At 37.9% G+C, this 40,784-nt stretch carries 35 protein-coding genes and 1 other RNA gene; 25 read left to right on the top strand and 11 right to left on the bottom strand.

The features are described 5' to 3' along the window. Positions 1 to 36 precede the first annotated feature (36 nt). The 10 genes from ACFIL3_RS05755 to gshB form a co-directional block, all read right to left on the bottom strand. Positions 37 to 1,431, bottom strand: a complete 1,395-nt coding sequence (locus ACFIL3_RS05755; RefSeq protein WP_375611787.1) for a M20/M25/M40 family metallo-hydrolase — start codon at positions 1,429 to 1,431, stop codon at positions 37 to 39. Positions 1,432 to 1,515: 84 nt separating this feature from the next. Continuing rightward, positions 1,516 to 2,391: a bifunctional DNA-formamidopyrimidine glycosylase/DNA-(apurinic or apyrimidinic site) lyase gene (gene mutM, locus ACFIL3_RS05750; RefSeq protein WP_375613328.1), complete on the bottom strand. Its 876-nt coding sequence runs from the start codon at positions 2,389 to 2,391 to the stop codon at positions 1,516 to 1,518. 271 nt (positions 2,392 to 2,662) lie between these two features. Continuing rightward, the gene (locus ACFIL3_RS05745) at positions 2,663 to 3,910 is read right to left on the bottom strand and encodes an aminopeptidase (protein WP_375650819.1); all 1,248 of its coding nucleotides are present in this window, start codon (positions 3,908 to 3,910) and stop codon (positions 2,663 to 2,665) included. A gap of 177 nt (positions 3,911 to 4,087) precedes the next feature. Next, complete coding sequence (locus ACFIL3_RS05740) at positions 4,088 to 4,921, bottom strand: cell wall hydrolase (protein WP_375681921.1); 834 nt, start codon at positions 4,919 to 4,921, stop codon at positions 4,088 to 4,090. 549 nt (positions 4,922 to 5,470) lie between these two features. Next, a complete protein-coding gene (phoU, locus tag ACFIL3_RS05735; RefSeq protein WP_375611791.1) occupies positions 5,471 to 6,193 on the bottom strand; it encodes a phosphate signaling complex protein PhoU in 723 nt (240 codons plus the stop codon). A 21-nt stretch (positions 6,194 to 6,214) separates the two neighbouring features. Then, complete coding sequence (pstB, locus tag ACFIL3_RS05730; RefSeq protein WP_375611792.1) at positions 6,215 to 6,973, bottom strand: phosphate ABC transporter ATP-binding protein PstB; 759 nt, start codon at positions 6,971 to 6,973, stop codon at positions 6,215 to 6,217. Between the two features lie 51 nt (positions 6,974 to 7,024). Further along, complete coding sequence (gene pstA / locus ACFIL3_RS05725) at positions 7,025 to 8,314, bottom strand: phosphate ABC transporter permease PstA (RefSeq protein WP_375611793.1); 1,290 nt, start codon at positions 8,312 to 8,314, stop codon at positions 7,025 to 7,027. Next, on the bottom strand, positions 8,311 to 9,771 hold the full coding sequence (pstC, locus tag ACFIL3_RS05720; protein ID WP_375681920.1) for a phosphate ABC transporter permease subunit PstC: 1,461 nt from the start codon (positions 9,769 to 9,771) through the stop codon (positions 8,311 to 8,313). The genes pstA and pstC overlap by 4 nt, the downstream gene beginning before the upstream one ends. Before the next feature lie 75 nt (positions 9,772 to 9,846). Then, entirely contained in the window at positions 9,847 to 10,893 is a 1,047-nt protein-coding gene (locus tag ACFIL3_RS05715; RefSeq protein ID WP_375613323.1) for a substrate-binding domain-containing protein, read from the bottom strand. Between the two features lie 133 nt (positions 10,894 to 11,026). After that, a complete protein-coding gene (gene gshB, locus ACFIL3_RS05710; RefSeq protein WP_375621206.1) occupies positions 11,027 to 11,974 on the bottom strand; it encodes a glutathione synthase in 948 nt (315 codons plus the stop codon). Positions 11,975 to 12,061: 87 nt separating this feature from the next. On the opposite strand from gshB, the gene ACFIL3_RS05705 reads away from it, so the two are divergent. After that, the gene (locus ACFIL3_RS05705) at positions 12,062 to 12,856 is read left to right on the top strand and encodes a molybdopterin-synthase adenylyltransferase MoeB (RefSeq protein WP_375681919.1); all 795 of its coding nucleotides are present in this window, start codon (positions 12,062 to 12,064) and stop codon (positions 12,854 to 12,856) included. 922 nt (positions 12,857 to 13,778) lie between these two features. On the opposite strand, the gene ACFIL3_RS05700 is transcribed toward ACFIL3_RS05705, so the two are convergent. Beyond that, positions 13,779 to 14,342: a c-type cytochrome gene (locus tag ACFIL3_RS05700; protein ID WP_375681918.1), complete on the bottom strand. Its 564-nt coding sequence runs from the start codon at positions 14,340 to 14,342 to the stop codon at positions 13,779 to 13,781. Between the two features lie 104 nt (positions 14,343 to 14,446). Between ACFIL3_RS05700 and ACFIL3_RS05695 the strand changes: the two genes are divergently transcribed. From ACFIL3_RS05695 to truB, 24 genes are all read left to right on the top strand, one after another. Further along, on the top strand, positions 14,447 to 15,178 hold the full coding sequence (locus ACFIL3_RS05695; RefSeq protein WP_375632301.1) for a 3-deoxy-manno-octulosonate cytidylyltransferase: 732 nt from the start codon (positions 14,447 to 14,449) through the stop codon (positions 15,176 to 15,178). After that, positions 15,175 to 16,038, top strand: a complete 864-nt coding sequence (locus ACFIL3_RS05690; protein WP_375646290.1) for a prephenate dehydratase — start codon at positions 15,175 to 15,177, stop codon at positions 16,036 to 16,038. The genes ACFIL3_RS05695 and ACFIL3_RS05690 overlap by 4 nt, the downstream gene beginning before the upstream one ends. Positions 16,039 to 16,575: 537 nt before the next feature. Beyond that, positions 16,576 to 16,983, top strand: coding sequence for a hypothetical protein (locus tag ACFIL3_RS05685; protein ID WP_375621204.1), 408 nt, complete (start codon positions 16,576 to 16,578; stop codon positions 16,981 to 16,983). A gap of 1,603 nt (positions 16,984 to 18,586) precedes the next feature. Further along, positions 18,587 to 18,684: signal recognition particle sRNA small type (gene ffs, locus ACFIL3_RS05680), an RNA gene on the top strand. 223 nt (positions 18,685 to 18,907) lie between these two features. Then, entirely contained in the window at positions 18,908 to 20,848 is a 1,941-nt protein-coding gene (locus tag ACFIL3_RS05675) for a DNA polymerase III subunit gamma/tau (protein WP_375681917.1), read from the top strand. A 14-nt stretch (positions 20,849 to 20,862) separates the two neighbouring features. Beyond that, a complete protein-coding gene (locus tag ACFIL3_RS05670) occupies positions 20,863 to 21,186 on the top strand; it encodes a YbaB/EbfC family nucleoid-associated protein (RefSeq protein ID WP_375606797.1) in 324 nt (107 codons plus the stop codon). A gap of 30 nt (positions 21,187 to 21,216) precedes the next feature. Beyond that, entirely contained in the window at positions 21,217 to 21,822 is a 606-nt protein-coding gene (gene recR / locus ACFIL3_RS05665; RefSeq protein ID WP_375650842.1) for a recombination mediator RecR, read from the top strand. 49 nt (positions 21,823 to 21,871) lie between these two features. Then, on the top strand, positions 21,872 to 22,900 hold the full coding sequence (locus ACFIL3_RS05660; protein WP_375681916.1) for a YeiH family protein: 1,029 nt from the start codon (positions 21,872 to 21,874) through the stop codon (positions 22,898 to 22,900). Between the two features lie 735 nt (positions 22,901 to 23,635). After that, positions 23,636 to 24,322 (top strand): tRNA (adenosine(37)-N6)-threonylcarbamoyltransferase complex dimerization subunit type 1 TsaB, encoded by a 687-nt coding sequence (gene tsaB / locus ACFIL3_RS05655; RefSeq protein WP_375681915.1) that lies wholly within the window; start codon positions 23,636 to 23,638, stop codon positions 24,320 to 24,322. Further along, the gene (rimI, locus tag ACFIL3_RS05650; RefSeq protein ID WP_375681914.1) at positions 24,322 to 24,813 is read left to right on the top strand and encodes a ribosomal protein S18-alanine N-acetyltransferase; all 492 of its coding nucleotides are present in this window, start codon (positions 24,322 to 24,324) and stop codon (positions 24,811 to 24,813) included. The genes tsaB and rimI overlap by 1 nt, the downstream gene beginning before the upstream one ends. Before the next feature lie 31 nt (positions 24,814 to 24,844). After that, on the top strand, positions 24,845 to 26,221 hold the full coding sequence (miaB, locus tag ACFIL3_RS05645; protein WP_375681913.1) for a tRNA (N6-isopentenyl adenosine(37)-C2)-methylthiotransferase MiaB: 1,377 nt from the start codon (positions 24,845 to 24,847) through the stop codon (positions 26,219 to 26,221). A gap of 159 nt (positions 26,222 to 26,380) precedes the next feature. Then, the gene (locus tag ACFIL3_RS05640; RefSeq protein ID WP_375613339.1) at positions 26,381 to 27,505 is read left to right on the top strand and encodes a PhoH family protein; all 1,125 of its coding nucleotides are present in this window, start codon (positions 26,381 to 26,383) and stop codon (positions 27,503 to 27,505) included. Continuing rightward, complete coding sequence (gene ybeY, locus ACFIL3_RS05635; protein WP_375638365.1) at positions 27,502 to 27,969, top strand: rRNA maturation RNase YbeY; 468 nt, start codon at positions 27,502 to 27,504, stop codon at positions 27,967 to 27,969. The genes ACFIL3_RS05640 and ybeY overlap by 4 nt, the downstream gene beginning before the upstream one ends. A 109-nt stretch (positions 27,970 to 28,078) precedes the next feature. Beyond that, positions 28,079 to 29,104, top strand: coding sequence for a hemolysin family protein (locus tag ACFIL3_RS05630; RefSeq protein WP_375611808.1), 1,026 nt, complete (start codon positions 28,079 to 28,081; stop codon positions 29,102 to 29,104). Then, on the top strand, positions 29,067 to 30,701 hold the full coding sequence (gene lnt / locus ACFIL3_RS05625) for an apolipoprotein N-acyltransferase (RefSeq protein WP_375613313.1): 1,635 nt from the start codon (positions 29,067 to 29,069) through the stop codon (positions 30,699 to 30,701). The genes ACFIL3_RS05630 and lnt overlap by 38 nt, the downstream gene beginning before the upstream one ends. A gap of 148 nt (positions 30,702 to 30,849) precedes the next feature. Beyond that, positions 30,850 to 31,263, top strand: a complete 414-nt coding sequence (locus ACFIL3_RS05620; protein WP_375611810.1) for a helix-turn-helix domain-containing protein — start codon at positions 30,850 to 30,852, stop codon at positions 31,261 to 31,263. Positions 31,264 to 31,393: 130 nt separating this feature from the next. After that, on the top strand, positions 31,394 to 32,662 hold the full coding sequence (gene metK, locus ACFIL3_RS05615) for a methionine adenosyltransferase (RefSeq protein ID WP_375613312.1): 1,269 nt from the start codon (positions 31,394 to 31,396) through the stop codon (positions 32,660 to 32,662). Beyond that, the gene (locus ACFIL3_RS05610) at positions 32,659 to 33,360 is read left to right on the top strand and encodes a tRNA (guanine(46)-N(7))-methyltransferase TrmB (protein ID WP_375613311.1); all 702 of its coding nucleotides are present in this window, start codon (positions 32,659 to 32,661) and stop codon (positions 33,358 to 33,360) included. The genes metK and ACFIL3_RS05610 overlap by 4 nt, the downstream gene beginning before the upstream one ends. Before the next feature lie 127 nt (positions 33,361 to 33,487). Then, positions 33,488 to 34,138 carry a ribosome maturation factor RimP gene (rimP, locus tag ACFIL3_RS05605; protein ID WP_375681341.1) on the top strand — a complete coding sequence of 217 codons (651 nt, stop codon included), beginning with the start codon at positions 33,488 to 33,490 and terminating at the stop codon, positions 34,136 to 34,138. A gap of 47 nt (positions 34,139 to 34,185) precedes the next feature. Then, positions 34,186 to 35,817 (top strand): transcription termination factor NusA, encoded by a 1,632-nt coding sequence (gene nusA, locus ACFIL3_RS05600; RefSeq protein WP_375681332.1) that lies wholly within the window; start codon positions 34,186 to 34,188, stop codon positions 35,815 to 35,817. Further along, a complete protein-coding gene (locus tag ACFIL3_RS05595; RefSeq protein WP_375611814.1) occupies positions 35,818 to 36,453 on the top strand; it encodes an RNA-binding protein in 636 nt (211 codons plus the stop codon). It abuts the gene before it with no gap. Continuing rightward, positions 36,450 to 38,969, top strand: a complete 2,520-nt coding sequence (gene infB / locus ACFIL3_RS05590; RefSeq protein ID WP_375611815.1) for a translation initiation factor IF-2 — start codon at positions 36,450 to 36,452, stop codon at positions 38,967 to 38,969. Before ACFIL3_RS05595 ends, infB begins: the two co-directional genes overlap by 4 nt. 123 nt (positions 38,970 to 39,092) lie before the next feature. Then, positions 39,093 to 39,500 (top strand): 30S ribosome-binding factor RbfA, encoded by a 408-nt coding sequence (rbfA, locus tag ACFIL3_RS05585; RefSeq protein WP_375611816.1) that lies wholly within the window; start codon positions 39,093 to 39,095, stop codon positions 39,498 to 39,500. A 4-nt stretch (positions 39,501 to 39,504) separates the two neighbouring features. Beyond that, on the top strand, positions 39,505 to 40,467 hold the full coding sequence (truB, locus tag ACFIL3_RS05580) for a tRNA pseudouridine(55) synthase TruB (RefSeq protein ID WP_375611817.1): 963 nt from the start codon (positions 39,505 to 39,507) through the stop codon (positions 40,465 to 40,467). Positions 40,468 to 40,784: the final 317 nt, after the last annotated feature.

The following is a 40,784-nucleotide window of genomic DNA, read 5'->3' as shown; positions in this document are numbered from 1 at the left end:
TCTAAGTTTGGTAAATCACCTTGATGAACGCGAATCTCAGCCATTTACCCTCCTACTTGCTAAAGCAGCAAGAATACGCGCCCAAGACCGCTGCCCCTTATGAAACGATTTTAAATTATACTTTTCATTAGGAGAATGAATACGGTCATCAGCCAATCCAAAACCAACCAAAAGAGTTTCCATACCAAGAATTGACCGAAAATCTGCTACAATTGGGATCGAGCCCCCCATGGCTGTCAAGACAGCGGGCACTTCCCACTCTTGTGATAAGGCATCCTTCGCCTCCTTGATAAAAGATGAATCATCAGAAATCTGAAGTGCCGGAGAAGAACCGTGATTCTTAAATTCAACCTTACAATCAGCAGGAATTGAGCTACGTACATAATCACGCAACGCTTGGCGTATTTTCTCTGGATCTTGCTTATGCACCAAACGACACGATACTTTTGCACTCGCTTGAGAAGCAATAACTGTTTTCATCCCCTCCCCTTCATAGCCGCCACTAATACCATTAATTTCCATGGTAGGACGTGCCCATACAAGCTCTAAAATGCTCCGCCCTTTTTCACCAGCTGGAACGGAAAGTCCTATAGGACCAAGAAAATTTTCAGCAGTACAATTAAGTGCATTCCATGATTGTAAAATCTGTGGAGGTGTTTCTTCTACGCCATCATAAAAACCAGGAAGTGTTGCCCTATTATTTTCATCGTGAAGTCCTGCTAAGATTTTCGTTAAAATACGAATGGGATTAGCTGCTACTCCTCCAAAATAACCAGAATGTAAATCACGATTCGCTGCTGTGATAATAATCTCTTCTGCCATAATTCCCCGAAGAGAAAGAGCAATAGATGGTGTATCCGCATCCCACATTGACGTGTCACAAACCAATGCATAATCTGCCTTAAGTTCATCTGTATTTGCTTTTAAAAAAGGAATAAGGGAAGGAGAAGCACATTCTTCTTCTCCCTCAAATAAAACAGTAACTTTAATAGGAAGCTGCCCTGTTTCTTTCTTAAATGCACGACATGCTTCAATAAAAGTCATCAACTGACCTTTGTCATCTGAAGCTCCACGAGCACAAATAACTTTCTCTCCATCTCTCTCTTTTAAAGAAGGTGTAAATGGATCATCCTCCCATAAACTCAATGGATCAACAGGTTGAACATCATAATGTCCGTAAAACAGCACATGCAAACAATCATCTGAAGGTCCAGGATGATGCCCAACAACCATTGGATGCCCCGGCGTATCACGGCGTGAAGCCTCAAAACCGATGCTTTTTAAATCCTCCACTAACCAATCAGCTGCTTTACGACATGCATCCTTGTAAGCCGAGTCTGTAGAAATCGATTGAAAACGTAAAAGAGAAAAAAGGCGTTCAAGGCTCTTCTCTATATTTCCATCAAGATGTGTTAGTACTTTATTCAGCATAAAAAAAACCTTTCAAGCCTTGTGTAATTATATTATAGATGCGATGACTTTAAGCCTCTTGTAAGATTTTGCAAGACACCTTATTCATTTTTGACATTGTGAGCAGTAAAAACTTGAACGTCCAGCCTGTAAAATGCGCATAATAGGCGCTCCACATTCCAAACATTGCTTGCCTTCTCGTCCATAAACTGAAAAAGCATGCTGAAAATAACCAAGCGAACCATCTATATGCATATAATCACGTAAAGAAGAGCCACCAGACAAAATGGCTTCAGAAATCACATTGCGTATATTTTGTGCTAAAGAATCTGCAAATTCACGTGCACGTGCCGTTTTTGATGCTAATGTAAATGCACCACGTTGTGGAGACAAACGACTCCGCCAAAGTGCTTCACAAACATAAATATTCCCAAGACCTGCAACAATAGACTGATCAAGTAAAACACCCTTGAGAGACATTTTTTTATTAACAAAAGCCTTTTGTAAATAACGACCAGAAAACGAATTACTTATAGGTTCAAGACCTAGCTTATTTAAAAGTGGATGTTCATAAAGCTTATCCGTATCGACTAAAAGCATAAACCCAAAGCGACGCACATCATTATAAATAAGACGATAAACGTCACCATTCTTTGTCTGAATATCCATGACAAAATGATCATGTTTAACTAATTTACTTGACGCTGAACAAGCTTTTCTTAAAAAATCATTCTCTATACGCCATGAACCAGACATTCCTAAATGGCTTAAAATCGTTTCATCCTGAGAAAGATGAAATAATAAATATTTCGCACGCCGACCAAGTTCTATAATTGTTCTGCCAATAAGGCGCTCAGAAAAAGCCTCAGGAAAAGGAAAGCGCAAATCTCTACGATTAAGTTTGACAGATACTATCTTTGCATCAGTTACAACGGACTCAAGTCCACGACGAACTGTCTCTACTTCAGGAAGCTCAGGCATTACTCTTCTTTAATAATTATACACTTTCCAATCGTATCACTGATAAATTGACTTCTTCCCCCCTCAAAAAACGAAGACTTCCTCTACATCTACTAAACAAATTCTTGATGAGTCGATTTTACTTGGATTCCTACTCATGTGAATCATTTAACTAAAGGCTTTATGGACAAACCCTGCCTTGAATATATACCACACACTCTAAAATACTTAACGTATCAATAAAGCTTACATCCCACCCCACCTCAAATGACCGCGTTTTATGGTAACAAAATTAAGCCCATTCACCCTTACGAAATACAGGAACTCTTACACCATCTTGGGTAATGCCATCTATGTCAATTTCACCAGAACCAATCATCCAGTCAATATGAATGACACTTTTATTCCCACCACGTGCTGCAATCTCTTCTGACGTCAATGATGCCCCATCTAAAAAGCATTTGGAATAACACTGCCCTAAAGCAATATGACATGCAGCATTTTCATCAAATAAGGTATTATAAAAAAGGAGGCCACTCTTAGAAATTGGTGAAGAATGGGGCACAAGGGCAACTTCGCCCAACCGGCTTGCACCCTCATCACTTTGCAAAACCTGCTGTAAAACTTCTTGGCCTGTTGATGCACGAGCCTCAACAATACGCCCGGCTTCAAAACGTACTTCAATATTATCAATCAGAGTTCCTTGATAGGAAAGGGGCTTTGTTGAGCGAACGAAACCTTCAACCTTATGAGCATGAGGAGTCGTGAAAACTTCTTCTGTCGGAATATTCGGATTGCAAATAACATCATTTTGAGCAACGGATGCACCACCATGCCATTCATGATCATCTGCCAAACCAACAGTTAAATCAGTCCCTGGCCCTGTAAAGTGTAAGGCAGAAAAACGCTGCTCATTAAGCCAAGATGACCGTTTCTTCAAATGTGCATTATGAACAGTCCACGCCTGCACCGGATCTTCTCCTGTAACACGTGAAGCAGAAAAAATTGCATCGGCTAATTTTTTAATCGCCTCATTAAGTGGTAAAGAAGGAAACATTGCCTCAGCCCATCCTGCTGTTGGATAAGCAACAATCGACCAATTCATAGCAAAATTTGATATTTGCTTGAGTGCCGGCTGGTAAGCTATTGAAGTGGCTTTATTTAAACGTGAAACCTTATCAAAATCCTGATTGGAAAGGAGCAAAGGATTATCACCAACAATCGCTAAACGCGCTGCCCCATTTTCAAAAGCCTTTGCCATTCCCTCATAAAGCCAAGAAGGGGCACAATCAAAACTAGCTGTATGGGCATTTTCAAACCGTGTAAGCGATAACATATCATCACTAAAAATTGGTGTAATGACACCAGCACCAACCTTATAAGCATGATATGCAATACGCCGAACAAAAGGTAACGCTGAAACTGGAGCAGTTAAAACAAGATCCTGCCCCTCTTGTAAATTCAACCCCACTTTCACTGTAATTTCTGCAAGACGATTAAGCATTTCAGGCAAAATTGTCTCATGAATATCAAAGTACATTACCAATACCCTTCTTTAAATAGAATGCGTTCTTTATGTCGTCATATTATAAATTGTTTTTCAGATCCTTTGAGTTCGCTTTCTCTACGTATATTTATGCGTATCATTATCGCTAAAATTCACTTAATTCATAAACCGCAATGGGTATATCATCCTTCTTTGGTCATGAAAAACTTACTAGTTCCTGTGTCGTTTTTCTAACATTGCAACAATTGCATTTAACTGATCAGATGAAGGTAAAACCATAATCGTTTTATTTTCCTCTTTCCTAGCTAGATGTTGAGGTGCATAGGCAGGGATAGGAACTTTATCAAGCTGTACCATAGCAAAAGGCGCAGGATGTGCCATCTTGGACTGTGCTACTTCTGTCGAAGGAGATGTACTTTTCTCTGCCTTTACGCCCCTACTCTCTAAGCCTTCATCTATAAAGCTTGGCGCATGACCAGAACGTTCTTGAGCAAAAGCATAAGCAACATCATAAGGGCGATTATTTGTAGGAACTTGAAGCTCTCCATCACGTGATCGTTTTTCATAAAAAGCATTTCCCCCTGCAACCTGAACATAATGCATGTTTTTATACGGAAAAGACAAACCAGCGGTATGAAAAAACTTAGCGTGTTTAACTTTCTTATCTCGTTCACCCCGTAAAACGGCATCAGCCGCCTCTCTTACACGAGCAACAGATGCTTTCTCCGTCATAGGACGCGTTAAAACACCAGGAGCAAATTGCCTATATTGACCAACAACACCACAAATCGTCTTAGGATAGGCGGTTGAATTAACACGATTCATAACAACCGTTCCAACGGCAATCATTCCTTCACGGCTTGTGCGATTTGATTCAAAATACATCGCTCGCATAAGACATTGACGCTCTGTCAATGGATACGTAACCGTTTTTGTCTTATTATTATTTATTTTTCCAGTATCTAAATGATTTGAAGCACACCCCACAACAACTAACGGCGCTACACAACAGGTAACAAATACATTCCAACGATTTTTTTTCATCTTATGCAACACATTCCTATAATCTCTGAGCTATTCAAGTCTTGAAATGAGCTTTAAATGTATCTCTCAATAAAGTACATAGCTAATTGTTACCACTCAGTAAAATTTTAATACAAGAGGTAATCAAAAAGTATCTATGCAAAATAAAAAATAAAAAACTCTTAATTTACAGATCGATATTGTTATTCTTCATGGTTCAATATAGGCTATAATAACCCACACGTTTCAATTACAATAAAGTAACACTATCCACTTCTTCTACATACGAAAAAATAATACAGATATCCCCTTTAATATAAAATTTTAACAAAATGATCTGAAAGGAAATTCCCCTAGAAAACTCCCCTCCTGCCACAATACGAGTGATGATATCATCCAATATACAAATATGTCAAACCAAGAGTTAACAATCTGCCATGCTTCTCTGAAAAAACTCTTTGTTGCTTCTTTGTGCTTTGCCATAAAATGGTTATCTTATTCTTCTTATAGCTGCACTGTAAGAAAATACTCATATATCTACAAACTTATTTTATACATATAAGAAAAATTTTAATCTATTTTCTTCTCACCTACCCCAACTTTATAAGTAAGGTCATCACGAGGACGATCAGAGGACATATGGTAACCCGTTATGATATAATGCAGCATTTCAGCAATATTAGTAACATGATCACCAATTCGTTCAATATTCTTTAAACAAAACAGTAAGTGCGTACAAACCGTAATATTGCGCATATCTTCCATCATATACGTCAAAAGTTCACGAAAAAGAGAAGTATACAAAGCATCAATCTTCTCATCACGCTCACGCACCGCGTCAACACGCTCTAATAGGCGACTCGTATAAGCATTTAAGACTTCTTTTAATTGATTGAGTGCTAAAGCTGTAATTGTTTCAAGCCCATGATAAACAGAAGCAGATTGACGTATTTCTGAAAGTGCAACAGTCCTTTTAGCAATGTTTTTTGCCATATCCCCAATCCGTTCAAGATCAGAAGAAATACGAATGGCTCCAATAATTTCACGCAAATCGACAGCCATCGGTTGGCGTTTGCAAATAATAGCAACCGCTTTTTCATCAATGTCACGTTCTGCTTCATCTAAAAACACATCATCGGCAATCACTGTCGTTGCAAGTTGAAGATCACTACTCACAACCGATGCGACAGAACGTTCAATCATCCTTTCTGCATGGCTCCCCATTTCTGTAATCCTTACTCTTAAATATTTTAGTTCTGCATCATAAGAACGGACAGTATGTTTCATAGACATATCTTACACTCCTCAATTCACCTATCCAAAACGCCCCGTAATATAATCTTGTGTCCGTTGCTCTTTTGGTGAGGTAAAGATCATTTCAGTCGCACCAACTTCTACCAAATGCCCTAAATGAAACATAGCCGTATATTGAGAAACACGTGCGGCCTGTTGCATGGAATGCGTTACGATAACAATTGTATAATTTTGCCGTAACGCATCGATAAGCTCTTCAATCCGTGCTGTTGCAATGGGATCAAGAGCTGAACAGGGCTCATCCATCAAAATAACTTCAGGACTAACCGCAATAGCACGTGCAATACACAAACGCTGTTGTTGTCCCCCTGATAAACTTGTTCCAAGATCATGAAGGCGGTCTTTTACTTCTTCAAACAAACCTGCCTGCCTCAAACTCTTTTCAACGACATCATGCAATTCAGAGCGTGTTTTAACTAAACCATGAATGCGTGGACCATACGCAACATTCTCAAATATAGATTTTGGAAAAGGGCTGGGCTTTTGAAAAACCATTCCAACACGAGCGCGCAATTCTACAACATCAATCCGTGTGTCATAAATATTCTCCCCATCTAAGGTAATAAGACCAGTTGTTTTAGCGCCTTCAATTGTATCATTCATACGGTTAAAACAACGCAAAAAAGTTGACTTTCCGCATCCTGATGGACCAATCAAAGCAGTTACTTGATGTTCAGGAATATCAAGTGTAATACCGTGGAGTGCTTCTTTATCTCCGTAAGAAACCTTCACATCCTGACCGCGCATTTTAATCTTCATTACAAAAATTCACCTTACAAAAATCTTATCAAAGCTGTTGTTTTATTAAAATTACTGGCGGCGTTCAAATCGTCGACGTAAAAAAACCGCAGAAATATTCATGATCGCAAGAAAAATCATCAATACAATAATAGCACCTGATGTCTTTTCAACAAAAGCACGCTCTGCTTCACCCGCCCACATAAAAATTTGAACAGGCAAAGCCGTTGCTGGATCCATGGGGGTCGTAGGAATATTAACAACAAAAGCAACCATTCCAATCAAAAGCAAAGGAGCTGTTTCACCCAAAGCCTGAGCGACTCCAATAATTGTGCCTGTTAAAATGCCAGGCGCAGCTAAAGGAACAACATGATGAAAAATCATTTGTGTTTTTGATGCTCCCAACCCCAAAGCTGCAGAACGAATAGAGAGAGGAACAGCACGCAGAGCAGAACGTGTTGCAATAATGATCGTGGGAAGAGTCATGAGCGCTAAAACAAGACCACCAACAAAAGAGGCTGAACGTGGTAATCCTAAAAAATTAACAAAAAAAGAGAGTCCTAAAAGACCAAACACAATTGAAGGAACAGCTGCAAGATTATTGATATTAACCTCTATAAAATCTGTAAATTTATTTTTGCGTGCATATTCTTCTAAATAAAGAGCCGTTGCTATGCCTATCGGAAGGGAAACTAATAAAACGATGCCTATCATATAAAGAGAACCAATGATCGCAACACCTAATCCCGCAGTCTCAGGACGACTTGAAGCGCCAAATGTAAAAAAACCAATATTAAATGTTTTATAAAGCGTACCATCATGCGCTAAACGCTTTATCCATTCTATTTGTCGATTAGAAACTTTACGGTTTTTTTCTGCTACACGCAGATCAATCTGTCCCTTATAAGCAGAATCAATATCCGCAGATGCCAAAACTTTAACTTTTTGCATTGTGCCAATCAGTTTTGGATTTTTTGTCACCATTTCACGCAGTTGAACACGGACACCATTTGAAAACATACGGTTAACGTCCAAAAGAGAGGCTCGATCATTTTGATTGATATTAAGTTTCTTCGCTAAAGCATTGCGTACAAGAAGTGGATAATTCGCCGTCATGAGCACTTGTGGTTTTGTTTTACGTTGACCACTTGGATCAATGATCTTTTCATCCAAATAAATCGATAATGTCATTTCACTTTGAAAAAAAGCTGTATAACCCTGACTAATGATAGACCATAAAAGCGTAAATAAAAAAAATAAACCAATAAAAATGGCAATCAAACCATAGGCACGAAAACGACGTTCAGCCCAATACCGACGCTTGAGACTAATATTGCGACGAGGAAAAAAATCTTCATTCATTCATATTGTTCCCGATATTTACGCACAATATAAAGAGCTAGAATATTCATCAAAAGTGTCATAACAAAGAGCGTCATCCCTAAGGCAAAAGCCACCAGAGTTTGTGGAGAATTAAACTCAAAATCACCGGTCAATTGATTAACAATCTTAACAGTCATCGTAGTCATTGCTTCGAAAGGATTGAGTGTTAAATTTGCTGCAACACCTGCCGCCAAAACCACAATCATTGTTTCTCCAATTGCACGCGATGCCGTCAACAAAATAGCCCCCATAATCCCTGGAAGCGCTGCTGGTATAACAACTTTTTTAATTGTTTCAGATTGCGTTGCGCCTAAACCATAAGAACCTTCACGTAAAATGCGTGGAACAGCCGTAATAACATCATCCGATAAAGAGGAAACAAAAGGTATCAACATAATTCCCATCACAACTCCAGCAGTCAAAACACTTTGTGCCATAATAAAACTAACCCCGTCTGAGAGAGAAGCAGAGAGATCTCGTAAAAATGGTCCCACAACCTTCAAAGCAAAAAAGCCATAAACAATCGTTGGAATGCCAGCAAGAACTTCTAACAATGGCTTCACAATTGCTCGCAATCGCGCAGAAGCATACTCCGCCATATAAAGAGCTGAAAATAGTCCTATAGGTACAGCAAAAAGCATGGCAACAAATGCAATATAAAGCGTACCAGCAAGAAGCGGTATTAGACCAAATTGTCCTACTTCATCGCTGGAACCGCTCGCGGAAAAACGCGGATCCCAAACTGTTCCTAAAAAGAAATTTGAAAAGGATACAGACTGAAAAAAGCTTACTGTCTGAAAAAGCATAGAAAGCGCAATGGCTATTGTTGTCAAGACTGCAACAATAGATGCACAAATCAATCCAATAATAATAAAAGATTCAACCTTATTACGGGCACGTTGATGAGGCGCAATTTGCATCATTCCACAGATAAAACCAAAGGACGCAATAGCAAAAAGAAAAACATAACCTATAAACTTAAGCTTTTCAGAAGAGAATACCCACGACTGTGCTATTTTGAACACATCATCCGATGCTTCATCGGATAAAATCAATCCCTTCGCGAGTAATTGTGCCTGCACTTCCTTATAGGAAGCGGTAGAAAGATTCCCCTCAAAGCGATGAATCTTTTTGACGAGACTTCGAAGTGTCTCCCAAAGTAGATCGTGATTTACAGGCTCTGTTACATGCGCACTATACGCCTCAAGCTCTCGAGAGGCATTATATTCTAAATAAATTGTACTCCCAGCATCCCAAACAATTAAAAAAATAAAAGCTGGAATAACAGTAATCAAAAATGTCCACCAGCCATAATAATACGCACGAGAATGCATTTTATGTTGTCTGTATTCAAGAATGCGTGCTCGCATATAAGAAATACAAAAACCACAAAATCCAAAAGTCAATAATAACAAAATAATAAAGGAAATGCGCATTTTATCTTTCAGTTTTTATAAAAAAATAGCATCCAAATTCCCTATCCCAGAAATCCAACAAATTTTCCCTGCAAATTATTTCAATGTCATTACTCGACCAGCAGAAAAATCAGAACGCTGTGCTTGACGCTCCTTTTCAGGAGAAACAATCAAACCATATTCAGCCAAAGGACCCTCTGGACCAATCATTTGATCAGAAAGAAAAAAGTCAACATACTCTCGCAAACCTGAAATAATACCTAAATGTGCTTTCTTAATATAGAAAAAAAGCGGACGAGAAACCGGATATTGTCCACTAGAAATCGTCTCAACTGTTGGCGCAAAACCGTTAATATCGGCAACCTTTAGTTTATCAGCATTATTTTGATAAAAAGACAAACCAAAAATACCAACCCCTGTTTTATTAGAAGTTAGACGCGCAAATGTTTCAGAATAATCACCATCAATATCAACCGCTTTTCCATCCTTACGTACCGCAATACAAGCAGTGTGTATCTCCTTATCATCCATTCCTAAAGACTTCATCACCTCAACTGCCCCACTCTCTTTACACCCCTTAGTAAGTAATTTTTCCTCAAAAACTTCACGTGTCCCATGCTTCTCCCCAGGAATATACGCTGCTATCGTCCAATCAGGAAGAGCACTATTAACTGCACTCCATTTCAAAACATTATTCGGTTGCAACTTTCCGTCTATAATAATTCGAGCAGCAAGGGCTTTATAAACATCTACTGGCTGTAATTTCCAATCAGGTCCCTTAATATCAGTTGCAAAAACAATGCCATCATACCCAATACGTATTTCCTCAACATCTTTTACACCAGCATCAAAACAAGACTGTAATTCACTCGGTTTCATTGCTCGCGAAGCATTAACAATATCAACAGTGTTCTCCCCAATACCACGGCAGAATTCCTTAATACCAGCTCCTGTTCCTCCCGATTCGATAACAGGAACCTTAAAATGGGGATAAATTTCTCCAAATGTTTCAGCAACAATCTTTTGATAAGGTAAAACTGTAGATGAACCAGTAATCTGTATTTGATCGCGCGCATTGCCTCCATTTGCTGACAGCAGTAGCGCAAAAATCAATCCCACTCCAATTGATAATACTTTGTTCATCTATAAACTCCCTAAAAATTGAAAACAAAGCCTCTTAATTTATACTATACGGTCATTCTAGTTCACATTTGCAACATAACAAATATAAAAAACAACATGGATCATTTTTTTAAAACCATGTTTTTGTCCTCTGTCAAATAAATTCATTTGAACGCTTGAACTCAATAACATCCCAAAACAAATGAGCAACATCCGTACCGCAGAAGCGTTTAATTTCACGAATTCCCGTAGGAGACGTCACATTAATTTCTGTTATATAATCTCCAATCACATCAATCCCCACAAAAAGAAGACCGCGTTCCTTTAAGGCTGGACCAATGCGTTCACAAATTTCATAATCACGTTTTGTTAACTCCACATTTTCCGCGCGACCTCCAACATGCATATTAGAGCGCACATCTGTTTCTGTCGGAATTCGATTAATAGCTCCAACAGGTGTACCATCAAGCAAAATAATCCTTTTATCTCCTTTTCGTACTGCCTCTAAATAGCGCTGAACAATAAAAGGTTCGTGATAAATTTCTGCAAACATTTCTAACAATGATGCTAAATTGCGATCATCTTGTTTTAAATAAAAAATACCAGCACCCCCATTTCCATAAAGTGGTTTAACAATAATATCGCCAAATGTCTCTCTAAAAGCTGTTATTTCTTCAATATCTTTGGTAATTAATGTTTCTGGCATCAGATCAGAAAATTCAGTAACAAAAATTTTTTCTGGACTGTTGCGTACCCATGCCGGATCATTCACAACGAGTGTTTTAGGATGAATACGCTCTAACAAATGAGTTGTTGTGATATAATTGAGATTAAAAGGTGGATCTTGGCGTAAAAGAACCACATCCATATCTGTTAATTCCGTACGAGCAGGCTTTTCTAATCGATAGTGGCTTCCCTCTTTATCATGTACAATCAATGGCTCTAGTCGTGCAATCACACAACCATCGTATAGAGATAAACGATCTGGTGTATAATGGAAGAGAGAATGTCCACGTTCTTGTGCTGCTAAAGCGAGTGCAAATGTCGTATCTCCTTGAATCCGAACTGTTGAAATATGATCCATCTGAATGGCAATTTTCATAAATAAATCCTCTCTATCCTAAAAGCAGACTGGTCTATGCATCATAAACTTAGTAAACAATAAAAGAACTATGACAAGAGAAAATTTATGACACAAGAAACAGATATAGAATTAAACAACAAAGAAATCGAACGCTATGCACGCCACATCATTTTGCCTGAAATTGGTGGTACAGGGCAACAAAAGCTAAAAAAAGCACGCGTTCTTGTTGTAGGCGCTGGTGGTCTTGGTGCTCCTGTCTTAACCTATTTGGCTGCCGCAGGTGTTGGAACTCTTGGAATTGTCGATAACGACATCGTTTCACTTTCCAATTTACAACGCCAAGTTATTCATAAAACAAATGCAATCAACAAAAGCAAAACAGACAGTGCTGAAACTACTATAAAAGCAATAAATCCCCATGTTGTAGTTGAAAAACACACCCTACGCTTAGATAACAGTAATGTGGATAAACTGCTCAATGCTTACCACATCATTGTTGATGGAAGTGATAATTTTACGACACGCTATCTTCTTGCTGATCACGCTGCCCAATGTAAAAAACCTTTAATAAGTGGTGCTGTAGAACGTTTTAATGGCTCATTAACGGTCCTTATGCCATATAAAGACAATAATCCTCACTATCGCGATTTATTTCCCACGCCTCCTGCTCCCGATACTATTCCAACATGCGCTGAAGCTGGAATTATCGGTGTTTTACCCGGTGTTATTGGGACCCTACAAGCAATGGAAGTTATTAAAATGATCACAAACATCGGAGAGCCATTAGTAGGAAAGATTCTTCTCTATAATGGATTATTAGCACAATTTAATATTATTACTTATAAACGCTCAAATTATAAAGAAAATGCCATAGTTATTAAGAAGCTTGGAGAATCTTGATGATGTTCTCTCTTCCACTAACTTTTAGCACTCTCGCAATATGTATTGAAATACTAATATTTTATCGCAAGTCATCGAAACATTGTAACCAATGAAACCTATTAAATTTATCACAAATATGGAAAACCTTTTGTGAAAAAATAATTCTCTATAATGGATTATCATCATAATTTCATGTCATCGTCTATAAATAGACAGAGACTCGTGCAAACTTAGCTCCCATCAGTATTCTTGTGTAAAAAATTTTCAACGTAGATAAAAATACAATCAACGGAACTCTATTCAACTATTTTACTAGTCACACATAAAAATTGTTTCACATGAAAGTGCTCACTTCAAACCATAACCTATAAATAAATAATTTAAGTCATATTTTAGTGATCGGTACTATAAAAGGTCAATGATCTGTCCACACACTTCTAACCTCAAGAGAAAACGTCTATTCATCAAGCATCATAAAATGCAGCTTAGGATTATTGCACGTATAAGAACAATCAATTGTCTCAGTTCATAAGAAAAATACATGGGAATTGATGTAAAAGTACATGGGGATTTGTATATAGAAGGATTGAGATAAACCTCATGGAGAGCTTTAATTACATAATTATTGCATTCAGAAGCAGAAAGCTGCGGCTCATAAATTGATAATCCTTCAGCAATAATTTCACAGACAAGTATATGTAGAAAAAGTGAAGCACACAAATCTTGAAAACCAATCCACAGATGACAGCGTAAAGAGTGCATTTTTATAAAAGTTCTCTTTAAAATAAGCGAGTAAATATGCAATGTTAAATGTGTTCTGTTTTGCGTGAGGGGCGTTCCCCCCTAACAAAACATCAATAAGAGCTCTTTTTATAAAACTGTGAAACTAAAATTACAAAAAAATCAGACTTCTTTCTAAAATTAACATCTATGGTATAAGTTAATTTGGCTCGTTCGCTTTATTATTATCCATTGGTAAAGGAACAGGATGATCGGATAAACTGCGTAAATAAAGCAAAAGATCGGCACGATCTTGGTCATTTTTAATTCCACGAAAAGACATAATGGTCCCAGGAAAAGCTTCACGCGGAGAACGCAGATAACGATCTAACGTTACAAAATCCCATTTTTGATCAGAGTGCGCACGCAATGCCCGTGAATAAGCAAAACCTGCTGCTGATGCCAAAGGGCGGTCAACAATCTCCCAGAGAACTGGACCAACACGCCCTGCTTCATTGCGTCCAGAAGTATGGCATATGGCACATTGGCGAAAAATTTTACGGCCATTTTCAAAATTGCCTTGTTGAAGTCGGCTATTTAGTGATAGGGAAACATCAGGTGCTTTTTGTTTTTCTTGAAATATATCATTCTTGGCAACTGTATGATGATATTGGACTGATGTAGGATGATCGTAAATTATATTGCTGAGTGTGGAAATCCCCACAACAGCGACCAGCACACATAAACAAGCACAAATAAAATAAATAAATCTCGAGCGATTCATAAAAACTCAAATGTTCACGGTTTTATTACCATTTTTAGTTTAAGCTTTTTCTTTATAACACACAACATCATAAATGCATCACAGATAACATTGGGAATCTTACAATGGCTCTTGAACCAATTATTCTTATTCCTGCCCGTATGGGCTCAACCCGTCTTCCTCAAAAAGCTCTCGCTGAAATTGGCGGAAAACCGATGATTGTTCATGTCGTAGAACAAGCCAAAAAAGCTGGAATAGGACGTACAATCGTTGCAACAGATCATAATGATATCGCTAAAGCTGTTGCAGATTATGGGCATGAATATATCATAACACGAGGTGATCATAAGTCTGGATCTGATCGTATTTATGAAGCTTTAGTGCGCATTGATCCTGAACAACGCTACAACGCCATTTTAAATATACAAGGTGACTTACCAACAATCATGCCTCGTGAAATCATTCGTGCGCTACGCCCTTTAGAAAATAGCTTTACTGATATTGCAACCTTGGGTGCCAAAATCATTGAAGAAAATGAAACAAGAGATCCCAATGTTGTCAAAATCATTGGTACACCGCTTTCTCAAAATCGCCTTCGTGCTCTTTATTTTACGCGCGCCAAAGCACCTTATGGAGAGGGTCCTCTTTATCACCATATTGGAATATACGCCTATAGGCGCGAAGCACTTGAAAAATTTGTATCATTCAAACCCTCACCACTTGAGAAACGTGAAAAACTTGAACAATTACGTGCATTAGAAAACAATATGCGTATTGATGTGGAAATAGTCGATACAATTCCCTTAGGTGTAGACACACAACATGATCTCGATAGAGTTTGTGAGATTTTAGCATGAAAATACTTAAAAAAACCAATAAAATTTCTTTCCAAGGAGAATACGGCGCTAATTCCCATATTGCTTGCTCCAATATGTTCCCCAATATGGATGCTGTTCCCTCTGCTACTTTCGAAGACGCTCTTAATTTAGTGGAAAGCGGGAAAGCTGATCTTGCTATGATCCCTATTGAAAATACTCTTGCAGGGCGCGTTGCAGACATTCATCATCTTTTACCGCAGTCATCTCTTTATATTATTGATGAATATTTTTTACCTATCCATTTTCAACTCATGGTTTTGCCCGGCGTTACACATGACGAAATTAAAACCGTCCACAGCCATACGCATGCCCTTGCACAATGCCGAAAAATCATACGAAACAACGATTGGAAACCTGTTGTTTCTGCTGACACCGCTGGAGCTGCAAAATTTATTAAAAAAAATGCTAAACGTTCACAGGCTGCCTTAGCACCTTTAATCGCAGCAGAACTCTATGGACTTGATATTCTTGAAAGAGATGTTGAAGATAACCCTCATAATATTACCCGTTTTGTCATCCTTTCACGCTCCAAACGGCATGTCCCCAAACCTCAAAATGGCGAAAAAATCATCACCAGTCTTCTTTTTCGAGTGCGCAATGTCCCCGCAGCTCTCTATAAAGCTATGGGAGGATTTGCAACGAATGGTATCAATATGACAAAATTAGAAAGCTATCAAATTGGTGGAAATTTCAATGCAACACAATTCTTTGTTGATATTGAAGGACATCCTGAAGACCCGATGATGAAACTTGCCTTAGAAGAATTATCTTTCTTTTCTGCAGAACTGCGTATTATCGGTACTTATCCAGCACAAAACGATCGAACATCGTATATATAAAAGCAATTAAGCTGCTATCATTTTTTGTTGATATCAAAAAGCATCGTAAAAATTTCATAATGCAACGCATCTTGAAAGGTCCCGTTTTTTCTACTCAACACCCTTCATAAACACTGAAGAAGAAAAAACAGCTCGTAATAGAATATATAAATTATTTTCATAATATTTTCTCACAAATTATATCATGATAAACCGCAATTCACCTCGTATAAAAACCAGTGTAAAAAAACACAGTAACCAAAAATAAAAACGCTTGTACCATCTATTTCCCTTTATATATTCAAAGAGAGCCTCTTGAGAAAAGTCATTTCCTCTGACAATATTCCAATAAAGATAACGAACTTCTAAATTAGCTCTCAAAACAATTCAAATTATTATACATAATAGAGCATTCGAATCTTTTAGATTAATATCATTCTAAACATGGTTTAAAACTAGAAAATGCAACTTAGCCCTGATTTTAGCGTTAAGTTTGAACTTGTATCTTTATAAAAACTGATTTATGATTCACCTCACGTTAGAAAAAAGGAGAGGATAATGAAAAAAGTCTTCACGCGAGGATTATTAGCCGCAAATATTCTCGCCTACTCTAGTGTTGCATTTGCTGGCTTTGGTGAAAAAAAATGGAATTTTGCGCGGGATGAAAGTGTTGTGATCACACCATCCTATACATTCCAGCAAGGAGTTGAATACTCTTGTAATACCTTTAAACCGAAGAAAGTATCCTTTACTTTATCATACTCTGCCCCTTCTGATTTAAACAAATTGAGAATTTTTGTTGATGATGAAAAGAAAATAACCCATGATAAAGAAAAGAAAATCTTTACCCTAAAAAATATAAAATCTCTTCATATAAGTTTTCCTTGGTCAGGACATTATATTTTTAAAAATATTACGAACAAAAAAGTTGTTGGAACAGATTGTGACACAGGAGGTTATGATTAACAATATTTCTATAACATCTAAATTTGAGTAGAGTTATTCTTTTTTTTAGGTGTTTTTTTCAAAATACGGCATAATGAGCCATTAAAACTAATCGCTGAAAAGATTATTTTTATACTAATATGGCAAACCTTAAGATACTTATAAGGTTAGATATTAAAAGACTTTTGCGAAAACTAGAAGACTAGACTTAAATTGTTCTGTATTTTCTACTATCAGAGCTATTTTTTTAATAAGAATATAACTTTTATCTTCGCAACTGCTTTATTTTAAGTACTATAAAGCACATCGTACCCAAATCACTTAGATAAACAGAAAAGTAAAATTTGCATCTGCAGATGCATTCCTCACTGCACTTTAAGTCATACTCATTCAGCTTTTTATAAAAATTTATCTCGCTTTTCCCTCCTTATTAAAAAATCTAATTATTTAAAGCTATAAAATGTCGTGTATATAAAATACCATTTTTACAGTTATAAAATCATAAATCTGTGCCAGCCACCATTATTATTTTATAGCTTTTAAATTGCATCGTCTCTTGTATGAGTACAGTCCTTAAAAGATATGTGAAATCTTTTCTCCAATAATGGGAACACATATATTGATTTATCTAGTGATGAGCCCAACGTCTTTAATGAAGAAAATCAGCACTCAAGAAAAAAGAGCGATAACATCTACTCAAGATTTACATTCATAGATGTTAAAAGAAAAAATATTACGTACTTGATATGCTCATTCACTATAGAAATGAGGTGGTTCTCTTATAAGATATTTAATATATTGACTTATCATTATAAGAGTTCGATTTTTTATACTGAATTACAACCACAAATAAAGTAAGATCCTCCCATCTTAAATCTCATATTGAATCAATTAAAATCATTTCCTTGAAAGTTACAAATGGGAGTGATGTGTGAGTAAAAACGATTAAAAAAGGAATAAAAATGCTTCTTATAAAGCCTCTCAAGTGCAAGGGATCGCAACATTGGGAGTTGTTAAATAGTATGAGGGCTAAAATTTATACTTTTATTAAGCATAAAAAGGATAGTGCACAATGGACTTATATCTCAAGGAGAGTATGTATACTATTTACGAGTAGAGTTTGAAATATAGTTAAGAGTATTGAGCAATCACTCTTTAAAAAACCTGTGAATGTACAACATTAAATGTATTCTGTTTGGGATGTTCTGTTTTGTATAGAGGAGCAACATCCTTAAAGCAATATTTTATAATTATTTAAATAGCACTCTTCCCCCTAACTTTCGCATGTTAGCCAATTACATGATCTATATACTTTATTTGCTTCTTTAACTGTTGTAAATTTTTAATGATCCAATTTCGTAGTTTTAGAACAGACGGAGCTATCCTAAAACTCTTACATGTTTCAGCAAATGAGAATAATTATATATTCAGACTATCTTAAGCGAAAAGATATTTTCATACCAAATAAATATGCAGAGCTACTGCTATAAAAACTAATAAATCCACAATCTCTTTGTTGTTTATATATCAATAAATTAAATGCAAAGGAAAATTCTTCGTCGTTCTTAGGATATTTTTCGTTTCTGATCTTGATTTTTCATTCCAAATCGACAATATGAGCTTGGGAGGTTGGTGGTGGACGAACTACTCGCCAACTGGGTCAGGTCTGGAAAGAAGCAGCCCCAACGAGTTCTGGTACGGGTCATCGTTCCAACCTCCTATTTTGCTGAAAAAATTATTTTTTATGCTGTCTTTTAGCGAGGTATTTTTAATCTTCAGAGCAGCATTTGTATGCAGTAAATAAAGGGGTTTTGTTATTTTTAAACAAATTGTCCCATAAATAATTTGATTAAGAAAAAATCCTTTTATATGAGACTACAGTATTGATCTATGCTTTTGTATTATCAAAATGTACGCATAAAGAACTTCGAAGTTGGAAATACTCATGGAAAATTTACCGGTAGAAACAGCCTATCGTGTTCTTGCTCGTAAATATCGACCCCAAAACTTCTCTGACCTCATTGGTCAGGAAGCTATGGTGCGTACTCTTACCAACGCCTTTGAAAAAGGTCGTATTGCACAAGCGTGGATGTTAACAGGGATTCGTGGCGTAGGTAAAACCACAACAGCACGTATTTTGGCACGTGCGCTTAATTATAAAACAAAAGATATTGACCAACCAACAACTGTATTGGACTCTCTTGGTGAACATTGCACACAAATTATCGAAGGACGCCATATTGATGTTATAGAAATGGATGCCGCTTCTCATACGGGCATTGATGATATTCGTGAAATTATTGAACAAATACGCTATCGTCCTGTTTCTGCACGCTATAAGGTTTATATTATAGATGAAGTCCATATGCTCTCAACACAAGCCTTTAATGGTTTATTGAAAACTCTTGAAGAACCACCGTCGCATGTAAAATTTATTTTTGCCACAACAGAAATTCGCAAAGTTCCTATTACAATTCTTTCGCGTTGCCAACGTTTTGATTTGCGACGTATTGAATCAAAAGCTTTGAGTGCACATTTGCGTCAAATTGCGAAATCTGAAAAGGTAGAAGTAGAAGATCAAGCACTCTCTATGATTGCCCGTGCTGCAGAAGGATCTGCACGTGATGCATTATCCATTTTTGATCAAGCAATCGCCCATAGCAATGGCAATGTTAATGCTATTGCGGTGCGTACAATGTTAGGATTAGCGGATCAAGCACGTATTATTGATCTTTTTGAATTTATCATGAAGGGCGATGTTGTCAATGCGTTACATGAATTACGCAGTCAATATGAAGCAGGTGCTGATCCTCTTACTATATTGACAGAACTAGCCGATTTTAATCATCTGGTCACACGTTTACGTTTTACACCAGAAATAGTGGAAGATTTCTCACTAACTGAAGAACAACGTTTAAAAAGTTTAGACTTTTCAAAAAAACTTTCCGTTCCTGTTTTATCCCGAAACTGGCAAATGTTACTCAAAGGTTTACAGGAAGTTAATCAAACTGCACGTCCACTTCAAGCCGCTGAAATGCTTTTAATTCGTCTTGCTCACACAGCTGACCTACCAACTCTTGATGAAGCTTTAAAAAAGCTTACGCAAGAAAAAACGCCTCTCACACTCGTTACAAATTCTTCTCATCAAGAATCTACGAATGCAAATAATATAGCAAAAGAAACAATGGTCGGAGCCCATGCTTCCTCGAGCGTTTCAAATACATTAGCCGATCAATCAGATTTAAAAACATCTTTGAAAAACCAATTAGATCATTCCTTACAACCAGAAAATTTAGTTGAAAATCAAAACCATGACAAAATCAACGCCCAAGAAGTAACAGAAATTCCAGAAACTTCTCAATCTACTGATCTTTCTGAAAAGATTGCAAATTTATCGCATTCTGTCACGCAAACAACAGAAAAGATTACTGAACCTAAAACTCTCGTGATTAATTCTTTGCACGATATTGTTCAATTAGCCGAACAGCATAATGACGTTCCTTTCAAACTCCTTGTTAAAGAATTTGTTCATCCTGTTTCTTTTGAAGCTGGGCATATTACCTTGAGACTTTCTGAAAATACCCCACAATTTCTTGCTCATGATATAGAAAAAAAGATATCTCAATGGACTGAAAAACGCTGGACAATAACTTTTGTTAATGAAGGAGGTGGCCCAACCTTACAGGAGGAAAGTATAGCGATTCAAAAGACTCTTTTTTCCAATGCAGAAACAGATCCTGATATTGCGAAAATCCTCAATCATTTCCCAGAAGCAAAAATTGTCGATATTCGACTCAATAAAGAAGAAAATGATCTTGATTTACTCTCCAATACCTTTAAAAATGCTGATATTTTTAAAAATAAAAATGATATCAATGATGAATAAGGATACCTATTCCTATGCGTGAAATGATGAGCATGATGAAAAAAGCCAAAGAAATGCAAGAAAAAATGCAGAAGATTCAGGAGGAAATAGCTAATCTGCAAGCTGTGGGCACCGCAGGGGGTGGTCTCGTCAATATCACTTTAAATGGCAAAAATATTATAACAGCAATTCAAATTGATCCTTCATTACTCAAACCTGAGGAAGCTGAAATTCTTGAAGATCTCATTATGGCAGCTTATAATGAAGCAAGAACAAAAATCGAAGTCGCAATAGAAGAAAAAACCAAAAGTATGACGGCAGGGCTACCACTCCCATCAGGTTTCAAGCTTCCATTTTAATGAAACGGATTTTTTCCGTGGGACAAAAATATGCCTAAATACATTGCAGGACCTGAGATTGAACGTCTCATTCAGATTTTATCACGGTTACCAGGTCTTGGTCCACGTTCAGCACGTCGTGCTGCGCTTCATCTTATCAAAAAAAAAGAGACATTGCTGGAGCCTTTGGGAGCGGCTATACAAGCAGCTATAGAAAAAGTTGGCATTTGTTCTGTTTGTGGAAATGTCGATACCATTGATCCTTGTTCAATTTGTACAGATTTGCGCCGCGATGATACAACAATCATCGTTGTTGAGGATATTGCTGATCTGTGGGCTCTTGAACGCGCAAAAACTTTAGCCGCACGTTATCATGTGTTGGGTGGACGACTCTCCCCCTTAGATGGAATAGGTCCTGACGAACTCAACATTGCCACCTTAATACAGCGTGTTGTACAAAACCCTATTACGGAGATTATTCTTGCTGTCAATGCGACTGTCGAAGGTCAAACAACTGCTCACTATATCACTGATCAGCTTTCTAATTTTCCAGTTAAAATTACGCGACTTGCTCATGGTGTTCCTGTAGGAGGTGAGCTTGATTATCTTGATGATGGAACTTTAGCAGCAGCTGTACAAGCAAGAACAAATCTTTAAAGCTTTTTCTTCTTAACCTTTAGCTCTTTAATGACGGGGGAATATTAAAATGATAAAGAAAAATCTCTCACTTTTAAACGACTTTGGTCCTGGTGTTTTAGTATGTTTACTCATATCAGCCTTAGCTTATGGCTTAGAAGTTGTAGAAAAACAGCTTTTCACGGAAGCGTGGCTTGAAAGCCTTGTTTTGGCAATTCTTCTAGGATCAATTATCCGTAGTTGTTTTTCTTTGCCAACATATTTTCAAAAAGGTATCACCTTTTGTGCAAAAACACTTCTCGAAATTGCTATCGTTCTTCTAGGAGCAAGCATTAGCATTAACGCAGTCCTTTCAGCTGGTTGGAATTTGCTTGCTAGTATCATTTTCGTGATATTCGTAACGATTATCCTGAGCTTTGCCATCGGCCGACTTTTCGGGCTTTCTACACATTTAGCAATGCTGGTCGCTTGTGGGAATGCTATTTGTGGCAATTCAGCTATTGTCGCCGTTGCACCTGTCATAAAAGCAAAACATGACGATGTAGCCGCGTCAATTGCCTTCACTGCTCTTTTAGGAATTCTTATTATTTTATTTCTACCCTTTTTACATCCATCTCTGAATTTGTCATTTAGCCAATATGGTGTGCTTGCTGGCATGGTTGTATATGCTGTACCACAGGTTTTAGCAGCAACAGCACCTATCTCTTTTCTAAGTGTTCAAATTGCAACAATTGTCAAATTAGTACGGGTTCTCATGTTAGGCCCTGTTATTTTTACTCTATCAATCATTTATCGCCAATCAGCACAAACACGCTTGCGTTTACATACCCTCGTCCCATGGTTTATCATTGGCTTTATTATCATGATGCTTGTTCGCTCAAGTGGTCTTATCCCTGAAAAGGCTATCAATCCCATCAAATTTATTGCCCAGTTGTTTACTGTTATCTCAATGGCTGCACTAGGATTAGGTGTTGATATCCGATCACTAAAAAAAGCAGGATGGCGCGTCATTTTGGCGTCAACCTGCTCCATAATTATTCTCGGTATTTGTAGCCTGATCATGATACAATTGAATGATTTAAATCATATAACATTTTAAATGTGCATTGATTATTATTTTTTCAACGTAGTATGCAATCAACCCAAAGTCCTCCTTATTATTAAAATCAGTTCTTTCATAAACCAGAAAAAGTTCTAAAATACTGCTCATTATTCTATACAAAAAATTGAAAGAGCTGATATTTAAGTGAAAACTGTCAAATTTGCTTTTCAGTCCATAATGATTTACAACGGGGTAGTATCGAAATACATAACTCATGCAAAACAATGCCATTTCTTTCATCTGCTCTCATTACACTGAGTTTTTTATATAAAGACGGATAAAATATATTCTTATTTGGAAAAAATGTGGGGTCATAACTTTTACTCTTTTAAATTACTTTTACTTACTATGTAATACAAGTGGCATCATCGTACTATTTGATAGCTTAAAAGTTGTGACAATCCTTACATTTAAACGATTCGTGAAAGGAGTTTTTATTCTTTTCTTCAACAGTTTTGATTCATACGCTAACTCCGCTTGTAATATACAAGCTAATAACTTTAATTGTTTCACCATAAGTAGATTTAAAATAAGAGAATCTTACAATACTCAAGATACTCATTCAAAAAGTGATAAAAATAAGGATTAAATCAACATCTCGTTCTATCCCATAAAAAGATATTGTTGCTTATTGGCACTAGTAACTTTCTTACAAATGAAATATACGATAATGAAAAGATTAAAAATACAGCAGGACTTTTATTTATCATTTTATTCAACTAAAATATTTTTATGCTTATCCTTGCTATAGATACTGCTTCAATTTATTGTGCTGTTGCGCTTATTCGTCATAAATCTGTTATTGCGCGTATCAATGAGCGCATGAACAAAGGACATGCTGAAAAACTTATTGGGCAGATTACACAAATAATGAAACAAGCCAATATGACGCTTGATCAAGTTGAGCATATTGCTGTCAATATTGGACCTGGATCATTTACTGGTGTACGTGTCGGTGTTGCAACAGCGCGCGCTTTGGCATTAGCACTTGAAATACCTGCTGTTGGAGTGAGTGCTCTTGAAGCGTTAGCAGCACAAGTCATAAACAATAAAAGTACAGCATCGGCAATTACTGTTGTCATTGAAGCAGGGAGAGGGATGTTCTACCATCAAAATTTTCATAATGATCTCACACCTTTGGGAGCGCCGGGATTAAAAACAATTGAAAATATCCTCGAAGATTTGCCCAAAAAAACCCGACTGACTGGCCCAGCTGCTGATATCGTTGTGGAGCATATTAAAAACCATAAAATATACGAAAAAATTGTCCTAGAAAAAATCCCCTGCGAAGCGGCCGATATTGTAAACTATGCTTATCTTGCTGCAAACAAACAATCAAAAAATTCACCTCGCCCACTCTATCTACGCAGCGCTGATGCAAAACAACAAACCAATTTTGCTTTACCACAAAAAAAATAATGCCCAAATTTTCATTGACAAAAAAGAATTTTGGAATTGCTCCGCTACAAGTTAATGATAGTGCTTCTCTTCATCAAATTCATCAGCATTGTTTTACCCCTTCTTGGGAAAAACAAGCTTTTGATAATTTCTTAACAGATCACTCTATCTTTGGATACAAAGCTTTTCTCATTGATCACTCTGATCAAATTTTAGGCTTTTGCCTATGCCGTCTCATCCTTGATGAAGCAGAAATCATCACAATTGCTGTTCATCCTCATTATCGTCAAAAAGGAATTGGTACCTTTCTTATCGATCGTACAGTTCACCATCTTCACGACAAGGGCGCTACAAAATTATTCTTGGAAGTAGAAGCCACAAATCTTTCTGCTTTGAACCTTTATCAACGCTTTGAATTTCAAAAAATTTCTGAACGTCTTGCCTACTACGCGTCAAAAAATGGTCGTGGTGATGCAATTATCATGCAAAAAACTTTTAAGCAAATAGATTGAGATTTGTGTAAAAAACATTTACACATGCGCTATGAATAAAGTAAATCCTAAAAATACGCCTCCTGTTGCTCCTAAAAAGGTTTTTATCAAAACCTATGGATGTCAAATGAACGTTTATGATAGCCAACGGATGACTGATAGCCTCAGTTCGCAAGGCTATGTGACAACACAAATTCCCAATGATGCCGATCTTATTCTTGTTAATACCTGTCATATTCGTGAAAAAGCAGCAGAAAAACTTTATTCTGATCTTGGTCGTTTGCGCGTTATGCGTCAAGAGCGCACACCTGATAAACCCCTGATGGTTGGTGTAACAGGTTGTGTTGCACAAGCTGAGGGAAGTGAAATCTTGCGCCGTGCTCCAACAGTGGATCTTGTTATTGGTCCGCAAATGTATCATCGCTTGCCAGAATTGTTAGAAAAAGCCAAACAAGGGAAAAAAATTATCGAAACAGACTATGCTGTTGAAGATAAATTTGCTCATTTGCCGCCCCATAATAAACATGCAGTAAGAAAACGAGGTGTTAGCGCATTTTTAACAGTACAGGAAGGTTGCGATAAATTTTGCACTTTTTGTGTTGTTCCTTACACACGCGGTGCTGAAATATCACGGTCTGTCGAGCAAATTACCGAGGAAGCCCTTCAACTCATCGAAGCGGGTGTCAAAGAAATTACGCTGCTTGGACAAAATGTCAATGGTTGGCATGGACAAAGTGCTGATGGCAAAACTTGGCGTCTTGGCGATCTTCTTTATCATCTCGCAAAACTCAATGGTTTAAAGCGTTTGCGTTACACAACCAGCCACCCACGTGATATGGATGATAGCCTTATTGCCGCGCATCGAGATCTTGATATGTTAATGCCTTACCTCCATCTTCCTGTTCAATCAGGTTCAGATCGCATCTTAAAAGCCATGAACCGACAACACAAAAGCTCTCATTATCTTCATCTTATCGAAAAAATTCGAACCGCACGGCCAGATATCGCCTTTTCAGGCGATTTTATTGTAGGGTTTCCAGGAGAAACAGATGAAGACTTTGAAGAAACCATTAAACTTATTCAACAAGTACAGTACAGTTCAGCTTATTCTTTTAAATATTCCCCCCGTCCTGGAACAGTGGGAGCCACAATGAAAAATCATGTTGATGAATCTGTAAAAGATGCCCGACTTCAACATTTACAAGCCCTTCTCCTTGAGCAACAAAATGCGTTTTTGCGTTCTAAAATTGATCAAAAAACGAACGTTCTCATCGAAAAACCTGGACGTCACTCAGGGCAAATGGTAGGGCGTTCCCCTTGGCTTTTACCTGTTGTTGTCAATACAGAAGCCTCTACAGGTAGCGTGATAGAAATTCATATTAAAAATGCAAGCTCAAACAGTTTTGTTGGTGAAGTGACAAATAGATAAACATGCCTCTAATACCTCGTTCAAAAATAAATATTTTGGAAAACTCTTTTATTTTAAAAGCAAATGATTACATCTAAAGCGTGCACTTTTTGTAAAAATTGTCTTTTATAAAGTTTACTTAACAAAATGTGCAATGTTTATGTAGATATGGAGAATAGGCTGAAAGCTTCAACCGAAAAAATAAAGCGTATTAAAGAAAAAGTAAATATGTCCCTTGAAAAGGCTGATACCTTGAAACAAACAAGCGCTTCAGATGTGAGCCAAGTTGTTTTGATTTTCGAAAATAATAAATATGCAAAAGCAGTTTTTGGTAAATTTGACGAAAATCTCGCTTATATCGAAAAAAAACTCGAACTTAGTATTCATCCGCGTGGTAATGAAGTCTTAATCCGTGGAAATATTTCTGTTATAAAACGTGCGCAATATGCATTGCAGCAGCTTTATGAACGTGCCAAAACACATCAAGAGCTCACTTTATCAGATATAAAAGGAGCGATTGCTATGGCAAATATACCAAAGAAGCAGAAAGAAGACACAATAACACACAAATCTGCAACGAAACGTATAGCAGCTCGGTTGAGTACCCATAAAAAAATAATTCATGCAAGAACTCCAACACAAGACGCTTACATAAGTGCTATGGAGCATACTGAACTTGTGTTTGGTGTAGGACCAGCAGGAACAGGAAAAACGTATCTTGCTGTTGCTCATGCTGCAATGCTTCTAGAACGTGGTATCATTGAGCGAATTATTCTCTCACGTCCGGCTGTTGAAGCTGGAGAACATCTTGGTTTTCTTCCCGGTGATCTCAAAGAAAAAGTCGACCCATATTTACGACCACTTTATGATGCTCTTTATGATATGATGCCCGCTGAAAAAATAGAACGCATTTTAGCCTCTGGTGTCATAGAAATTGCTCCTCTCGCCTTTATGCGCGGACGAACACTTGCCCATGCTGCTGTTATTCTTGATGAGGCACAAAATACTACCCCCATGCAAATGAAGATGTTCCTCACACGTCTTGGAGAAGGAACGCGTATGATTGTTACCGGTGACGTAAGCCAAATTGATTTGCCTACAGGGCAAAAATCAGGTCTCATTGAAGCAATTCGCATTCTTTCAAATGTAGAAAATATTGCAATTGTGCATTTTGATGAAAAAGATGTTGTACGCCACCCACTTGTTGCTGCTATCGTTCGTGCTTATGATCGTGATTCCGAAATACAAAATAAAAAAAAATCATTCGCATGCGATGCATTAAAAAATGAATTTGATTCATCATGATTATTATTGATATAATGATTAAAAGCGCAGGGTGGAATGATGAGAAAATGCTTTATAATATCACTGAAAAAGCATTAATGGCAACTATGCATCATGTTTCATTGGAAAATGTTGTAAGCGAGATTAGCCTGCTTTTTACGGATGATGAACATATGGCACAAATCAATGCACAATGGCGCAACAAAAACAAATCTACTAATGTATTATCCTTTCCTGCTTTTCCACTTAAAGCTGGAAATCGACCTGGTCCCATACTCGGTGATATTATTATTGCCCGAGAAACTGTTGTTTTCGAAGCAGAGAAAGAAGGAAAAACATTTCAAGACCATTTAATACATATGATTGTTCATGGTATCTTGCATCTGCTTGGTTATGACCATGAAACTGATGATGAAGCATATAAAATGGAAAAGCTCGAAAGAGAAATTCTTCAAAAGCTTTCCATAAAAGATCCTTACGCATAATTGTCTATCAATGATAAAATTTAACTTTTAAAATCAATATTACCAGCATACCATTTAAAGCCTCTTATTTATCTATTATAAAAAAGAAAGTCTAGAAGATTTCAAAACCATGGCAAACAAAATAAATGCACAAAATAATAATCAAGCATCTTCTAATAATGAAAAAGACCCCTCTCAGCAGACGAATCATACAGAAAAATATTCCCTGATGAATCATTTGTTTTCATTCTTACGGGGTCGAAATTGTGCATCTACGTCACTGCGCGATGATCTTACCGTTGCACTCACGACTAACAATGAAAAAGATGCCGCCCTCTTCTCACCTGAAGAACGTACTATGCTGCATAACATTTTACGCTTACGTGAAGCACGCGTGGATGATGTTATGATACCTCGTTCTGAAATCGAAGCATTAGAAATAAACACCTCTCTTGGAGAAACCCTTAAATGTTTTGCAAAAATTGGTCATTCTCGTATCCCCGTTTATGCTGAAACTTTAGATGATCCGCGCGGCATGATCCATATCCGCGATATTCTTAACTACATCACTCGCTTTATTATCAACCCAACAAAAACCGAACAAAAATCCGATTTGCTTCAATTAAACCATACAGACTTGCATACTCCAATCGGTGAATTGGATTTGATCCGAACAGTTCTCTTTGTTCCCAGTTCTATGCTTGCAAGCAAATTATTAACACGGATGCAAACTACACGAACTCAAATGGCTTTAGTTATTGATGAACATGGAGGAACAGATGGTCTCGTTTCAATGGAAGATATTGTTGAGTTAGTCGTTGGGGATATCGAAGATGAACATGATAATGTCGACAATGCTATCGTACGTGAACCAAATAATAAATGGCTCGTTGATGCAAGAACTGAACTAGAAGATGTGGAGAAAGCTCTTGGTCCTGATTTTATCGTAGGGGAATATGGTGATGAAGTTGATACTATTGGTGGTTTGATCGTCTCAATTCTTGATCGCATTCCTGCTAAAGGTGAAATTGTCGAAGCTGTACCTGGCTATAGATTTCGTATTTTAGAAGCTGATAAACGCCGGATTAAACGATTGCGCATTTTTCGCATTCCCAAAAATGAGAATCTTGAGAACAATGCCATCCCTAAAGAATAGTCCAGTATTTTTAAACAATTTCATCGTTTTTTTGTTCTCTGTTACAGGCTGGAAGCGCCAAGCATGGATATTTCTGTGTGGTGCTCTTACTTCTTTTGCACTTCCACCCTTTTATTTAACGCCTCTTTGCTTTTTAACTTTCCCTCTCTTTATTGTTTTACTTGACTCAATACGGGCCACCAAAAACAATAAAAAACATTTTTTTACTTACGCTTTAAGCTGTGGAACCTTTGGTTTTAGTTATTTTATTTGCGGCCTTTGGTGGCTATGCAATGCTTTGTTAACAGATCCAGATTCTTTTGGTTGGGCAGTCCCATTAGCCATTTTATTCCCTCCACTCTACCTTTCTCTTTATTGGTTTTTTTCTGGTTTTATTGTCGGTTTATTATGGACAAAAGGAATAGCACGCTTTTTTGTTTTAGCCTTTGCATTAGGATTATCCGAGTGGTTGCGTGCGTTTTTATTCACAGGATTTCCATGGAATTCTCTTGGCTATACAGCCATGCCAACCCCAATGTTCATGCAATCTGATGCAATCGTAGGACTTTACGGAATGAATATTCTTGCTGTCTTAGCCTACAGTTTGCCAACTGTTTTATTAACGGATGAAAAAAAGAAAGTGGCACTTTCTCTTTGCTTATCACTTATATTCATTCACTGTGGTTTTGGGTTTTATCGTCTTCATACTATAGAAAACACAACTGAAGATCAAAAAAGTGCTTATTGGGTGCGCATTGTTCAACCGTCCATCCAACAAAATATAAAATTGCGTGATAATACACGAGAATCTATGTTGGAAGCACATATGAAGCTAAGTGCAACGCCAACAACCGATCAAAATTCAGAACCCGATTTTATCGTATGGCCTGAAGCTTCCGTTCCTTACCTTCTCTATGATAATTCATCTATCACAATGCGCATTGCCTCTCTTTTAAAACCTAAACAATGGGCTATTGTTGGAGCAATACGCGCCAGCAATGATCTACCTCATTCCCAAACACAATATTTTAATACAATTGCAGTCATTAATGCTCAAGGTAATATTTTAAATACTTCCGATAAACTTCATTTGGTTCCTTTTGGTGAGTATCTTCCTTATCAGAATTTATTGAAAAAAATTGGATTGCGTACCCTTGCTGATAATATTGGTGGATATAGTGCTGCAAGTGTGCGCAAAATTGTTACAATGCCAAACGGATTTTCTTATCTACCCTTAATTTGTTATGAAGCAATATTTCCCCATGAAATGACTTTTAAAGGCTCCCCACCTCAAGCAATTATTAATATTACAAATGATGCATGGTTTGGTGTAACACCTGGACCCTATCAACATCTTCAACAAGCACAGCTTCGTGCCGTTGAACTGGGAATCCCCCTCATACGGGCCGCCAATAATGGCATATCAGCTGTTATTGATTCTTATGGACGAATCGTTGTAGCTCTTCGACAAAATGCTGTGGGCATTATTGATTCACAAGTTCCATCATCCATTACCCCTATAGGAAGCAATGAATACAGAACTTTCTCTACTTTTATCTTATTCATCCTTATGCTATTGTGTCGTATTGGTTTTGGTTTTACAAAACAGCTTAAATGATTCAAGTGCCCTTTGTACGGTATTGTGTTGTGTGTACCAGTGATATTGGGAAAAAATATTACATATTGTTTTAATTATATGATAAATCAACTGCGCATAAATATGATGTTGGTTTAGAAGAAAAATGCTGGAAATAAAGAGTTGCATTATGACCGAAACTAGAAAAAAACCTGACCCTATAGATATCTATGTTGGAACTCGTATCCGTTTACGTCGTAATATTTTAGGACTCACTCAAGAGAAACTAGGTGAAAAATTAGGAATTACTTTTCAGCAAATCCAAAAATATGAAAAAGGAACAAACCGTATTGGTGCCAGCCGTCTTCAAGCGATAGCGGAAATTATGGATGTTCCTGTTTCTTACTTTTTTGATAAAGGTATTACCTCCCAACAAGTAGAGGGTTTTGCTGAAAGTGAACACAATTTTATAGACTTTTGTTCTAGCAGCGAAGGGATTCAGCTCATGCGCGCTTTTACAAATATATCTGATGCTAAAGTGCGTCGAAAAATTATTGACTTGGCAAAAGCACTTTCTGAGGAAGATTTGACAAATAAGTTATAAATTAAAATTATATTTTTTCTCTTTTATTCATATACATTTGCATTGACTATTTGCTGTAGAATTAGCAAATGGTGACGACTTTAGTAAGCAATTGATTAAATCGTTGGTTTTCTTTTTTGAAGGAGTTCCTATGCCGCATCAAGATTATCTTTTTACGAGCGAATCGGTATCGGAAGGACATCCTGATAAAATTTGTGATCGTATTTCCGATGAAATCGTTGATATGATCTATAAAGAAGCTGAAAAGACTGGTACTGATCCATGGTTAGTACGCGTTGCCTGTGAAACTCTCGTCAGTGTCAACCGTGTTGTTATCGCTGGTGAAGTACGTGTTCCCGATACGCTATTAAAAAAAGATAAAAATAAAGAATTCATCTATGATGAAACTAGCTTTCCACTCATTAATCCTACACGTTTTCGTACAGCAGCGCGCCGTGCTATTCGTACCATTGGCTATGAACAAGCAGGCTTCCATTGGAAAACTGTTAAAATTGATGTTCTTTTGCGCCCACAATCAGCTGATATAGCAAGAGGGGTTGATAATGCTACGGATCGGCATGGTGAAGAAGGAGCGGGTGATCAAGGTATCATGTTTGGATATGCTTGCCGTGAAACACCTGATCTCATGCCTGCGCCAATTTATTATGCGCATAAAATTCTCAAACTTCTTGCCGCAGCTCGTCATAAAGGAGAGGGAGAAACTGGAAAATTAGGACCAGATGCTAAAAGCCAAATAACCATACGTTATAAAAATGGAAAACCGATAGAGGTCACATCCATTGTTCTTTCAACGCAGCACCTTGATGAAAGCTGGGATTCCAATAAAGTACGTACAGTGGTTGAACCTTACATTCGCCAAGCTTTACATGACATTCCCATTGCAGCTCAATGTAGTTGGTATATTAACCCAACAGGAAAATTTGTCATTGGAGGCCCTCAAAGCGATGCCGGATTAACGGGACGCAAAATTATTGTGGATACTTACGGAGGTGCAGCACCCCATGGAGGCGGTGCTTTTTCAGGAAAAGATACAACAAAAGTTGATCGTTCTGCTGCCTATGCGGCACGCTATCTGGCTAAGAATATTGTTGCTGCTCATTTAGCAGAGAGATGCACCATTCAACTCTCCTATGCAATTGGTATTGCACAACCTTTATCTATTTATCTTAATCTTCATGGAACAGGAAAAGTCGATGAAAAGGTTATTGAAGAAGCCATCCGCAAAATAATGGACCTTTCACCTACCGGCATTCGAAAACATCTTGACCTCAATAAACCTATTTATGCGAAAACAGCTGCCTATGGTCACTTTGGTCGTAAACCAAAACACGATGGTTCGTTTTCATGGGAAAAAACTGATCTCGTGAAAACGCTTCAAACAATGATCCAAATCCCATGATTAAACATAATATACGTAAGAGTGAAGCATTTTTTGGACGCCGACAAGGAAAACAACTTCGAGACAGTCAGCTTACACGTATACAAATGCTTCTCCCCAGTTTGAATATTGATTTAAATGTCCCTCCTCCCTTAAACCTTACATCCTTATTTTCAAGCAAAGTAAGAGAAATTCGACTTGAAATCGGTTTTGGTGGAGGTGAACATTTACTTCATGAAATGGCATATTTTCCAAAAACCGGTTTTATCGGCGTCGAGCCCTTTATCAATGGCATGGCAAAAATATTATCGTCTCTTGAACAGCATCAAAACCATCAAAATCGTCTTCGCCTCTATAATGATGATGCTACACGCCTTCTTGATTGGCTCCCTGATAACTCGCTTGATGGAATAGACCTCTTCTATCCTGATCCTTGGCCGAAAAAGAAACACTGGAAACGACGCTTCATCAATATAAAAAATCTTAACCGTTTTGCTCGTGTTCTTAAAATAGGAAAATTTTTTCGCTTTGCTAGCGATATAGACAGTTATGTAAACTGGACTTTGTACCATTGTGCACAACATGATCACTTTGAATGGAAAGCAGAAAGCCCTCAAGACTGGAAACTCCCTTATCCACTATGGAGTGGAACCCGCTATGAAGCAAAAGCTTTACGCGAAGGACGAACGCCTGCCTATCTTACCTTTATCAAGAAATAAATGATCAAGCGCTTTTCTCATAAACAACTTGAAAAATTTTGAATTTAAGAGTATCAATAGTTAAATTCTTGGTCTTATGATGAAGAGTGGGCCGTTGGACCCGCTCTTTTTTAATATCATAAAACTGATGAAACCAACTTGGATAAAATGTATGAACGAAGCTGAAAAAATAAGCAATCTTGACGAACCGCGCCTGTTTGAAGAAGATGGTATCGAAGCACAGGTTGCTGCTCTTGTCATACCACTACTTAAACCTTTAGGTTTTCGTTTGGTTCGTGTAAAATTTCTTGGTCAAAATGGTTTAACACTTCAAATTATGGTTGAACGTGCCGATGGTTCTATGACCATAGAAGATTGTGAAACTGTTAGTCGAACTGTTTCTCCCCTCCTTGATGTACAAAATGTTATTGAACGCAAATATCATTTAGAAATCTCATCACCTGGAATTGATCGTCCATTGGTAAGAAAATCTGATTTTTTTCATTGGCAAGGGCATCTTGCAAAAATTGAAACCAAAATAACAATTGATGGGCGCCGAAAATTTCGTGGGACACTTACAAATATCACGCAAGATGGATTTATTTTAAACACTGATAAAGCTGCTTATGGAGAAGCCATGTATACCCCTATTTCCTTTTGTGATATCATAAATGCGCATTTAGTGCTTACCGATGAGCTTATTCGCGATGCATTGAAACAAAATAAAGATTTAAGTCAACAATTCATTGCCGAAGAGAACGCTAACGACTCTATACAGACGCTCAATTTCAAAAAATAATATCACTGGGAAATACCCATCGTGTGGCACAAAGAAGGAGAAAATTGATGGCTACAAGCGCTAACAGGCTTGAGATTCTGCAAATTGCAGATGCTGTTGCACGTGAAAAGTCAATCGACCGTGAAATTGTCATTTCTGCGATGGCTGATGCTATTCAAAAAGCAGCACGTTCTCGTTATGGTCAAGAAACCAATATTCGTGCTGAAATCAATTCTAAAACAGGTGAAATTAAATTACAGCGCCTGCTTAAAATCGTTGATGTCGTTGAAGACTATACAACGGAAATTACTTTGTCTGATGCTCTCAAACGTCAAGCAGAAGCAAAAATTGGTGATTTTTTTGCTGATCTTTTACCTCCTATGGATTTTGGACGTATCGCAGCACAATCTGCTAAACAGGTTATTGTACAAAAAGTACGCGATGCAGAGCGCGATCAGCAATATGAAGAATTCAAAAATAAAGTTGGTGAAATTATTTCTGGTACAGTTAAGCGTGTGGAATATGGTAACGTCATCGTTGATCTAGGGCGCGGTGAAGCTATTGTTCGCCGTGATGAATTAATTCCTCGTGAATCATTCCGCTATGGAGATCGCATTCGTGCTTTTGTCAATGATGTACACCGTGAAACGCGTGGTCCGCAAATTTTCCTTTCACGCACACATCCCCAATTTATGGTAAAACTTTTCACTATGGAAGTACCAGAAATTTATGATGGTATTATAGAAATCAAATCTGTTGCTCGTGATCCAGGTTCACGGGCTAAAATCGCCGTTGTTTCACGTGATGGTTCCATTGATCCTGTTGGAGCATGCGTTGGAATGCGAGGAAGTCGTGTACAAGCTGTTGTTGCTGAATTACAAGGCGAAAAAATTGATATTATTCCTTGGTCGCCTGATGCGGCAACATTTGTCGTTAATGCACTGCAACCTGCTGAAGTTTCTAAAATCATCCTTGATGAAGATGCTGAACGGATTGAAGTTATTGTGCCAGATGATCAACTTAGCCTTGCTATTGGACGACGTGGGCAAAATGTTCGCTTGGCTTCGCAACTAACAGGATGGAACATTGATATTTTAACGGAAAAGGAAGAATCTGAAAATCGTCAAAAAGAATTTACTGAACGGAGTAAATTGTTTATGGAAGCCTTAGAGGTTGACGAAATGATCGGACAGGTTATGGCATCAGAGGGTTTTTCTTCTATTGAAGAAATCGCCTATATTGATCTTGAAGAAATCGCTTCTATTGATGGTTTTGACCATGATACCGCCGCTGAAATCCAAAGTCGTGCCCGCGAATATCTTGATCATCAAGAAAAAGAACTTGATGAAAAACGCAAAAAGCTCGGAGTTTCTGACGAATTGCGAACACTTCCTGGAATGACAAGTGCTATGTTGGTTGCTGTAGGTGAGGATGGTGTAAAAACAATAGAAGACTTTGCTGGCTATGCCGTTGATGATTTAGCTGGTTGGAGAGAACGCAAAGAAGGTCAAACACAGAATTTTTCTGGTATTTTAACCCCTTTTGACATTACACGCGCAGATGCAGAAGCTATGGTTTTAGCCGCACGTGTACAAGCAGGCTGGATAGACCAAGCTGATCTTGTTACAGAAAATCCTGTAGAAGATGAAAATTCTACAGAAAATGAAAAAATAGATGATTTGGATGTGGATACACTTTAAATGAATGAACGGACTTGCATTGTGACCCGAAAAAATGCTTCAGCACAAACGCTGATCCGTTTTGTTATTGGACCCAACAACCAAATTGTTCCTGATCTTAAAGCGAATTTACCAGGGCGTGGCGTTTGGATTTCTGCCCATCACGCTGTTATTGAGAAAGCAATCAAACAGAAAGCTTTTCATAGAAACTTTAAAACAGATGTTGAGGTTGCACCAAATCTTGTGCATGTTGTTGATACGCTTTTACTAAAAGCCGCTCTTTCAAGCCTTTCCATGGCACGAAAAGCGGGAGCAATTGTTATGGGAGCAACAAAGGTTGACGCTGCTATCCGCTCTGGTAAAGTTATTCTTGTACTTCATGCTAAAGAAACAACAGAAGATGGGAAACGAAAAATTGCACAGGCCATCCATTCAATACAACAACAAACAAATCGGACTATAAAAACCATATCTTTATTTACAAGTGATGAAATGCGAGTGGCTTTTGGCTCTAATCCTGTAATGCACGCGGCCTTACTGGACACAAAAGCTGCTGAAGGATTTCTCAAAACAACATGTAAATTGATCAGCTATCGTGACGACAAGCATAGTAAGTCTAGTGAGATGACGGCCCAAGCCGTGAAGGAAGTACAATGAGTGAAAATAACAACGACAAAACAACCGTCAAGAAGACACTAACTCTCAAGAGGTCTGTCTTGGAAACGAGTACGGTTAAACAAAATTTTAGTCATGGCCGTACGAAGGCTGTCGTTGTCGAAACCAAACGGCGTAAAATTACGCGACCTGATGAAAAAGCTGAAACCCTACAGCCCATTACAAAGCCGCATGTGGCCCCCCAGCGTTCTAAACCGCGTTTTGAGGGAAAAAAGCCTCAAGAATCTGTGACCAAAAGCAATCTTTCATCAACTGAAATGGAAGCGAGACTTCGCGCGTTAGAAGAAGCACATATCCAAGAAAAAATAACGCGAGAACAAGCCGAAGAAGAAGCAAGACGCGCTAAAGAGCGTGAAGAAATTTTACAGCAAGAAATTAAAGAAAAAGAAATACATCTCCAACAAGAAGAAGAAATATCGCCAGTACAGACTCCACCTGTTCCCCCTCTCATTGAACAGACAGATATTCCTATTGCCCCTAAACAGACAACCGTGGTTGAAAAACGCAAAATAGATGACAATAAAGAGGAAGAACGGCATAGTCGACGTGCTAATCCTGCTAAATCAGAAATACGTGTACCCAAAGTTGTCAAAGGAGCTGATGAGCGGAGACGCGGAAAGTTAACTCTGAATAGTGCACTGGATGAAGAAGGAAGCGCACGTGGGCGCTCAATGGCTGCAATGCGGCGTAGACAGGAAAAGTTTAAGCGTGCACAAAATCAAGAACCAAGAGAAAAAATTTCTCGCGAAGTTGTTCTTCCTGAAACGATTACTATTCAAGAGCTCGCACAACGTATGACTGAGCGTTCTGTTGATGTGATTAAATTCTTGATGAAACAAGGACAAATGATGAAACCTGGCGATGTTATTGATGCAGATGTTGCCGAACTCATCGCTGTTGAATTTGGCCATACTGTTAAACGTGTTTTAGAATCTGACGTAGAAGAAGGTATCTTTAATATAACAGATAATCCTCAAAACATGCAGCAGCGCGCCCCTGTTGTAACCATTATGGGCCATGTTGACCACGGAAAAACTTCGCTTTTGGATGCTATTCGTAAAGCAAATGTTGTTTCTGGCGAAGCAGGAGGTATTACGCAGCATATTGGTGCCTATCAAGTAGAACAAAATGGTCAAAAAATTACCTTTATTGATACACCAGGTCATGCTGCATTTACCGCTATGCGTGCACGCGGAGCTCGTGTTACTGATATTGCTGTTCTCGTTGTAGCCGCTGATGATAGTGTTATGCCTCAAACGATTGAATCAATCAATCATGCGAAAGCTGCTGGTGTACCTATCATTGTTGCTATCAACAAAATTGATAAACCAGCTGCGAATGCACAAAAAGTGCGTACAGAACTTCTACAACATGAAGTGTTTGTTGAAACTATGGGTGGAGAAACTTTGGACGTTGAAGTTTCTGCTAAAACTGGTCAAAATCTTGATAAACTTCTCGAAGCTATCCTTCTTCAAGCTGAAATGCTTGATCTGAAAGCAGATCCTCAACGAACTGCAGAGGGCGTTATCATTGAAGCCAAATTGGATCGCGGACGTGGGTCTGTTGCAACAGTTCTTGTTCAAAAAGGTACATTACACCCTTCTGATATTATCGTTGCTGGAAATGAATGGGGTCGTGTACGTGCTTTGATTGACGACCATGGCCGCCATGTCAAAGAGGCCGTTCCCTCTACACCAATTGAAATTTTAGGCATGCAAGGAACACCACAAGCCGGAGACCGTTTTGCTGTTGTCACACATGAAGCAAAAGCACGTGAAATTTCTGAATATCGGCAACGATTAGCACGTGATAAAGCTGTTGCGCGGCAAACTGGTTCGCGTGGTTCTCTTGAACAGATGATGACAAAATTGCAAACGACTGGTGTTAAGGAATTTTCTCTTATTATAAAAGGAGATGTGCAAGGATCAATTGAAGCAATCGCTTCAGCATTGGAAAAACTCGGAAATGACGAGGTTCGTGCGCGTATTGTACATTCTGGTGCTGGAGGAATTACCGAAAGTGATATTTCTCTTGCAGAAGCTTCTAACTCTGCTGTAATTGGCTTTAATGTTCGAGCCAATAAGCAGGCACGTGATTTTGCTAAAACACAAGGAATTGAAATTCGTTATTACAACATCATTTATGATCTTGTTGACGATATCAAGGCTGCTATGTCTGGATTACTCTCACCAGAACAGCGTGAAACTTTCCTTGGTAATGCTGAAATTCTAGAAGTCTTTAACATTACAAAAATTGGAAAAGTTGCAGGATGTCGTGTTACAGAAGGTAAAATAGAACGAGGAGCCGGTGTTCGCCTTATCCGCGATAATATCGTTATTCACGAAGGAAAGCTGAAAACACTCAAACGCTTTAAGGATGAAGTCAATGAAGTGCAAAGTGGTCAAGAATGTGGGATAGCCTTTGAAAATTATGAAGACATGCGTGCAGGAGACATCATTGAGACCTTCCGTATCGAACATATTAACCGCACATTATAAAATAATCCAATAACTTTCCTCATTTCACGACAGAGTTAAAGTGATTGGATTTTATAAACAATGTCTCTTTTTTCCTTATCTTGATGATTAAAAAAGAGATCTTGTAGCAGGGATAAAACTTTGATGAAAAATGCAGGGCCATCACAACGGCAACTTAGAGTAGCAGAGCAAGTACGTCATGCAATAGCGCATATATTACAGCGTGATATTTTGCTTGATGATGTCTTGAAAGATATTGTTATTTCTGTCTCTGAAGTACGCATGTCACCAGATTTAAAAATTGCTACTTGCTTTGTATCACCTCTCAGTACTCTTAAAAATGCTTCTCATACCGATGTTGTTGATACCCTCAATAAACATAGTCGTTTTCTCCGTGGAGAAATCAGTCATGCGTTGCGACAAATGAAATATATGCCAGAACTGCGTTTCCGACTTGATAATAGCTTTGATAATTTTTCAAAAATTGATGCCCTCCTTCGCTCGCCTGAGGTTGCACGCGATCTTCACCATAGTGATACAGATGAGGATTAAAGATATGGCGCGGCAACACAAGAAAAAAGGGCGTCCTGTTTCTGGCTGGGTCATATTTGATAAACCAAAAGGAATGAAATCAACAGAAGCTGTCTCACAAATCAAATGGCTCTTCCATGCTCAAAAGGCAGGACATGCGGGTACACTTGATCCTCTTGCTTCTGGTCTCCTTCCCATTGCATTGGGCGAAGCAACCAAAACCGTCCCTTACGTGATGCAAGGCAAAAAAACTTACCGTTTTCATATTGCTTGGGGGCAAGAGCGCTCAACAGATGATTTAGAAGGAGAAATAACGAAAACTTCTCTCATACGTCCAACACAAGAAGAAATACTTGCTCTTCTTCCTCAATATACAGGTGTTATTTTGCAAACACCTCCACAATTTTCAGCAATCAAAATTGCTGGAAATCGTGCCTATGATTTAGCGCGTGAAGGGGAAGTTGTTGACATTCCGCCCCGTGAAGTGGAAATAGAAACTTTCAAGTTATTAGAAATGCCTACCAAAGAGCATTCTATCTTTGAAATAACCTGCGGAAAAGGAACTTATGTGCGCTCTTTAGCACGCGATATGGGACGTGATCTCGGTTGCTATGGGCATATTGCTGATTTAAGACGTATTGCCGTCGCACCTTTTGATGAAGAAGATCTCATTACATGGGAGGAACTAAAAGCGGCCATTCCGCCAAATAAAAACACTACAGATGAGAATAATCGTTCTTTTGAAAAAAACTTCTCAACACTCGATGGGCTCTTAATTGACACAAGCGCCGCATTGGATTGCCTCCCTCACTATATCCTTAATGAAACTCAAGCACAGAGAATTATAAGAGGCCATTCTATCCTCTTGAATCATCACAAAGCACCTCTTGATGAAGAGGAAATTTGTGTCCTCTATAAGGAACAACTTCTTGCTATTGGCACTCTCGACAAAGGTCTATTTAAACCAAAGCGGATTTTCACAATTTAATCGATTCTTTTCCCAACCACCTTTTGCGGAAAGATATTTTTCTCTATCAATTAAGAAAAATATGGTGCTTTTCATTGTCTATATTTACCGTATTCATATCAAAATTTAAGTCAGTGCTATAAGCTAACACCACCACACACTTTTTCCTCTTAATGTCGCAATAATCCTTGCATTTAAAGGATTCATAAAAGGCTTTTTATTTCTTTTTCAATCGTTTTTTACTCATACTTTAGTCCTCGTTTATAATGTACAAGCAAAGATATGGACTGATTTACTCTAAATAGATTTGAAACGAGAAAAGCTTAAGATTTTCAGAA

The organism is Bartonella sp. CE47NXGY, from assembly GCF_042195415.1.
Classification (GTDB): Bacteria; Pseudomonadota; Alphaproteobacteria; order Rhizobiales; family Rhizobiaceae; genus Bartonella.
The sequence above is the reverse complement of the archived record's forward strand: the minus strand, read 5'-3'. Positions and strand labels throughout refer to the sequence as shown.

Bases quoted from the DNA above. Each gene is read 5' to 3' on its own strand.
- rimI (WP_375681914.1), top strand. From the start codon at position 24,322: ATGCCCAAATTTTCATTGACAAAAAAGAATTTTGGAATTGCTCCGCTA.
- tsaB (WP_375681915.1), top strand. From the start codon at position 23,636: ATGCTTATCCTTGCTATAGATACTGCTTCAATTTATTGTGCTGTTGCG.
- metK (WP_375613312.1), top strand. From the start codon at position 31,394: ATGCCGCATCAAGATTATCTTTTTACGAGCGAATCGGTATCGGAAGGA.
- pstA (WP_375611793.1), bottom strand. From the start codon at position 8,314: ATGAATGAAGATTTTTTTCCTCGTCGCAATATTAGTCTCAAGCGTCGG.
- pstC (WP_375681920.1), bottom strand. From the start codon at position 9,771: ATGCGCATTTCCTTTATTATTTTGTTATTATTGACTTTTGGATTTTGT.
- phoU (WP_375611791.1), bottom strand. From the start codon at position 6,193: ATGTCTATGAAACATACTGTCCGTTCTTATGATGCAGAACTAAAATAT.
- lnt (WP_375613313.1), top strand. From the start codon at position 29,067: ATGAGAATCTTGAGAACAATGCCATCCCTAAAGAATAGTCCAGTATTT.
- ACFIL3_RS05690 (WP_375646290.1), top strand. From the start codon at position 15,175: ATGAAAATACTTAAAAAAACCAATAAAATTTCTTTCCAAGGAGAATAC.
- nusA (WP_375681332.1), top strand. From the start codon at position 34,186: ATGGCTACAAGCGCTAACAGGCTTGAGATTCTGCAAATTGCAGATGCT.
- ACFIL3_RS05670 (WP_375606797.1), top strand. From the start codon at position 20,863: ATGCGTGAAATGATGAGCATGATGAAAAAAGCCAAAGAAATGCAAGAA.
- ACFIL3_RS05620 (WP_375611810.1), top strand. From the start codon at position 30,850: ATGACCGAAACTAGAAAAAAACCTGACCCTATAGATATCTATGTTGGA.
- ACFIL3_RS05675 (WP_375681917.1), top strand. From the start codon at position 18,908: ATGGAAAATTTACCGGTAGAAACAGCCTATCGTGTTCTTGCTCGTAAA.
- ACFIL3_RS05630 (WP_375611808.1), top strand. From the start codon at position 28,079: ATGGCAAACAAAATAAATGCACAAAATAATAATCAAGCATCTTCTAAT.
- ACFIL3_RS05685 (WP_375621204.1), top strand. From the start codon at position 16,576: ATGAAAAAAGTCTTCACGCGAGGATTATTAGCCGCAAATATTCTCGCC.
- ACFIL3_RS05740 (WP_375681921.1), bottom strand. From the start codon at position 4,921: ATGAAAAAAAATCGTTGGAATGTATTTGTTACCTGTTGTGTAGCGCCG.
- infB (WP_375611815.1), top strand. From the start codon at position 36,450: ATGAGTGAAAATAACAACGACAAAACAACCGTCAAGAAGACACTAACT.
- recR (WP_375650842.1), top strand. From the start codon at position 21,217: ATGCCTAAATACATTGCAGGACCTGAGATTGAACGTCTCATTCAGATT.
- miaB (WP_375681913.1), top strand. From the start codon at position 24,845: ATGAATAAAGTAAATCCTAAAAATACGCCTCCTGTTGCTCCTAAAAAG.
- pstB (WP_375611792.1), bottom strand. From the start codon at position 6,973: ATGAAGATTAAAATGCGCGGTCAGGATGTGAAGGTTTCTTACGGAGAT.
- mutM (WP_375613328.1), bottom strand. From the start codon at position 2,391: ATGCCTGAGCTTCCTGAAGTAGAGACAGTTCGTCGTGGACTTGAGTCC.
- ybeY (WP_375638365.1), top strand. From the start codon at position 27,502: ATGATTATTATTGATATAATGATTAAAAGCGCAGGGTGGAATGATGAG.
- ACFIL3_RS05715 (WP_375613323.1), bottom strand. From the start codon at position 10,893: ATGAACAAAGTATTATCAATTGGAGTGGGATTGATTTTTGCGCTACTG.
- ACFIL3_RS05610 (WP_375613311.1), top strand. From the start codon at position 32,659: ATGATTAAACATAATATACGTAAGAGTGAAGCATTTTTTGGACGCCGA.
- ACFIL3_RS05660 (WP_375681916.1), top strand. From the start codon at position 21,872: ATGATAAAGAAAAATCTCTCACTTTTAAACGACTTTGGTCCTGGTGTT.
- rimP (WP_375681341.1), top strand. From the start codon at position 33,488: ATGAAACCAACTTGGATAAAATGTATGAACGAAGCTGAAAAAATAAGC.
- gshB (WP_375621206.1), bottom strand. From the start codon at position 11,974: ATGAAAATTGCCATTCAGATGGATCATATTTCAACAGTTCGGATTCAA.
- rbfA (WP_375611816.1), top strand. From the start codon at position 39,093: ATGAAAAATGCAGGGCCATCACAACGGCAACTTAGAGTAGCAGAGCAA.
- ACFIL3_RS05745 (WP_375650819.1), bottom strand. From the start codon at position 3,910: ATGTACTTTGATATTCATGAGACAATTTTGCCTGAAATGCTTAATCGT.
- ACFIL3_RS05595 (WP_375611814.1), top strand. From the start codon at position 35,818: ATGAATGAACGGACTTGCATTGTGACCCGAAAAAATGCTTCAGCACAA.
- ACFIL3_RS05700 (WP_375681918.1), bottom strand. From the start codon at position 14,342: ATGAATCGCTCGAGATTTATTTATTTTATTTGTGCTTGTTTATGTGTG.
- ACFIL3_RS05695 (WP_375632301.1), top strand. From the start codon at position 14,447: ATGGCTCTTGAACCAATTATTCTTATTCCTGCCCGTATGGGCTCAACC.
- ACFIL3_RS05755 (WP_375611787.1), bottom strand. From the start codon at position 1,431: ATGCTGAATAAAGTACTAACACATCTTGATGGAAATATAGAGAAGAGC.
- ACFIL3_RS05705 (WP_375681919.1), top strand. From the start codon at position 12,062: ATGACACAAGAAACAGATATAGAATTAAACAACAAAGAAATCGAACGC.
- truB (WP_375611817.1), top strand. From the start codon at position 39,505: ATGGCGCGGCAACACAAGAAAAAAGGGCGTCCTGTTTCTGGCTGGGTC.